This window comes from Pseudomonas sp. B6001, from assembly GCF_013386015.1.
Lineage (GTDB): Bacteria > Pseudomonadota > Gammaproteobacteria > Pseudomonadales > Pseudomonadaceae > Aquipseudomonas.
The window spans coordinates 59910-112177 of the sequence record NZ_JACAOX010000027.1 but is presented as its reverse complement, the minus strand read 5'-3'; the positions used below and the strand labels follow the sequence as shown (position 1 = coordinate 112177).

Sequence of the window (52268 nt, the reverse complement as noted above, 5' to 3'; positions counted from 1 at the left end):
ACATTGATGGGTGCGAAGAGGATGCTCATGGACTCTTACGCACACATCTTTACTTGTACATACAAGCATATGCAAGGTTGTTGCCAACTCGACGCGTCGTTGTACAGAGAGGCCTGTAAGGCGCTGAAACACTTGAGTTGCGCGGCCATCCCTCCGTGAACCCATTGCGCGAATCAACCTTGGCGAGGAACTTGCGCACGGTATTGAGGCACAAAGTAACAATCTGCCAGAAGCTGGTGCGCGCACGAGTAACATCCCACGGCATTGACCCGCGCGCGTGCACCTGTGGTCACAACCCGTTACTGTCGACCCTGGAAGATCCGGCCCGCGGCGAAAACACGCACTCAAGGCTTTTGAGATTTTCGTGCCAAACCACGGTTTTTCGTACCCAGCCCAGAAATTTGAGAGAAAATGCAAACCCAGCACACGGTCCGTTGTCATTTGCCCCATGCGTAAACTTCTTGCCTTCACCCTCATCATGGCCCTGGTCGCCGCCGTTTCCGCCTATCTGGTCTGGACCCAGGAGCGCCCCGTGGGCCATTACCTGTCCGACCTGCGGATCAACCTGGCCGTCGACCAAGGCGTGCCCGCCGACCGCGGCAACCTGCTGGGCATCCAGCCGGAACTGTTCCCCGCCGACTACCAGAGCCTGGAACGCCTGCACCTCAAGCTGGCGGCCTATCTGCAAAACGCCCGTGACCAGGGCCTGATCAACGACAAGACCATCGTGGTACTGCCGGAACATATCGGCACCTGGCTGATGGTCAGCGGCGAAAAGAACGAGCTGTACCAGGCCACCAACCTCAAGGAAGCGATGAACTGGTTGTCGGCGAGCAACCCGCTGCTGTTCCTGCGGGCCTTGATCAGCGCCAAGGGTGACGACCGTATCGACGACGCCTACCTGCGTATGAAGGCCCCGGCCATGGCCCGCGACTATCAAGTGCTGTTCGGTGGCCTGGCCAAGGAATTCGGCGTGACCCTGGTGGCCGGCTCCATTGCCCTGCCCAACCCGAGCGTCAGCCAGGGCCAGCTACAGATCGGTCATGGCGCGCTGTACAACACCAGTGTGGTCTTCGACCGCGATGGCTTGCCGCTGGGCCAGCCGCAACGCCAGCTGTATCCGATTTTTGACGAGCGCGGCTTTATTGAGCCGGGCGATGAAAACAGCGTCAGCGTGGTCGATACCCCGGCCGGGCGCCTGGGCATCCTGATCGGCAGCGACAGCTGGTACCCGGACAACTACCGCAAGCTCAACGAGCAAGGCGCCCAGTTGGTGGCGGTGCCGGCCTTCGTGATTGGCCGCGAAACCTGGGACAAGCCGTGGCGCGGCTTCAAAAGCGTGTCGACGCCAGCCGAGATCAGCCTCAAGCCCGAAGAGCTCAGCGAAGGCGAAGCCTGGCACCGCCTGACCCTGATCAGCCAGCAACCCATCAGCCAGGCCACCGCCGGCATGAGCGTGTTCCTGCGCGGGCAGTTCTTTGACATGGGCAGCGCCGGGCAAAGCTTCCTCAGCAGCAACGGCCAGGTGTTCGCCGACGGCAATGCCCGTGGCGCGCGCCTGCTGAACGTGTGGCTGTAACTCAATGAAGCCGGTGCGGCTTGGGGATTTGTCGGTGGGCTTCGTCCACACCTTGGCCGATGCGATCCACAGCCATGGCCTGGACCCGCAACCGTTGCTGCTGCAATACGGCCTTGACCCGGCACGCCTGGCCGAGGCGGGTGCACGCTTGTCGATCCCGCGCTATATGCGCCTGGGCTTTGCGGCCATCCAGTTGACCGGCGATGCCAGCCTGGGCCTGCGCATGGGCCAGCTCAGCCGCCTGAGCCAGGCCGGGCTCGCCGGGGTCACCGCCGCCCAGGCGCCCACCGTGCGCGAAGCCGCCCGTACCCTGACGCGCTTCGAAGCCTTGTACGGCTCCAACTATCGCGGCCAGTCGAGCTTTCACGAGGATGCGGACGGTGCGTGGCTGCGCTTCTACTCCATCAGCCCGTATAACGCCTATAACCGCTTTGTGGTGGACTCGATCATCGCCGGCTGGCTGCATCAGTTGTCGAGCCTGAGTGCGCAACCGGTGCAGGCGCAGCGGATCGAAATCGAGTTCCAGGCCCCCGACTACAGCGAGCGCTACAGCGTGCTTGGGGACTGCCCGATCCAGTTTGGCGCCGAGCACAATCAGCTGCGCCTTAGCCAGCAAACCCTGGCCCTGCGCAACCCGGAACACTGCCCGAGTACCTGGCAATTACTGGTGCAGTTGTGCGAACGGGAACTGGAGCAGTTGACGCGCACCCGCAGCCTGCGCGAGCGCATTACCCGCTTGCTCGGGCCGATGCTCAATGGTGGCCGGGAACCCGACCTGGAAGAAGTGGCGTCACGCTTGAAACTGCCGACCTGGACCCTGCGGCGCAAGCTGGCGGAAGAAGGGACTCAGTTCCGGGCGATTCTCAACGACACTCGCCGCGACCTGGCCATGACCTACATTCGCGATACCGAACTGGCGTTCGGTGAAATTGCCTATTTGCTCGGTTTTGCTTCAGCGGAAGCCTTTCAACGGGCGTTCAAGCGCTGGAACAGCCAGACCCCAGGGGAATTTCGCCGCAGTCAGCGGCATTCCGCCTGACGTCTGTCTTACAGCTCGGTGGCATCATCGGCCGGATCCAGCGGATCCAGTTCAAAGGCGTGGTACTCGAGCAATTCTTCCTGGTAATCGTCCATGGTTGACTCCTTGTTTTATGAAAAGGGGTTGCTTAGTGACCTGCACAACCAGCCTAAAGTGCCGTCATGACGAAAAAATGTCCGTGGCATGACGTTCCTGCACTTCAGGATTAAACGTAGCAGGATTGCCTTGATTTAGCCGGATGAATTTTAGATGCAACTGCAATCATTGCAATTGCAATCGTAAGCCGAATTCCTTTAGGGTATGGGCACCCGTTGCCAAGCGACCCTGCTCATGACTGCCAGCACCGAACGCTCTGCCCTGATCTGCATCGACGCCCTGAATGCAACGCAGCAGCCCCGCTGCTCGCCCCTGTATAGCGTGATGACCATGGCCAACACCCTGGAGTCCAGCCGGCAGGCGTGGGTGATTCGCGGCCAGTCGCGCTCACGCCGAGTGGTGAGCTGGCCCACCTGGTTCGCGCGCAATACCGGGGAAAAACCCATGCTATACCTGCACACGGCCGCGTCATCGGCGCAGTTGCGCGCGCTGTCCGGCGAGACCCGTCAGCGGGGCATCCTGTGCAACGACAATGCAACCCAGCCCTCCCCTTCACTGCCCTTATGGCTGGCCAGCAATCCTCACTGCACACCTTATGACCCGGCCTCCGGCGAGGAAGCCCGGGCGATTGTGCTGGCGGGTTTGCAGGCGCTGTATGTCGACGGCGAGCCGGGGTTCTACTACCTGGCACTGCACGATCAACACGAAGGGCCAGGGCTGAGCCCGCAGGATAGTGAGCATGCGCTCAGGGGCATGTACCGGGTCCGGCGCTCATACACGAGTGAATTGAGGGTGCGGTTGCTGGGTGCGGGTCGAGCGTTTGAAGAAGTCGTGCACGCCGCGCAGTTGCTCGAGACGGATTGGAACGTCGAGGCGCAACTGTGGAGTTGCCCCAGCTATACACGGCTGGCCCGCGAAGCGAATGCGGCGCAACGCTGGAACCGCCTGCACCCGTTGGAACCGAAGCGCAGTTGTCATCTAAGGGATTGCCTGGCTGGGGATGGCGCGCCGGTGGTCGCGGTCACCGGGTATCCGCAGCCGATCGTCGATCAATTGGCGGGGCATGTGGATGCGCGGTTTGTGGCGTTGGGTGCGGGCTCCGTGGAAACGTCTGCACCCAGTCGATATTGGGTAGCGGTGCTGGCATTGAAGGCGTTGGCGGATGACGGCTGGATCGAAGCAGAACAGGTGGAGACCGCCCTGAATCGATATCACCTGAAATGACGATCTGCAATCCATCGCAGATCAAATGTGGGAGCGGGCTTGCTCGCGAAGACGGTGTGCCTGTTGATATTACTGTTGCTGACACACCGCTTTCGCGAGCAAGCCCGCTCCCACACGGAATCCGCGTCGTCTGGAATATTTGCTTCAGGGCTTACGCCGCCCGCGGGTCTGCACGCCCGCCTCCATCGCCAGCCCCGCGGTACGTTCCAATGCCTCGGCAAAACCCCGGCGTTGCTCGCTGTCGAGCTGCGACAAAAACAATTCATCCACGCTGCTTTCGTAGATTTTCCACATCTTTTTACGCAATACCCGGCCCGCGTCGGTAATTGAGACAAAGGCAGCACGCCCGTCACCGTCGGAGCGCGAACGCACCACCAGGCCGTCCTTTTCCAGGCGGTCGACCAGGCGCGTCAGGTTGTAGCGTTCGATGGCCAGCACATCGGCCAATTCGTGCATGCGCCGGGTGCCATCGGGGCCACTTTCCAGGCCCCACAAAGCGTCGTACCAGGCATACGGCGGCAGACCGGCATCGGCCAGGCGCCGCTCGATTTCACGGATGACCGTCCTGTGGGCCCGAACAAAACGGAACCAGACATCAGGCTCTTTCGACGACATGCAACACCATCCGGGGAATTTCAAGAAGGTTGCAATAGTAGCTCATCCCGCGCTAGATTCAGCCATGTAGTTGCAATTGCAACTACATTCGCAAAGCTCCCACAAGGAGCCCACACGCTGAAACCCGTCCACCCTGGAGCCTGACATGACCCCGAACACTGCAGTACGCCTCGACGACGATCCACAGGAAACCCGCGAATGGCTGGAGTCCATCGAATCGGTGCTGTCCACCGAAGGCCGCCCGCGCGCGCATTACCTGATTGATCAGTTGCTGGATTTCGACGTGGCGCGGCATGGCGACTTCTACGGGCGGGTGACCACCCCGTACGTCAACACCATCCCGGTAGACCGCCAGTTGCCCTACCCCGGCAACCTGGCCACCGAGCGCCGGCTGAATGCGTTTATTCGCTGGAACGCCATGGCCATGGTGCTGCGCGCGGGCAAACATTCCGGCGTGGGCGGGCATATCGCAACCTATGCGTCGGCTGCGGTGCTGTATGACGTAGGCTTCGACCATTTCTTCCGTGGCCGAACTGAAAGCTTCGATGGCGACCTGGTGTACATCCAGGGCCACTCCGCGCCGGGCATTTACGGGCGGGCGTACCTCGAAGGCCGGATCAGCGAAGCCCAGCTGGACAACTTCCGCCGGGAAGCCGGTGGCGACGGTTTGTCATCCTATCCGCACCCTCGCCTGATGCCGGACTTCTGGCAATTTCCTACGGTTTCCATGGGGCTCGGACCGATTACCGCCGCGTATCAGGCGCGCTTCATGCGCTACCTGGAGTTCCGCGACCTCAAGCAGCACCAGGGCCGCAAGGTGTGGGCGTTCCTCGGTGATGGCGAGATGGATCAGCCGGAATCCCTGGCGGCCATTTCCCTGGCCGGGCGCGAGAAACTCGACAACCTGATCTTCGTGGTCAACTGCAACCTGCAACGCCTCGATGGCCCGGTTCGCGGCAATGCCAAGGTGATCCAGGAATTCGAAAGCCTGTACCGCGCCGCCGGCTGGAACGTGATCAAGGTAATCTGGGGCGGCGGTTGGGATGCGCTGCTGGAAAAGGATAAAAGCGGCTTGCTGCGCCAGCGCATGATGGAGTGCGTGGACGGCGACTATCAAAACTACAAATCACAAAACGGCGCCTACGTGCGGGAACACTTCTTCGGCAAATACCCGGAGTTGCTGGCGCTGGTGGCAGACATGTCCGACGACGACATCTGGAAACTCTCACGGGGCGGCCATGACCCGGACAAGGTCTACAACGCCTATGCCGCCGCCGTGCGTCACAGCGGCCAGCCGACGGTGATCCTGGCGAAAACCGTCAAGGGCTTCGGCATGGGCGAGGCAGGCGAAGGCCAGAACATCAACCACCAGTTGAAAAAGATGGGCGCTGAAGCCGTCAAAGCCTTCCGCGATCGCTTCGGGCTGGAAGTGGCCGACGACCAACTGGCTGAAATCCCGTATCTCAAACCGGCCGCCGACAGCGAAGAGGCCCGCTATTTCGCCGCCCGCCGCCAGTCACTGGGTGGCTACGTGCCGGCTCGCCATAGCGCGGTCGAGTCGCTGAAGATCCCGGAACTGGATGCCTTCGCCACCCAGCTCAAGGACACCGGCGAACGCGCGATCTCCACCACCATGGCCTTTGTGCGCATCCTCGGCACCCTGCTCAAGGACCCGAACCTGGGCAAACTGATCGTGCCCATCGTGCCGGACGAGTCCCGCACCTTTGGCATGGAAAGCCTGTTCCGCCAGATCGGCATTCACTCCGCCGTCGGCCAGCTCTACACCCCACAAGATGCCGGCCAGCTGTCCTACTACAAGGAGAGCAAGGACGGACAGATCATGCAGGAAGGCCTGAATGAATCCGGCGCCATTTCCTCGTGGATCGCAGCAAGTACGTCCTACGCCAACCACGGCTTGATGACCGTACCGTTCTACATTTTCTATTCGATGTTCGGCTTCCAGCGGGTCGGCGACCTGGCCTGGGCCGCAGGTGATGCACGGGCGCGGGGCTTTCTGCTGGGGGCGACGGCCGGGCGCACCACGCTGATGGGCGAAGGCCTGCAGCATGACGATGGCCACAGCCATGTGCTGTCTTCGGTGATCCCGTGCTGCATTTCCTACGATCCGACGTTTGCCTTCGAGCTGGCGGTGATCATTCGCGAAGGCATGCGCCGGATGTACGTCGAGCAAGAGGACATCTACTACTACATCACCCTGCTCAACGAAAACTACCCGCACCCGGCGATGCCCGAAGGCGTCGAGGACGGGATTCTCAAGGGTATGTATCGGTTGAAGGCGGCTGAAGACACCACGCAACCACGGGTACAGCTGATGGGCAGCGGTTCGATCCTGCGGGAAGTCATCGCCGCCGCGGACCTGCTGCGCGATGATTTTGCCGTGGCCAGCGATGTGTGGAGTGTCACCAGCCTGACCGAGCTGCGCCGGGAAGGCCATGCCGTGGAGCGCTGGAACCTGCTGCATCCTGAAAGCGAACCGCGTACCAGCTATGTCGAGCAGTGCCTTGAGGGCCAGCCTGGGCCCGTGGTGGTCGCCACCGACTACATGAAAATCTTTGCCGATCAGATTCGCCCGTTTGTACCGGGCCGGCGCTTTGTGGCGCTGGGCACCGATGGCTTCGGGCAATCGGATACCCGCGAAACCTTGCGCGAGTTCTTCGAGGTGGACCGGTATTTCATTGCCCTGGCGGCCTTGAAGGCGCTGGCGGATGACGGCCTGATCAGCCGCGCCAGGGTGGCGGAGGCGATCAGCCGCTACGGGATCAACGTCGACAAGGCCAACCCCGTAGCGGTGTAGTTACTGTGCAGGCGTCGGCAGAGGCGGAATCGCTTCGGTCGGCGCCGGCAGCGCAGGAGTGGTGGCCTCCGGCGCAGGTGCCGGGGCTTCCTTTGGTGCAATCGGCGCAGGTTCCGCCGGTGGTACTACCGGCTCCGATGCCGCTGGCACCACCGCCGGTGTCACTGGGGCTGCCGGTGTGGCCGGCGCGTCTTTTGGCACTTCTTTCGGCGCTTCAACCTTATCGGCCTTATCGGCCGCCGGAGCTGCCTTAGGTTCCGGGATGCCCAGGTCAGCCTTGGGTTTCTCTGGAATATGCGCTGCCTTTTTCACTTCCTGGGGCAGGAAAACGTCCACCAGGGCGAAATAACGCTCATAAAACTTCGGCGCAGACACCGTCTCGCTGGCCACCTTGACCATGGAGTCGTCGGTGGAGCCAATCGGCATCGACACCGAACCCAACACACCCACACCGAGGCTGGCGGAGTTGTTGACCTTCTTCAAGGCGTAGCGATCCTGCAAGGCGTTGGCGAACATCGTCGAGTGATGATTGCCGCTGCCATCGTCGGCACACACCACGTTGAAGCTGATCTGCAGGTGAGTTTCGCCGGTCTGCTGGAAGCTCTTGTTACCCGCCACCAGCTTTGGATCGCTGCTGGTGATGATGTAACCCTGGCTCAACAGCGCACGCCGCGCCGCTTCGCAGGCCGCCGTGTCACTGACCGGGTAATCACGGGAAAACGTGCCGGAGTCGTCGAAGTTCTCATGTTCATAAATAGCGGTCTTGGGTGACGAGCAGCCCGCAGCGCCCGCCAGCACCAGCGCCAACCCGAGGCTACGCAAGTGAAATGATGTCGACATCGAAAATCCTGAGGAAAACAGTCAGGGCGGTATTGTGCAACAGAACGTGGCCTCGGCGCGCGAATTCCTGTCGGTAAAACGTCACAGCCTTACGGGACGGTGTCCGCAGGAAAAAGCCGCTCGCCCATATGGTCGATAAACACGCGCAATTTCGCCGAGGCATGGCGACTTGATGGCCAGAGCATCCAGAAGCTGCCGCTGTGCTCCAGGTAATAGTCCAGCACCCGTTGCAGCCGGCCCTGCTCCACCGATTCGCGGACCATGAAGTCTGGCAGGCAGGCAATCCCCAGGCCTTCATGGGCCACGTGCATCAGTGATTCGATGGTGGTGGAGACCAGCGGCGCACGCAGGGTCGGCTCCGGCAGGCCCGGCTCCGGGCGCAGTGGCCAGGTTTCCAGTTTGCCGGTGGCGCAGAATTTGTGGCGCAGGCAGGCGTGGTCGCTCAAATCCCGGGGCTGGCGCGGCGTACCGTGCAGGCGCAGGTACTCCGGGGACGCCACCAGCACCAGGCGGTAATACCCGAGGTGGCGCGCCATCAAGCGTGAGTCCTCGGGTTTGCCGGTGCGGATCACCGCGTCGAAACCCTCCTCGATCACATCCACCATGCGGTCGGAGAAGTCCACGTCCAACTCGATCTCGGGATAGGCGCGCATGAAATCCGTCAGTACCGGCATCAACAAGCCGCGCACTTGCGGCAGGCTGACGTGCAACTTGCCTCTGGGGGTGGCGGATGCCTGGCTCAGTTCCTGTTCTGCGGCTTCGACTTCCGCCAGGATGCGCCGGGAGCGTTCGAGAAACAGTGCGCCCTCGCTGGTCAACGTGATACTGCGGGTGCTGCGATGGAACAGCCGCACCCCCAGGCGCTCTTCGATGCGCGCGATGCTTTTGCCAATCGCCGAGGACGACACCCCCAGCATGCGCCCGGCCTCGGTAAAGCTGCGGGTTTCGGCCACCTGCACAAACACTGAAATACTGCCCAGGCTGTCCATCGTCTCGCTCCCGAGGATTGCGGACATTGGCGTCCGATAAGTTCGGAACCTTAGCCTGTTTTTCTCCACCGTGCAGCACCCTACTCTGGCTCCCTGCCCTTTCGTCTGAAAACCGGAGCCAAAAAACATGAGCGACAGCGCCCTATCTTCCACGACCCCCACGGTGAGCCGTGAACGACTGCCTCTGGGTGGCCTGTTGGCATTGGCTACCGCCGGCTTCATCACCATCCTCACCGAAGCCATGCCGGCGGGCTTGCTCCCGCAAATGGGCGCCGGCCTCGGGGTGTCCGAAGCGTTGGTGGGCCAGTTGGTGACCCTGTACGCCCTGGGCTCGCTGTTGGCCGCGATTCCCCTGACCATCGCCACCCGGGGCTGGCGCCGGCGGCCATTGCTGATGATTGCCATCGGCGGGTTTGCCTTGGTCAACAGTGTGACGGCGTTTTCCAGCGATTACCTGCTGACCCTGGTGGCCAGGTTCTTCGCCGGGGTGTTCGCGGGATTGCTCTGGGCGCTGCTGGCCGGTTATGCCAGCCGCATGGTTGCGCCGCACCTGCAAGGCAGGGCCATTGCCGTGGCCATGCTCGGCGCGCCATTGGCGCTGTCACTGGGTGTACCGGCCGGGACATTCCTGGGCACCACGGTTGGCTGGCGCCTGAGCTTCGCGATCATGTCCGGCCTGACGGTTGTGCTGCTGGCCTGGGTGCGCTGGCAGGTCCCGGACTTTGCCGGGCAACAGGCGGAAAAACGCCTGGGGCTGCGCCAGGTGCTGGCACTGCCAGGGATTCGTCCGGTGCTGTTGGTGACTTTCACCTACGTGCTGGCTCATAACATTCTCTACACCTATATCGCGCCGTTCCTGGTACCTGCCGGGATTGCAGCGGACATCGACCAGGTGCTGCTGGTGTTTGGCCTGGCGGCGCTGCTGGGTATCTGGATCGTCGGCGCGCTGATTGATCAGCGGCTGCGCGCCTTATTGGTGATCAGCTGCGCAATGTTCGCGCTGTCGGCCCTGGCGCTGGCGTTCTGGATCACCTCGGCGACGGTGATCTACACCACGGTGGCGTTATGGGGGCTGGCGTTTGGCGGTTTGCCGGCATTGCTGCAAACGGCGCTGGCCAAGTCGGCCGGGGATTCAGCCGATGCCGCACAGTCGATGCTGGTGACGGTGTGGAACCTGGGCATCGCCGGTGGCGGACTACTCGGCGGCATGTTGTTGCAAGGGTGGGGAGTGACATCGTTTCCATGGGCGGTCGCCGCGTTGGTCGTACTGGCGCTGATCGCGACGCTGCGTTTAACCGATGTTTAAACGAAACGTGACGTGATGTTTCTTAACTCTTATGATCGCACCGGGTGCGCTGCTGCATACGGCACAGCGCAGGTTAAAGGATAAGCATTGGTCGGGCCGCCAATGGAGACTTGTCGTGCCTGATAAACACCCTGCTATTCCGCGCCCCCAGGTTCTGGTCGAAGGCGCCCTGTCCGCATTGGAGCGGTTTTCAAGGATCGAAGCAGTCAGCGGTATCGTGTTGCTGCTGGCAGCGATCGTCGCGCTGGTCTGGGCCAACAGCCCCGTCGCAGATTCCTACGAACACTTCTGGAACACCCCACTCACTATCGGACTGGGAGACTTCACGGTCTCGCGCTCGTTGCACTTCCTGGTGAACGATGGGCTGATGACCATCTTCTTCCTGGTGGTGGGCGCCGAGATTCGCCAGGAGATCAGGGACGGCGCACTCGCCAACCTGAAACTGGCCACCCTGCCCCTCGGCGCTGCGCTGGGTGGCGTGCTGATGCCGGCACTGATTTACACCCTGCTCAACCATGGCACCGTAGCGGCCAGTGGCTGGGCAGTGCCCACTGCCACCGACATCGCATTTGCCGTGGGTGTGCTGGCGCTGCTGGGCAAATCGATTCCGGCTGGCGTGCGCATCCTGTTGCTGGCTTTGGCGATCATTGATGACATCGTCGCCATCCTGATCATCGCGATTTTCTATACCGCCAGCCTGGACTACATGGGCCTGGTGATCGCGGCCTGCGGGCTGGCGCTGGTGCTGGTTTTTCAGCGGATGGGAATTGGCAAGGCGGTGGTGTACCTGTTGCCAGGGGCGATTGTCTGGTTTGGCCTGCTCAAGACCGGCGTCCATCCGACGCTCGCGGGCGTAATGCTTGGCCTGATAACGCCCGTGACTTCCAGACCGACTCGGGAACGCCCTCTGGACACCATCGGGCGCACGTTCAACGAGCTGATGGAGCGGCTTTCACAATCGGCTGAAAGTGCCCATCAAGTCGCCAAACCGTTGAAGCAATTGAGACAGGCCCAGCGGGAAATGCTGCCGCCGGTGCAACGTATTCAAGCGGGCTTGCACCCCTGGGTGGCCTTCGGCGTCATGCCACTGTTTGCCCTGGCCAACGCCGGAGTGAGCCTGCAAGGGTTCAACCTGGACGATCCACTGCCCCACGGCGTGTTCATGGGGGTCATCCTGGCCCTGGTGCTCGGCAAGCCGCTCGGTGTGATGCTGGCGAGCGTGGTGCTGGTCAAACTGAACATCTGCCAATTGCCGGAGGGCGTGACCTGGAACGGCGTCGCCCTGGTGGGCCTGCTGGCGGGAATTGGTTTCACCATGTCGATTTTCATCTCGTCGCTGGCCTTCTCCGATCCGACGCTGCTGTCGGCTGCCAAGCTGAGTGTGCTGAGCGCTTCGACCCTGGCGGCTGTGATTGGCCTGAGTTGGGGCAAGCTCAAGTTTGCGCGTTGAATCAAGACTGGTTGAGTCAGCTGATTAGTGGATAAAAAAAGACCCCGGCCTCTTCAGGCCGGGGTCTTTTTATTCAGGCTGTTACGAGATCAGAACTTCTTGATCTCAGCCTTGGTTTCCAACTGCTTGCGATAGGCGGCGAAGTCTTGCTGGCCGACACGGGACGCGAGGAAGCGGCGGTACTGAGCCTTCTCGTCATCGGTCGGTGCAGCGGCTTCATTGACCGCGTTCAAGCGCACGATCACCAGGCTACCGTCTGGCAGTGTCACGCTGGTGAAGGTCGGCTTGTCCTTGGCCGCAGGCTTTGGCATGCGGAACAGGGCTTGCAGCACGGCTGGCTCGACGCCTTCCTGGCCCCGGGTGGCCGCTTCGGTGACTTTCCAGGCCTGGCCATCCACCGGCTGGTTCAGCGGGGTCTTGCCATCACGCACGTTGGCAATCAGCTCGTCCGCGTGAGTCTTCGCCGCAGCGCTCGCGCGCTCCTTGGTCAACTGGGCACGGATGGCAGTGGCAACGCTTTCCAGCGGCAGCTGGGTAGGCTTCAGGTGCTCTTTGGCACGCAGTACCACGATGGTTTCCGGGTCCAGCTCGATGGCGGTGCTGTTGGCACCCTCATCCAGTACTTCAGGGCTGAATGCAGCGGTCACCACGGCACGGTTGGCAGCAATGCCTTCGCCACCTTCACGGCCAAACGGCGCGGAGGTGTGCACGGTCAGCTTCAGGTCCGACGCCGGCTGGGCCAGGTCGGAAGCTTCGAATGCAGCGTCTTCCAGTTGCTTGGTCGCGTCGACGAAACGCTGTTCAACCTGCTGGGTCTTGAGCTCGCGGGTCAGCTTGTCTTTCAGGCTGGCGAACGATGGCACTTCTGGTGCTTCAACACCCAACAGCTTGATCAGGTGCCAGCCGAAGCTCGAACGCACCGGTGCCGAGACCTGGTCCTTGTTCAGCGCATACAGCGCTGTTTCGAAGGCAGGGTCGTAGACACCAGGGCCAGCGAAACCGAGGTCACCGCCGTTGTTCGCCGAACCCGGATCCTGGGAGAACTCCTTGGCCAGGGCTTCGAACTTCTCGCCCTTGGCCAGGCGCGCCTGGATTTCTTCGATCTTGGCCTTGGCCTGCTCGTCAGTGGTCTTGTCGTTGACTTCAATCAGGATGTGCGCCGCGCGACGCTGTTCAGCGAGGTTGGCAGTTTCTTTCTGATAGAGGGCTTGCAGCTCATCGTCCTTGACCGCGACCTGGTCGAAGAAGGAAGCCTTCTTCAGCTCCAGATAGTCGATGACCACCTGGTCCGGGGTCATGAACTCCTTGGCGTGCTGGTCGTAGTAAGCCTTGACCTCGTCGTCAGTGATCTTCACTGCTGCAGGGTCGGCCTTGACGCTGACGGTGGCAAAATCGCGGGTCTGTTTTTCCAGACGGGCGAACGCGAGCACTTCGGCATCAGTCACAAAACCGCTGCCGGCAATGCCTGCACGAACCTGGCCGATCAGCATTTCCTGGCTCAGCATCTGACGGAATTGCATACGGCTGTAGCCCAGCTGACGGATCACCTGGTCGAAACGCTCAGCGTTGAACTGGCCATCCACCTGGAATTCCGGCGTCTGCAGGATCACTTGATCCAGCGCAGCTTCGGAGAAAGCGAATTTCGAATCGGCCGCGCCTTGCAGCAGCAGCTTGCGATCGATCAGGCCCTTGAGGGCGGCGTCGCGCAGCAGCTTTTCGTCCAGCAAGGAAGCATCGAAGTCCTTGCCCAGCTGTTGCATCAGCTGGCGACGTTGCATGTCGACGGCCTGGCCCAGTTCGCTTTGGGTGATTTCTTCACCGTTGACCTTGGCCACGTCCTGCTTGTTGTTGGTCGAAGCTTGAAAAATAGCCTCGATACCGGTGAACGCCATCAATGCGACGATGATCCCGATAATGGTCTTGGCAATCCAGCCTTGTGAATTGTCCCTGATATTCTGCAGCATGCGTCCCCCAGAAACGGTTGAACTTCAAAATTAGGCAACCGTGGAGCGTGGGTAGAGTCCGGATAGAAGAAAGGCGCATCCGAGGATGCGCCTTCTCGTAACTGGCGGAGCGGACGGGGGTTTGAACCCACACCCCCGGCGTGGCGACCCGATGGATACTCGGGTCAGCTGCCGCTCCGCTGCCAGGTCAGACCTGCGTCCGACCCGGATGGGTAAGGCTTGAGCGAAGCTTAGTTAACGGCTTCTTTCAGGGCTTTACCGGCTTTGAAACCTGGTTTTTTGGCAGCGGCGATTTGCAGAGCCTTGCCAGTCTGTGGGTTACGGCCAGTGCGAGCTGGACGATCGGTCACAGAGAAAGTACCGAAACCAACCAGTACCACAGAGTCGCCGGCCTTGAGAGCGCCAGTGACGGATTCGATTACTGCGTCCAGCGCACGGCCAGCAGCGGCTTTCGGGATATCAGCAGATGCAGCGATAGCATCAATCAGTTCCGACTTGTTCACTCTAAGTCCCCTTATATCTATTGAGTATGATTCTAAGTTTTTTGGTGAAAGCAAAAACCAGTGCTGAATGGCCTACAGACACTTAAGAGCCGCTTTATAACAAGGGCTCTAAAAAGCTGTCAAGGAAGCCCCCAGGCTTAAACGTATTAATGCGTGCTAATTCTTTCCTTAGAGTCAGTCTCGCGTTTTTCATCCTTTGCAACTATCTCAGGAGCCACATCCGGCAAGGGCTCCGGCGCGTATTGCAGCGCAATTTGCAGGACCTCGTCAATCCATTTAACCGGTTTAATCTGCAGATCCTGCTTGATGTTGTCAGGAATCTCCTTCAAGTCGCGAACATTCTCTTCAGGAATGATCACAGTCTTGATACCACCGCGGTGTGCAGCCAGCAATTTCTCTTTGAGGCCACCAATGGCCAGTACCTGACCACGCAGGGTGATTTCCCCGGTCATGGCGACATCGGCGCGCACCGGAATGCCGGTCAGGGCTGATACCAGTGCCGTGCACATGCCTACGCCTGCGCTAGGGCCGTCTTTCGGGGTCGCCCCTTCCGGCATGTGGATGTGGGTGTCGTGCTTCTCATGGAAGTCCAGGGGAATCCCCAGGCTCTTGGCGCGGCTGCGCACCACGGTCTGCGCGGCGGTGATGGATTCAACCATCACGTCACCCAGGGAACCGGTCTTGATCAGTTGCCCTTTGCCCGGGATCACGGCGGCCTCGATGGTCAGCAATTCGCCGCCCACCTGGGTCCACGCCAGGCCAGTGACCTGGCCTACCTGGTCCTGCTGCTCAGCCAGGCCGTAGCGGAATTTGCGCACGCCCAGGAAGTGTTCCAGCAGGTCAGCGGTGACCTTCACCGAGAAGCGTTTTTCCAGCGCATGTTCCTTCACGGCCTTGCGGCAGATCTTCGCCAGTTGACGCTCAAGGCCCCGTACACCGGCCTCGCGGGTGTAGAAACGAATGATGTCGCGGATCGCGTCGGCATCAAATTCGATCTCGCCTTTTTTCAGGCCGTTGGCCGCAATCTGCTTGGGCGAGAGGTATTTGACGGCGATGTTGATCTTCTCGTCTTCGGTGTAACCCGGCAGACGAATCACCTCCATCCGGTCCAGCAAGGCTGGCGGAATATTCATCGAGTTGGAGGTGCACAGGAACATTACGTCGGACAGGTCGTAGTCGACTTCCAGGTAATGGTCGTTGAAATTGTGGTTCTGCTCGGGGTCGAGCACTTCCAGCAAAGCAGACGCCGGGTCGCCACGCATGTCGCTGCCCATCTTGTCGATTTCATCGAGCAGGAACAGCGGGTTGCGCACACCCACCTTTGTCATCTTTTGAATCAATCTTCCTGGCATCGAACCGATGTAAGTCCGGCGATGACCACGGATTTCCGCTTCATCACGCACACCGCCCAGGGCCATGCGCACGAATTTGCGGTTGGTGGCGTGGGCAATCGACTCCGCCAGCGAGGTTTTACCCACACCAGGAGGACCGACCAGGCACAACACCGGGCCACGAATCTTCTTCACGCGCTTTTGCACGGCGAGGTATTCGAGAATGCGTTCCTTGACTTCTTCGAGGCCGTAGTGATCGGCATCGAGAATATCTTCGGCGCGGGCCAGGTCCAGGCGCACTTTGGTCTGGGCCTTCCACGGCACCTGCACCAGCCAGTCGATATACGAACGAACCACGGTGGCTTCGGCCGACATCGGCGACATTTGCTTGAGCTTGTTCAGCTCGGCAGTGGCCTTGGTCAACGCGTCTTTCGGCAGGCCGGCGGCATCGATGCGCTTTTTCAGCTCCTCGATTTCGTTGTGGCCTTCCTCGCTGTCGCCCAGCTCTTTCTGAATGGCCTTCATCTGCTCATTCAGGTAGTACTCGCGCTGGCTGCGCTCCATTTGCTTTTTGACACGGCCGCGAATGCGCTTCTCAACCTGCAGCAGGTCGATTTCGGCATCCAGCAGCGCCAGGACGTGTTCGACCCGGGCCGACAAATCGATGATCTCGAGAATGTCCTGCTTCTGCTCGATTTTCAGCGCCATGTGCGCGGCCATGGTGTCGACCAGGCGGCTTGGCTCATCAATGCTGTTGAGGGAAGAGAGGACTTCTGCGGGGACTTTCTTGCCCAGTTGCACGTATTGCTCGAACTGGGACAGCAGGCTGCGAACGAACACTTCGGATTCGCGCTCAGGGGCGTCGACTTCGTCGATCAGCGCCACTTCGGCACGCAGGTGGCCGTCCACTTCCATGAAGCGCTCGACCGCACCGCGCTGCTCGCCTTCCACCAGCACCTTGACGGTGCCATCAGGCAGCTTGAGCAGTTGCAGGACAGTTGCAACGGTACCAACGCGATACAGGGCATCTTCGCCCGGATCATCGTCAGCAGGATTTCTCTGGGCCAGCAGCAGAATCTGCTTGTCGCCCGTCATCGCGGCCTCGAGGGCTTCGATAGACTTCTCGCGCCCCACGAACAGCGGGATAACCATGTGCGGATAGACGACGACATCACGCAACGGCAGGAGAGGCAATTCGATGGTTGTCTTCATGATTTCGCCTCTATGACAGATGAAAGTAAGCTTGAAACCAAGATGGGGGCTGCCTGCAAAAAAAACAAGCGTAATGGCATCAGTTAAACGCAGTAAAAACAAAGGGGCCCCTTAAGGCCCCTTTATTTTGTACAGCTCGGCAGTGCAACGCTTACGCGTCTGGCGCAGCCTTGGCAGCCGGCTCACTGTTTTCGTAGATATACAGTGGCTTGGACTTGCCTTCTATAACGCTTTCGTCGATCACCACTTTACTCACCTCGGACTGCGAGGGGATTTCGTACATGGTGTCGAGCAGTACGCCTTCGAGGATCGAGCGCAAACCACGGGCGCCGGTCTTGCGCTCCAGTGCCCGCTTGGCCACCGATTTGAGCGCGTCAGCACGGAACTCGAGGTCCACACCTTCCATCTCGAACAGCTTGGCGTATTGCTTGGTCAGGGCGTTTTTCGGCTCGGTGAGGATCTGCATCAACGCAGCCTCATCCAGCTCGTCCAGCGTCGCCAGGACCGGCAGACGGCCAACGAATTCCGGGATCAGACCGAACTTGACCAAATCGTCAGGCTCGACTTCACGCAGGGATTCACCGACTTTCTTGCCTTCTTCCTTGCTGCGTACTTCTGCACTGAAGCCAATGCCGCCACGGGTGGAACGGTTTTGAATAACCTTTTCCAGGCCGGAGAACGCACCGCCACAGATGAACAGGATGTTGCGCGTATCAACCTGAAGGAATTCCTGCTGCGGGTGCTTGCGGCCGCCTTGTGGCGGTACGGAAGCAACCGTGCCTTCGATCAGTTTCAACAGCGCTTGCTGCACGCCTTCACCGGAAACGTCCCGGGTGATCGACGGGTTGTCGGATTTGCGCGAAATCTTGTCGATTTCATCGATGTAGACAATGCCCATCTGGGCCTTCTCCACGTCGTAGTCGCATTTCTGCAGCAGCTTCTGAATGATGTTCTCGACGTCTTCACCTACGTAACCGGCCTCGGTAAGAGTGGTTGCGTCGGCGATGGTGAAGGGAACGTTCAGCAGGCGAGCCAGGGTCTCTGCAAGCAGGGTTTTACCCGAGCCTGTAGGGCCGATCAGCAAGATGTTGCTTTTGCCGAGCTCGACGTCGTCACTTTTCTTGTCACGCTGGTTCAGACGCTTGTAGTGGTTGTACACCGCTACGGCCAGAACCTTCTTTGCACGCTCTTGACCAATCACATACTGATCAAGGATGCCGCTGATTTCTTTAGGCGAAGGCAATTTATGCGCGCTGCTTTCGGCCTGGGCTTCCTGCACCTCCTCACGGATGATGTCATTGCACAGGTCGACGCACTCGTCGCAGATAAAGACCGAGGGGCCGGCAATCAACTTGCGTACTTCATGCTGGCTTTTGCCACAGAAGGAGCAATAGAGCAGCTTGCCGTTGTCCTCGCCGTTGCGGGTGTCAGTCATTCGTTCGATCCAAATCCGATAGGCTTGCAACACAAGATGAAGGCTATTGAGGGCTTTTTCAAGTCCACTGGTGGTCGGACCTGCCGACCTGCCCTATTTTGAGCTGCTTATATTAAGCGGGGCGCTTTTCGATCACTGCGTCGATCAACCCGTATTCACGAGCCGCTTCGGCGCTCATGAAATTGTCACGGTTGGTGTCGCGCTCGATCTCTTCCAGGGTATGCCCGCTATGTTTGGCCATCAGCGTGTTGAGACGCTCACGAATGAAGAGGATTTCCTTGGCATGGATTTCGATGTCCGATGCCTGGCCCTGGAAACCGCCCAGTGGCTGGTGAATCATCACGCGTGAGTTCGGCAGGCAGTAACGCTTGCCCTCAGCACCAGCGGTCAGCAGGAACGCACCCATGCTGCACGCCTGACCGATACAGGTGGTCGATACGTTCGGCTTGATGAACTGCATGGTGTCGTAGATCGACATGCCCGCTGTCACCGAACCGCCCGGGGAGTTGATGTAGAGATGGATGTCCTTGTCCGGATTTTCCGCTTCAAGGAACAGCAGCTGCGCACAAATCAGGTTGGCCATGTAGTCCTCTACCGGACCAACCAGAAAGATCACTCGCTCCTTGAGCAGGCGCGAGTAGATGTCATAGGCGCGTTCGCCACGAGCAGATTGCTCGACAACCATCGGGACCAGGCCGCCAGCGGCCTGGATATCAGAGTTCTGCTGAATATACGAATTACGGAACATGCTCTGCAGTTACTCCCAAATAGTCATGTCTTGAATACGCATAAGCCAGCGCGAGGCTGGCTTATAGGTGTATTTTCAAACGAGTTGAGCGATCAGTCGGCTTGTGCTGCTTCAGCCGGCTTGACTGCTTCTTCGTAAGAGACCGCTTTATCGGTCACCTTAGCCTTCTGCAGAACAGTATCCACAACTTGCTCTTCCAGCACAACCGAACGCACTTCGTTCAGCTGCTGGTCGTTCTTGTAGTACCAGGACACAACAGCTTCAGGCTCCTGGTAGGCCGAAGCCATTTCCTGGATCATTTCGCGAACGCGGGTTTCGTCAGGCTTGAGGTCGAATTGCTTGACCACTTCAGCCACGATCAGACCCAGTACAACGCGGCGCTTGGCCTGTTCTTCGAACAGTTCGGCCGGCAGTTGGTCAGGCTTGATGTTGCCGCCGAACTGCTGAACAGCCTGCACGCGCAGACGATCAACTTCGTTGGACAGCAGGGCCTTCGGCACTTCGATCGGGTTGGCCGCCAGCAGACCGTCCATCACCTGGTTCTTGACCTTGGATTTGATCGCCTGGCGCAGTTCACGCTCCATGTTCTTGCGAACTTCGGTGCGGAAACCTTCGATGCCGGTTTCCTTGATGCCGAACTGGTTGAAGAACTCTTCGTTCAGTTCTGGCAGCTTGGGCTCGGAAACGGTGTTGACGGTCACGGTGAACTCGGCGGTTTTGCCAGCCAGGTCCAGGTTCTGATAGTCAGCCGGGAAAGTCAGGTTCAGAACGCGCTCTTCGCCGGCTTTGGCGCCAACCAGGCCGTCTTCGAAACCAGGAATCATGCGGTTGGAACCCAGCACCAGCTGAGTACCCTTGGCGGAGCCGCCAGCGAATGCTTCGCCGTCAACCTTGCCTACGAAATCGATGTTCAGCTGGTCTTCGTTCTGGGCAGCACGATCGGCCACTTCAAAACGGGTGTTCTGCTTGCGCAGGATTTCCAGCATGTTGTCCAGGTCGGAGTCAGCAACATCAGCGCTCAGGCGCTCGATGGCGATCGAATCGAAACCGGCAACTTCGAACTCAGGGAACACTTCGAAGATTGCAACGTATTCCAGATCCTTGCCTGCTTCCAGGGACTTGGGCTCGATGGAAGGCGAGCCAGCCGGGTTCAGCTTTTGCTCGACAACGGCTTCGTAGAAGGAAGCCTGGATCACGTCACCTACAGCTTCCTGACGTGCATCAGCACCGAAGCGGCGCTTGATTTCGCTCATTGGCACTTTGCCTGGACGGAAACCAGCGATCTTGGCCTTTTGGGCAGTCTGCTGCAGACGCTTGTTGACCTGGGTCTCGATGCGCTCGGCCGGCACGGTGATGCTCATGCGGCGCTCAAGAGCAGAAGTATTTTCAACAGAAACTTGCATGGATATTCCTCGTTGCACAGACGTTAGCTGGCCGTTTCCGACCCCAGAATCAAGGGCATGCATTCTAGTGGGTCAAACTCAAGAAGTCACCCTACTGAAAACGGGTAAAAAAACAGCAGGCAATTTATAGGTGCGAATGCACGAGTGCAGCTCGCCCCGGTGGCAAATACATCCCATCATGCCAGGGCTCTGCGCCAACCCTTCTATATATAGAAGCGGTTGCCAATCATCTCCCTGACAACCGACCCTGCGGACAAGGCCGGCAGGCAGTGCGGCATCATCGCGAAACATAAATACGACGAAACGCCCTGCCCTGCAGCCCAACACCTGCGACTGCGTTGAAACTCAAACCGCTGAAACAAAAAAGGCGCCAGACTATTAATCTGGCGCCTTTCGAAATATGGGGTGGACGAAGGGGATCGAACCCTCGACAACGGGAGTCACAATCCCGTGCTCTACCAACTGAGCTACGCCCACCATATTGCGTGACCAAAAAGCCCGTCAAAAAGGCTATTTGTTGAGCTTCGCGCCGACCCGCAGGCCTTCACGAAACTTTATTTGGTGCGGATGAAGAGACTCGAACTCTTACACCTTGCGGCGCTGGAACCTAAATCCAGTGTGTCTACCAATTCCACCACATCCGCGCTTGAAGCTTTTAAAGCAAAGGCGCCAGACTATTAATCTGGCGCCTTTTTAAATATGGGGTGGACGAAGGGGATCGAACCCTCGACAACGGGAGTCACAATCCCGTGCTCTACCAACTGAGCTACGCCCACCATATTGCGCTACTTGTGCCAAAGCTGCCTAATGGCGCACCCGGCAGGACTCGAACCTGCGACCATCCGCTTAGAAGGCGGATGCTCTATCCAGCTGAGCTACGGGCGCCTTATTAATCTGTACTCTTGGAGGATTACAAACTAACCAGTGCTAGGCTGTGCCCGACAAGTGCGACGAATAGTATAGATGGACCCGAAACCCGTCAAATCCTTTTTATAAAAAATTCATTTTATTTAAGGGGTTAGGGGAATTTGCAGACCAAGCGCCTTTGCCCTCACGCCATGGCATGCGAGAATGCGCGCACTTTTCTTCCCCCTCTCGATGGTTAATCACGCGTAATGACTGCACAACTTATCGACGGCAAATCAATCGCCGCCAGCCTGCGCCAGCAGATCGCCAAACGAGTCGCCGAGCGCAGCCAACAAGGCCTGCGCACGCCGGGCCTCGCGGTGATCCTGGTCGGCAGCGATCCTGCCTCTCAGGTTTATGTCTCGCACAAGCGTAAAGACTGTGAAGAGGTCGGCTTTATTTCCAAAGCCTACGACTTGGCTGAAGACACCACCCAACAGGCCCTCACCGACCTGATCGACAGCCTCAACGACGATCCGGCCATCGACGGCATCCTGCTGCAACTGCCATTGCCCGAGCATCTGGACGCGTCGAAATTGCTCGAACGCATCCGCCCGGACAAGGACGTCGACGGTTTCCACCCTTATAACGTCGGCCGCCTGGCCCAGCGTATCCCGCTGCTGCGCCCGTGCACCCCGAAGGGCATCATGACCCTGCTGGAAAGCACCGGCGTCGATCTGTATGGCCTGGATGCCGTCGTCGTCGGCGCCTCGAACATCGTCGGTCGCCCGATGGCCATGGAACTGCTGCTGGCCGGCTGCACCGTGACCGTGACCCACCGCTTCACCAAGGACCTGGCCGGCCACGTTGGCCGCGCCGACCTGGTGGTCGTCGCCGCCGGCAAGCCGGGCCTGGTCAAGGGTGAGTGGATCAAGGAAGGCGCCATCGTCATCGACGTGGGCATCAACCGCCAGGACGATGGCAAGCTCGTGGGCGACGTGGTGTACGAAACCGCCCTGCCCCGTGCCGGCTGGATCACCCCGGTACCCGGTGGTGTCGGCCCGATGACCCGTGCCTGCCTGCTGGAAAACACCCTGTACGCCGCCGAAACCCTGCACGTCTAATAACCAGCCGTTCTGAAAGAGCCCTGCCTTATCGCAGGGCTTTTTATTGGCCGAAAAAAAGTAGTTTTTTCTTTGTTTTTAAGGGGTTTCATCTGTTTTCAGAAGAACATTCGACAGTTTCTGATCCATACTCCTAAAATGTAACGGCATTTATCAGAAAGTCCGTGCAGAACGGTATATCCCTACTTTTTTTAGCGAGTTCATCCGCGTGAAAATTCATCTTTCCATTGTCAGCCTATTTTTTGCATTGACAGGCACCTTCGCGAGCGCAAGCGAAACCACCACCGCTCCCCGCGACATGTCCACCCTGCACATCGCCTCCGGCAGTGCGATGGTGGTAGACCTGCAGACCAACAAAGTCATCTATGCCAGCAACCCGGATGTCATCGTGCCGATCGCCTCGGTGAGCAAACTGATGACCGGCCTGATCGTGCTGGAAGCCAAGCAGAACATGGATGAATACATCGACATCAACATCAAGGACACGCCAGAGATGAAAGGCGTGTTCTCCCGGGTCAAGATCGGCAGCGAGATGCCGCGCAAGGAGATGTTGCTGATTGCCCTGATGTCCTCGGAAAACCGCGCCGCCGCCAGCCTGGCCCACCACTACCCGGGCGGCTACCCGGCCTTCATCGCAGCGATGAACGCCAAGGCCAAGGCACTGGGCATGACCAGTACCCATTATGTGGAACCTACCGGCCTGTCGATCCATAACGTGTCCACCGCCCGCGACCTGAGCAAGCTGCTGGCCGCCGCACGCAAGTACCCGATGCTCAGCCAGTTGAGCACCACCAAGGAAAAGACCGTCTCGTTCCGCAAACCCAACTACACCCTGGGTTTCTCCAATACTGACCACCTGATCAACCGCGCCAACTGGGACATCAAGCTGACCAAGACCGGCTTTACCAACCAGGCCGGCCATTGCCTGGTACTGGTGACCAGCATGGGTAATCGCCCGGTGTCGCTGGTGATCCTCGATGCCTTCGGCAAATTCACCCACTTTGCCGATGCCGGGCGCATCCGCAGCTGGGTCGAAACCGGCAAGAGCGGCTCGGTGCCAGACGTCGCATTGCGCTACAAGGCTGACAAGAACCTGAAGAACCGCCCACGGGCGAATGTTCAGGTCACCGAGTCCCGCTGATCCGTAAATAGCGACATAAAAAACGGCGCCCTTGAGCGCCGTTTTTTTATTTGGCCTGACTGGCCAGTGCCTTGACTGCCTGGGCCGCCGCCTGTTCCTGGCCCGCCTGGGCTGTGGCGCTGGCAGCCTGCTGCCAGCGCTGGGCGTCGACCTTGACCGGCAACTGGGTGGGCCGCTGAATCAGTACCGCCCACTTGCCGCCGTCTTTCCACGCCGACTCAAACGCACTGAAATCCATCGGCATGCGTCGCGCCAAGCCTGAACGCAGCAGCACCATGCTCTTCTGCTTGTTGTAACCCACCACCACGACATACCGCGGACCGGCCCAGAAGGTCGAGCCCTGGGTGATACGCGCCATCACCGGGTACCCGGCCGCGACCTGTGCCAGCAGCGCCGGCAGCTGATCTTCCAGCGGGTACACCAACATCCCGTATTCACGGGCCAGCACCTGCATGTTGCGCTCAAGGTCCGCTTCAGCGCCCGGCAAATGCAGTGGCTTATCCAATAGCCCCGGTGTAATCACAATGCCTTGTTGAGACAGCATGCTGGCAAGAGCGGCTGGGCCACCGAGGTAAGTCTCACCGCGAAACGCCGGCACGCCCTTGAGCTCGACACTCTCCGGCAGCCCCGGGATGCTCGTGGGTTTTGGATGCGAGGAACAGGCCGCCAGCCCCATGAAACAGGCGGCGACCCACCAGGAGGTTTTAATGTTCGAGGGAAACCGCAACTTCTTCACTCACTTGATCAACGGTCGACGTGGGCCCTGATCATAGGACGCTCCGGGGCGCGGGTATAGCCTTGCAGCGCAGTAAAAGGCCGGCGATAGAGCAAACAAGTTGGACGCACACGACCATTGGTCAATAGCAGGCAACCTGCGGATAGCTAGACTGTCCATTGAGAAGACAGTGTGTGCCCGGCACCGGGCGAAAGGAGGCACTTATGAGCCTGACAACAACGATTCTGCTTTTGATCTGTGGCTGGCTGGCCGTCGCCGCCGCCATGCTGTGGGGCGTGATGCGCGTGACCCGCCGGCACCATCACCCACACGTAAAACCCGCAGCACCCGGCAAGCTGCACAAACCCGCCGGGCACCACGCCTGACGCCTTAGCCAGGCATGCAACTGAAGTCTTCGGTCTGCGCCAACTCCTTGCCGTGGCTATCCTTCAACTCGGCACGCACCGTCGTACCCAGGCTGGATTCCACCAGGGTGTAATGCTCGCCGGCCTTGAAGTTGCCGTAGGTCACATGCCCGCGACAATCCTGCTGGTTATCATCCCCCGCCTCTTCTTCAAACAAGGTGACGTCCAGGCGATGCGCGCCGGGTTTCACTTCGAAGTAGCGGCCATCATTAATGTTTTTACCGTCTACCCGCTCGGCCATCAGGTCGTTGGGTGCCTCCTCTTGCAAGCCGATCCAGGCTTCGCTCGGGTCCGCCTTCGGCATCGGGCCGGCACACGCCGACAACAACAGGACCGCACTCAAGGCCGGGATCAACAACAAGGGTTTAAGAGACATGGCAGAACTCCAAATGGATAAAGAGTGAACAGGCGAAACAGCTCCCGTTCGATCGGTATCCAGCTTGTTACTGTCACCATTGTTGAACAAATGAATACATATGAAAGGATCTTCAGCCGTTAACTAAATCTTCCTTCACCTGGCTGAAAGGTGCGTGTTAGGTGGGTCCGTCAAGACTGCGAGCGTTTGCAATCCAACTCCTTTGGAGGTTACGGCATGCTCGGGCTGGTAAAGACCGCACTGCTCAAGCCCTACACGTTTATCGTGCTGGCAATTTTCATCTGCATCATCGGGCCCATGGCGGCCTTGCGTACCCCCACTGACGTATTTCCCGATATTGGCATCCCCGTCGTTGCGGTGGTTTGGCAGTACAACGGCCTGTCTCCGGACGCCATGGCCGGTCGCGTGATCTACACCTACGAACGCTCCCTGAGTACCACCGTCAACGACATCGAGCACATTGAATCGCAGTCGTTACCCGGCATGGGCATCGTGAAGATTTTCTTCCAGCCCGGCGTGGATATCCGCACCGCCAACGCCCAGGTAACAGCGGTGTCACAAACCGTGCTCAAGCAGATGCCACCGGGCATTACGCCGCCGCTGATCCTCAACTACAGCGCCTCTACGGTGCCGATTCTGCAGATGGCGTTCTCAAGCCCCAGCTTGTCGGAAGCGAAGATCCGCGACCTGGTGCAGAACAACATCCGCTTGCCCCTGAGCGCCCTGCCCGGCCTGGCCATGCCCACGCCAATGGGCGGCAAGCAACGCCAGATCACCCTCGACCTTGACCCCCAGGCGCTGGCCGCCAAAGGCCTCTCGGCACAGGACGTGGGCAACGCCCTGGCCCTGCAAAACCAGATCATCCCGGTGGGTACCGCCAAACTCGGCCCCAACGAATACACGATCTTGCTCAACAACAGCCCCAAGGCGATTGATGAGCTCAACGACTTGCCGATCAAGACAGTCGACGGTGCGATCATCACCATCGGCCAGGTGGCCCACGTGCGTGACGGCTCGCCGCCGCAGACCAACATCGTGCGCGTCGACGGCCACCGTGCGGTGCTGATGCCGGCCCTGAAAAACGGCAGCATCTCCACCCTGTCGATCATCGACGGCATCCGCCAGATGCTGCCGCGCATCAATGAAACCCTGCCGCCGTCGCTGAAGACCTCACTGCTCGGCGACGCCTCGGTGTTCGTCAAACAGTCGGTGGGCAGCGTGGCCCAGGAAGGCATCATCGCCGCCTTGCTGACCAGTGCGATGATCCTGCTGTTCCTCGGCAGCTGGCGCTCGACCATCATCATCGCCGCGTCGATTCCCCTCGCGGTGCTGTCGGCCATCGCCCTGCTGGCGGCCACCGGGCAAACCCTCAACGTCATGACCCTCGGCGGGCTGGCGTTGGCGGTGGGGATCCTGGTGGACGACGCCACAGTGACCATCGAGAACATCAACTGGCACCTGGAACAAGGCAAGGCGGTGAAGGACGCGATCCTCGACGGCGCCAAGCAAATCGTCGGCCCGGCGTTCGTGTCCCTGCTGTGTATCTGCATCGTGTTTGTGCCGATGTTCATGCTGCAAGGCATCGCCGGCTACCTGTTCCGCCCGATGGCATTGGCGGTGATTTTCGCCATGGCCAGCTCGTTCATTCTGTCGCGGACCCTGGTGCCGACCCTGGCGATGTTCCTGCTCAAGCCGCACGTGCCGGAGCAAGGTGAAGGTCATCACCCGGAAGATGAATTCATCAACCATCACGAGGGCGACCAGCACAAACCGCAGCGCAACGCGGTGCTGCAATCGGTGCTGAATTTCCAGCAGGGTTTTGAGCGTCACTTCTCCAACGTGCGGGACGTTTATCACGGCCTGCTGACCCTGGCCCTCGGCGCCCGCAAGCGCTTCATCATCGGCTTCCTGGCGTGCATCCTCGCCTCGTTCCTGCTGCTGCCAAGCCTGGGCCAGGACTTCTTCCCGGCCACCGACGCCGGGGCCATGGCCCTGCACGTGCGCTTGCCGCTGGGCACACGCATCGAAGAGAGCGCGGCGGCCTTTGACCGGATCGAAGCGCGGATTCGCGAGATCGTTCCGGCCGACGAACTGGACACCATCGTCGACAACATCGGCATCCCGCTGAGCGGCATCGACATGGCCTACAGCAGCAGTGGCACCATCGGCCCACAGGACGGCGATATCCAGGTCACCCTGAAAAAGGACCATGCGCCCACCGCCGACTACGTGAAAAAACTGCGTGAAGCGTTGCCCGAAAGCTTCCCCGGCAGCCAGTTCGCATTCCTCCCGGCAGACATCAGCAGCCAGATCCTCAACTTCGGTTCGCCGGCCCCGCTGGACGTGAAAATCTCCGGGCGCAGCGATGAAGAAAACCGCGCCTACGCCATCGAACTGGAACGTCGCCTGAAACACATACCGGGCATTGCCGACCTGCGCATCCAGCAGTCCACCGGCTACCCGTCACTGCAAGTCAACGTGGACCGCATGCGTGCAAACGGCCTGGGCATCACCGAGCGTGACGTAACCAACAGCATGGTTGCGTCCCTGGCCGGCAGCTCGCAAACCGCACCAACGTTCTGGCTCAACCCGGCCAACGGCGTGTCGTATTCGATCGTGGCCGCAACCCCGCAGTACCGCCTCGACAGCTTGCCTTCCCTGGAAGCATTGCCGGTGACCGGTGCCGATGGGCAGTCGCAGATCCTCGGCGGCGTAGCGACCATTTCGCGGGTACAAAGCCCGGCGGTGGTGACCCACTACAACATCGAGCCGACCCTGGACTTGTACGCCAACGTGCAAGGCCGCGACCTCGGCGGCGTCGCCAGCGATGTGCAAAAAGTGCTGAACGACATGGCCCCGATGCGCCCCAAAGGCGCGACCATCAGCCTGCACGGGCAGATCGATGCGCTGCATGAAGCGTTCAACGGCTTGAGCTTCGGCCTGCTCGGTGCGGTGGTGCTGATCTATCTGCTGATCGTGGTCAACTTCCAGTCCTGGACCGACCCGTTCGTGATCATCACCGCACTGCCGGCAGCGCTGGCGGGGATCGTGTGGATGCTGTTCCTCAGCGGCACGTCATTGTCGGTGCCCGCACTCACGGGGGCCATCCTCTGTATGGGCGTGGCCACCGCCAACTCGATCCTGGTGGTGAGCTTCTGCCGAGAGCGCCTGGCCGAACATGGCGATGCACTCAAGGCCGCACTGGAAGCCGGCTACACCCGTTTCCGCCCGGTCTGCATGACCGCCCTGGCGATGATCATCGGCATGTTGCCGCTGGCCTTGTCCGAAGAACAAAACGCGCCGCTGGGACGTGCCGTGATCGGCGGCCTGATCCTCGCCACCACTGCCACTTTGCTGTTTGTACCCGTGGTCTTCAGCCTGGTCCACGGTCGTCACCCTACTCGCGCTGCTGCTGGAGAAACTTCACATGTCGTCTGATCACAAACCCTCGCGCAAGCGTCTGATGCTCATGGGTGTCGGCGGCCTGACACTGGCCGCCCTGTTGGTCGCCAACGGCCTGCACGCCCGTACGATGCATGAAAAATCCGTCACCGCCTGGACCGAAACCGCCGCCGTGCCGCAGGTGCTGGTGTTCCAGCCCAAACAGAACGCGGCCGGCGACACCCTGCGCCTGCCCGCGCATCTGGAAGCCTGGAGCAAGGCACCGATTCATGCGCGGGTCAGCGGTTACCTGAAAGACTGGAAAGTCGACATCGGCAGCCAGGTCAAGGCCGGGCAGATTCTCGCCGAGATCGACAGCCCCGACCTCGACCAGCAAGTGGCGCAAACCCACGCCCGCATGGTGCAGGAACAGGCCAACGCACGCCTGGCAGAAACCACTGCCACCCGCTGGAAAAACCTGCTGGACAGCCATTCGGTATCGCGCCAGGAGGCCGATGAAAAAACCTCGAATGCCCTGGCCGCCAAGGCCAACGCCCAGGCCGCCGAGGCTGACTATGCGCGGCTCTCGGCCCTGGAAGACTACAAGACCATCCGCGCGCCATTTGCCGGCGTGATCACCGCACGCAACACCGACATCGGCCAGTTGATCAAGGCTGACAGCGACAGCGATCCGGAACTGTTCGACATCGCCGACACCCACCAACTGCGCCTCTACGTGCCGGTGCCGCAGAACTACGCCGCGGTGATTCATCCCGGGCTGGCCGCCCAACTGACGGTACCCGAGCACCCCGGCGAACACTTCAGCGCGAAGCTGATGGGCGACTCCACCGCCATCGACCGCCGCTCCGGCACCCTGCTCGCACAGTTCGTGGCCGACAACCCGGACGGCAAGTTGCTGCCCGGCGACTACGCCGAAGCCACCCTGGCGATTCCGGCGGATACCCATGGCGTGAGCATCCCGGCCAGCGCCCTGATCTTCCGGGCCGAAGGCACCCAGGTCGCGGTACTGGACGCCAAGAACCACGTGCACCTGCAAGACATCCACATCGGCCTCGACCTCGGCGAGCGCCTGGTGATTGACCAGGGCCTGAAACCCGCCGATCGCGTAGTCGACAACCCACCCGACGCACTGCGCGAAGGCGACGCCGTGCAAATGGCCGATGCCGGAGGTGCCCATGCGCCCAAGGCTTAAACCCCTCGCGGCCCTGGTATTGGTGGCACTGCACGGTTGCTCGCTGGCGCCCACCTACAAGGCGCCGACCATCGACCTGCCGGCCAAGTACCGCGAACAGACCAGCGACGGCCCGTGGCACAGCGCGCAACCGTCCGACCAACTGGCGCCGAAGTGGTGGCAGCTGTATCAGGACCCGCGCCTGAACGACCTGCAGGAACAACTGCTCAAGGCCAACCCGGACCTGGCCGCAGCGTTGGCGCATTTCGATGCGTCACAGGCGTATGCCAGCCAACTGCATGCCGGGCTGTTCCCGCAAATCACCGCCAGCGCGCAACCGTTGCGCCAGCGGCAATCGGACAGTCGGCCACTGCGGGGCGATACCCAGCCTTCGGTGTACAACAGCAACACGGCGGGGTTTGCGCTGAGTTTTGACCTGGATCTGTGGGGCAAAATCCGCAACCAGGTGGCGGCTGGCGATGCACAGGCCCAAGCCTCCGGGGATGATTTGGCGGTGGCACGCCTGAGCCTGCAGCATCAGTTGGCGACGCTGTACGTGCAGCTCAACGGACTGGATGCCCAGAGCCGGATTCTCAGCAGTTCGCTGGATGATTTTGGCCAGGCGCTGAAACTGACCCGCAGCCGGTACGAGGGGCAGATCGCCTCGGAGCTCGACCTGACCCGGGCGCAGAATCAGCTGGCTGAAGCACAGGCGCAGCTTGACGATGTGCGCGGTCAACGCAATCTTACCGAGCATGCGATTGGTGAATTGGTGGGCGTATCCGCCAGTGAATTCCAGCTGCCGCCGAGCCAGCAATTGATCGCGCTGCCGGGGATTCCGCAACAACTGCCGAGCCACCTGCTGCAACGCCGGCCGGATATCGCGGCAGCCGAGCGACGGGTGTTTGCGGCCAACGCGAATATCGGCGTGGCCAAGGCGGCGTGGTACCCGGATTTCAGTTTGACCGGCTTGATTGGCGGGCAGACCCAAGGTGTGGGCAACTTGTTCTCCGCCGCCAATCGGTATTGGGCGCTGGGGCCGCTGGTGAATCTGCCGATCTTTGATGGCGGCCGGTTAAGCGCCAATGAGCGCCAGGCCAAGGCGGAGTTTGAAGAGGCTTCGGCGCACTATCGCAGCCAGGTGTTAAGAGCCGTGCGTGAGGTGGAAGACAACCTTGGGCAACTGCGCGACTTGCAGCAGGAGGCGATGGACGAACAAGCCGCCGCGAATGCCGCCGAGCACACACAGGCACTGGCGATGAACAGTTACCAGGCGGGGGCTGTGAGCTATCTGGATGTGGTGACGGCGCAGACGGCGGCGTTGCAGGCGCAGCGCACATTGCAGGCGGTGCAGACGCGGCAGTTGCAGGCGAGTGTGGGTTTGGTGACGGCGCTGGGCGGCGGCTGGAAGCCCGACGCCTGATACCTGTCTCAAGAACGACAGTGATCAACTGTGGGAGCGGGCTTGCTCGCGAAGGCGGTGGGTCAGCACCGGATATGCTGGCTGACACACCGCCTTCGCGAGCAAGCCCGCTCCCACATTTTATCGCAGTGACTGGACGTACTCAGGCAGCCAACTTACCGCTGGCGATTGCCACCGAAGCTGCCACCATCGCCCTCAGCAACACCGCACACCCCGCCGCCAAATCATCCGGCGCCGCGTTCTCGATTTCGTTATGGCTGATGCCACCTTCACACGGCACAAAGATCATTCCCGCCGGCCCCAGTTCCGCGACGAAGATCGCGTCGTGCCCTGCCCCGCTCACGATATCCATGTTGGACAACCCCAACCCATTGGCCGCATCACGCACGGCATCCACGCAGCCTTTGTCGAAGTACAGCGGCGGGAAGTCAGCGGTGGGTGTCATCTCGAATGTGAGGCCGTGCTTGGCGCAGGTCTCGTCGATCACCTTGCGCACCTGGGCAATCATCGAATCCAGCCGCGCCGGTTCCAGATGGCGGAAGTCCAGGGTCATGCGCACTTCGCCAGGAATGACGTTGCGTGAGCCCGGATACGCCTGCAGGCAACCGACGGTGCCGCAGGCGTGAGGCTGATGACCCAACGCCGCCGCGTTAACTGCAGCCACCACGGCCGCGGCACCGACCAGGGCATCCTTGCGCAGGTGCATCGGGGTCGGCCCCGCATGCGCCTCGACACCCCGCAGTTTCAGGTCGAACCATTTCTGGCCAAGGGCGCCCAGCACCACACCGATGATTTTCTTTTCATCCTCAAGAATCGGACCTTGCTCGATATGTGCTTCGAAATATGCGCCCACCTTGTGCCCGCTCACCGGGCGTGATCCGGCATACCCAATGGCATTCAGCGCATCGCCCACGGTCACGCCATCGGCATCCGTCTTGGCCAGCGTGTCGACCAGGGTGAATTTCTCGGCAAACACCCCGGAGCCCATCATGCAGGGAGGAAAGCGCGAGCCTTCTTCGTTGGTCCACACCACCACTTCCAGCGGCGCTTCGGTTTCCACCTTCAGGTCATTGAGGGTGCGCAACACCTCAACGCCTGCCAGCACACCAAAACAGCCATCAAACTTGCCGCCGGTGGGCTGGGTGTCGATATGGCTGCCGGTCATCACCGGCGGCAACTGGGGATTGCGCCCGGGCCGGCGGGCGAAGATATTACCGACGCCATCGATGGTCACGGTACAGCCCGCTTCCTCGCACCACTTCACAAACAGGTCGCGGGCCTGGCGATCGAGGTCGGTCAGGGCCAGGCGGCAGACGCCGCCCTTGGGGGTGGCGCCGAGCTTGGCGAGTTCCATCAGGGACAGCCACAGACGATCGCGGTTGATGTGCTGATGGGTGGATTGCAGAACGTCTATGGCAGCGTTCATGGGGATCTCCTCAGGCAGTAGTTCTTATGAATTTGACCAGACTCTCACTGGAGGACTGCGATCAAAAATGTGGGAGCGGGCTTGCTCGCGAAGGCGGTGATTCAGCTAACACATCTGGCGACTGGCACACCGTATTCGCGAGCAAGCCCGCTCCCACATTTGATTGCATTCCACATCGATTAAAGCGGTGTTTTCACGGCGACCACACGAGCCCCGCGTTTCATGCAGAGGGCGTAATACAACAGGCCACCGAGCGCCGAGCCGGTGAACCAGCCATAGCTGTAGAACCAGCTGAACGCATCGCTGCCCAGGGACAGCAACGTCAACACCACCGGCACGCCAAACGCCAGGAAGCCATGCCAGTTCCACGCCGGGTACACGTCATCGCGATACAAACCGGCGAGGTCCAGTTGCTGTTTCTTGATGATGAAATAGTCCACCACCATGATCCCGGCGATCGGCCCCAAGAGGCTTGAGTAACCCAGCAACCAGTTGGAATAGACGGTTTCCAGGCTCACGTCGGAGATGATCAGCCCGAGCTTTTTCAGCAGCTCATGGGCCATCAACGCCAGGCCCACCAGGCCGGTGAGCACCACCGCCGTGGTGCGGTTGATCAGCTTGGGGGCGATGTTCTGGAAGTCGTTGGTGGGCGAGACGATGTTCGCCGCGGTGTTGGTGGACAAGGTGGCGATGATGATCAGCGCCATGGCCACGGCTACCCACACCGGGCTCTGGATATGGCCGATCAGGGTCACCGGATCGGAGACGCTGACGCCCACCAGTTTCACCGAGGCGGCGGTCATGATTACGCCGAGGGCGGCGAACAGGAACATGGTCAGCGGCAGGCCGAAAATCTGCCCGAGGATCTGGTCTTTCTGGCTTTTGGCGTAGCGGCTGAAGTCGGGAATGTTCAACGACAAGGTGGCCCAGAAACCCACCATCGCCGTCAGGCCCGCCATGAAGTAGCCGGTGAGGCTGGCGCCTTCGGGACGTTTGGGCGGGATGGCCATCAGCTCGGTCAGCGACACATTCGGCAGCGCCCACACCAGCAGCCCGATACCCACCGCCACCAGCAGCGGTGCCGACAGGGTTTCCAGCCATTTGATCGACTCGGCGCCACGCAATACCACCCACAGGTTCAGGGTCCAGAAGATCATGAAGCCGATCACTTCACCGGTGCCACCAAGGGACTTCCAACCCTCGAAAACCGAGCCCAGGAACAGGTGAATCGCCAAGCCGCCAAACATCGTCTGGATGCCGAACCAGCCGCACGCCACCAGGGCGCGAATCAGGCACGGCACGTTGGAGCCAAGCACACCGAAGGACGAGCGCAGCAACACCGGGAACGGGATGCCGTACTTGGTGCCGGGGAAGGCGTTGAGGGTCAGTGGGATCAACACCACGATATTGGCCAGCAGGATCGCCATCAGCGCCTCGCCCACCGACAACCCGAAGTACGCGGTGAGCACGCCGCCCAGGGTGTAGGTCGGCACACACACCGACATGCCGATCCACAGCGCGGTGATATGCCACTTGTTCCAGGTGCGTTCGCGCACCTTGGTCGGTGCCATGTCGTGGTTGTAGCGGGGGCTGTCGAGGACGTCGGGGCCGGCGTCGAGTTCGTACAGGCCGTTGCGCTCAATGACTTGCGATCTGTTCTGTTGCATGGCCGCTCCACGGTTTTTTCGAATTATTTTTGCTCACCCCGTGACGTGCACGGGATGGCCGGAGTACCTCGTTGACAACATGACATCCGGGACCCGGCCAACCGCCATCGCACTCAATAACCGTGCCGTAAACCGTCAACCTGCCCGCACCGCTTGTATAACTTGCTGATGTTTATCAGCTTTATTGTCTCGACCGAAGAGCCCCTCGTTACTTTCAGCGTTACTCAGGCCAAATAACGCAGAAGTTGTCCGAACCCTCAGGACTCAATCTGGTGCAACACAATTATTTTTATTTACCGGCCCCGTCAAGAGGCATGTCTCAAGCGTCTGATTTGCAATAGGAAATGTTGCTCATATTGGGAACCTGTCAAGTGCGTCAAAATGGTGAGAGGCCGCTACATTTTGGTGATTTTGTTTTTTTATCGTTAAAATTCAATTACTTAATAAAGATATAAGCTTATAAAAAATATTCTTGCTCATTCGAAAAACTCGGGCTAGTTTCTATTCCTGTCACCGCTGACAGGAATTAATTTTCCAGCGGCGCGATGCATGACAACACTTAGAACTGGCACAAGCCGGTCAAGCCTGTGAGGAACTCGACATGTCGCTGTTGATCCGTGGCGCTACCGTTATTACCCATGATGAAAGTTACCGAGCCGATGTTTTATGCGCAGACGGTCTAATCCGCGCCATTGGCACTGATCTGGATATTCCCGCCGGCACCGAGATACTCGACGGCAGCGGTCAATACCTGATGCCCGGCGGCATCGACCCCCATACCCATATGCAGTTGCCCTTCATGGGCACCGTGGCCAGTGAAGATTTTTTCAGTGGCACGGCCGCCGGGTTGGCGGGCGGCACCACGTCGATCATCGACTTCGTGATTCCCAACCCGCAGCAATCCCTGCTGGAAGCCTTCCATCAGTGGCGCGGCTGGGCCGAGAAGTCGGCGTCCGACTACGGCTTTCACGTCGCCATTACCTGGTGGAGCGAGCAGGTCCGCGAGGAAATGGCCGAGCTGGTGAGCCAACACGGCATCAACAGCTTCAAGCATTTCATGGCGTACAAGAACGCAATCATGGCCGCCGACGACACCTTGGTGGCGAGCTTCGAACGCTGCCTGGAACTGGGTGCGGTACCGACGGTGCATGCCGAAAACGGCGAGCTGGTGTATCACCTGCAACGCAAGCTGATGGCCCAGGGCATTACCGGGCCTGAAGCGCATCCGTTGTCGCGGCCTTCGCAGGTGGAAGGTGAAGCCGCCAGCCGGGCGATCAGGATTGCCGAAACCATCGGCACGCCGCTGTACCTGGTGCACGTGTCCACCAAGGAAGCGCTGGATGAAATCACCTACGCCCGCAGCAAGGGCCAGCCGGTGTACGGCGAAGTATTGGCCGGGCATCTGCTGCTGGACGACAGCGTGTATCAACACCCCGACTGGCAGACCGCCGCCGGCTATGTGATGAGCCCGCCCTTCCGCCCGCGCGGGCATCAGGAGGCACTGTGGCATGGCTTGCAATCGGGCAACCTGCACACCACCGCCACCGACCATTGCTGCTTCTGCGCCGAGCAAAAAGCCGCCGGGCGGGATGACTTCAGCAAGATTCCCAATGGCACTGCCGGTATCGAAGACCGCATGGCGGTGTTGTGGGATGAGGGCGTGAACACTGGGCGCTTGTCGATGCAGGAATTCGTTGCGCTGACGTCTACCAACACCGCGAAGATCTTCAACCTGTATCCACGCAAAGGAGCGATCCGCGTGGGGGCCGATGCTGACCTGGTGCTGTGGGACCCGCAAGGCACACGGACCATTTCCGCGAAGACTCACCACCAGAAAGTCGACTTCAACATCTTCGAAGGCAAGACCGTGCGCGGCGTGCCGAGCCATACCATCAGCCAGGGCAAGCTGGTCTGGGCGGATGGGGATTTGCGCGCCGAACGGGGTGCGGGTCGGTATATCGAACGGCCGACGTATCCGCCGGTGTTTGAGCAGTTGAGCAAGCGGGCGGAGCGTTCCAGGCCGGTTGCTGTGAAACGCTGAGGCCGCCATTCGCGAGCAAGCCCGCTCCCACATTCGCCCCCATTCCAACAGGATAAATGCAGTCGAATGTGGGAGCGGGCTTGCTCGCGAAGAGGCCGGTACAGGCAACAAAAAAACCACTGCCCACCAGAGGCAGCACCTCAAAAACCGTGAGGCCAATACCGTGATCCAGACCCTGAACCATCTTCCCCACCCCCATGAAGATGCGGCGGCCCTCGCCGCGCATTTCACCGACCTGGCGCCGCCGCTCAATGCCCGGCAAGCCCAACTGGAAGCCTCGCGCTGCCTCTACTGCTACGACGCACCGTGCGTCAACGCGTGCCCCAGCGAGATCGATATCCCGTCGTTCATCCGCAATATCCACACGGAGAACGTCCAGGGCGCCGCACAGAAGATTCTCTCGGCGAATATCCTCGGCGGCAGTTGCGCCCGGGTCTGCCCGACGGAAATCCTCTGCCAGCAAGCCTGCGTGCGCAACAATGCCGAGGAATGCGCCCCGGTGCTGATCGGCCTGTTGCAGCGTTACGCGGTGGACAACGCGCACTTCAGCGAACACCCGTTCCAGCGCGCCGCGCCCACCGGCAAGCGCATCGCGGTGGTCGGCGCCGGGCCTGCGGGGTTGTCCTGCGCCCATCGCAGCGCCTTGCACGGCCATGACGTGGTGATTTTCGAAGCCCGGGAAAAAGCCGGCGGCCTGAATGAATACGGGATCGCCAAGTACAAGCTGGTGGATGACTTCGCGCAAAAGGAACTGGATTTCCTCCTGCAAATTGGCGGCATCGAGATCCGTCACGGCCAGCGCCTGGGCGACAACCTGACCTTGAGCGAACTGCACCAGCAGTTCGATGCAGTGTTCCTCGGCCTTGGCCTGGCTGCCAGCAAACAGCTCGGCCTGCCACACGAAGACGCCCCCGGCCTGCTCGCCGCCACCGACTACATCCGTGAACTGCGCCAGGCCGACGACCTCAGTCAACTGCCCCTGGCCGACCGTTGCATCGTGCTCGGCGCCGGCAACACGGCCATCGACATGGCGGTGCAAATGGCCCGCCTCGGTGCCCGTGACGTCAACCTGGTGTATCGCCGTGGCCTGGCTGAAATGGGCGCCACCGGCCATGAGCAGGACATCGCCAAGGCCAACCAGGTACGCCTGCTGACCTGGGCCCAGCCCGAAGAAGTGTTGCTCGACGACCAGGGCCATGTGCGCGGCATGCGTTTCGCCCGCACCCGCATGGTCGATGGCCGCCTGCAAGCCACCGGCGAGACCTTCGAACTGGCCGCCGACGCGATCTTCAAGGCCATCGGCCAAGGCTTCGACGACGAGGCGCTGCACGACCCGCTGGCCCACCAACTGCAACGCCAGGGCGATCGGATCTTCGTCAACGAACAGCTGCGCACCAGCATCCCCGGTGTGTACGCCGGCGGCGATTGCGTCAGCCTCGGCCAGGACCTCACCGTCCAGGCCGTGCAACACGGCAAGCTGGCCGCTGAAGCCATGCACGCCCAACTCATGCTGAATGTGGAGGCTGCGTAATGGCCGATCTCTCGATTGTATTCGCCGGTATCAAAGCCCCCAATCCGTTCTGGCTGGCCTCTGCACCGCCTACCGACAAGGCCTACAACGTGGTCCGCGCCTTTGAAGCAGGCTGGGGCGGCGTGGTCTGGAAAACCCTCGGCGAAGACCCGGCAGCGGTCAACGTCTCATCGCGCTACTCGGCGCACTTCGGCGCCAACCGTGAAGTGCTCGGCATCAACAATATAGAGCTGATTACCGACCGCTCCCTGGAGATCAACCTGCGGGAAATCACCCAGGTGAAAAAGGACTGGCCGGACCGCGCGCTGATCGTGTCATTGATGGTGCCGTGTGTTGAGGAGTCGTGGAAGCACATCCTGCCACTGGTGGAAGCCACCGGCTGTGACGGCATCGAGCTGAACTTCGGCTGCCCCCACGGCATGCCGGAACGCGGCATGGGCGCGGCGGTGGGCCAGGTGCCGGAGTATGTGGAACAAGTGACGCGCTGGTGCAAGACCTATTGCTCGCTGCCGGTGATCGTCAAGCTCACGCCGAACATCACCGACATACGCGTGGCGGCGCGGGCAGCGTATCGCGGGGGCGCGGATGCGGTGTCGCTGATCAACACCATCAACTCCATCACCAGTGTCGACCTGGAGCGCATGGTCGCCCTGCCGATGGTCGGCACCCAAAGCACTCACGGGGGTTACTGCGGCTCGGCGGTGAAACCCATCGCACTGAACATGGTGGCGGAGATTGCCCGGGACCCACAGACACAAGGCTTGCCGATCTGCGGGATTGGCGGGATTGGCAACTGGCGCGATGCAGCGGAATTCGTCGCGCTGGGCTGCGGCGCGGTGCAGGTGTGCACGGCGGCGATGCTGCATGGGTTTCGGATTGTCGAAGAAATGAAGGACGGGCTGTCGCGGTGGATGGACAGCCAGGGTTACAGCAGCCTGCAGGAATTTTCCGGGCGGGCGGTGGGCAATACGACGGATTGGAAGTACCTGGATATCAATTACCAGGTGATCGCCAAAATTGACCAGGCGGCATGTATTGGCTGTGGGCGTTGCCATATTGCCTGTGAAGATACGTCGCACCAGGCGATTGCCAGCTTGAAGCAGGCGGATGGGACACATAAATACGAGGTGATCGATGATGAGTGCGTGGGGTGCAACCTGTGCCAGATCACCTGCCCGGTGGCGGACTGTATCGAGATGGTGCCGGTGGATACCGGGAAGCCGTTTTTGAACTGGACGCAGGATCCGAGGAACCCCTACCGCGAGGCGGTGTAGCCTGAATGATCGTTCCCACGCTCCGCGTGGGAATGCATCCGTTGACGCTCCGCGTCACGACCTTAAGAACGGACGCAGAGCGTCCAGGGCGGCATTCCCACGCGGAGCGTGGGAACGATCTAGGGCTCCAACCCAATCCCCCGCAGGATCACACTCGTCACCGTCTGCACCGCCCGCTCAAACTGCATGTCCGACAACGGCTGATGGTCATTCAGGATCTTCACCTGATGATCAAAGTCGGCATAGTGCTGGGTCGACGCCCAGATCATATACAGCAGGCTCGACGGCTCCACCGGCAAAATCCGCTTGTCCTCCACCCACTGGCGAATCTTCGCTTCCTTCATCTTGGCCCAGTCATACAGGCTCACATCCAGCGCCTCCCCCAGGGTTGGCGCGCCGTGGATGATTTCATTCGCCCAGACTTTCGAACCATAAGGCCGGCTGCGGGAATGTTGCATCTTGGCGCGGATGTAGCTACTGAGCACCACCCGCGGGTCGTCGAACATCTCGAAGCACAAGGCGTCCTGCTTCCACACCTCCAGCAGGTCGAACAACACCGCGCTGTACAGCTCGCTCTTGGTACTGAAGTAGTAATGCAGGTTGGAGCGCGGCAGTTGCACTTCTTCAGCGATGTCGGCCATGGCGGTGCTGCCATAGCCCTTCTCGGCGAAGACCTTTTCAGCCGCCAGCAGAATCTTTTCGACGTTGACCCGACGAATACCGATCTTGTGATTGCCCATAAGGGCTCCCTGACAACAACATGGCTTCAAGACTACCATCCGCTCTAGATCGCGGCGACACGCCACTGTGAAACTTCGTACAAGAACCTTCCCCGTCGATAGCGGATTGGTTAGCATCGCCATCCCCTCGAAGGATCATCCCCCATGACTATTCGACAGCGAAGCGCGTGTGACGACCCGGTGCTGGGTGCACTGTGGGAACGCTCGGTGCGCGCCACCCATGACTTTCTCAGCGAAGACGACATCCAGCGCCTGCTGCCCCTGGTACGCGACTGCTACCTGCCGATGCCCGCACTTGAAGTGTGGGTGTACGAAGATGCCCAAGGCATTGGCGGCTTCGTCGGCACCGGCGGCAATAATGTCGAGATGCTGTTTATCGACCCGAACCGACGCGGCCAGGGCATCGGTCGCCAGTTGCTGGACTTCGTCCGCGCCCGCCACGACACCCTGCGGGTCGACGTGAACGAGCAGAATCCACAGGCCGTGGGTTTCTACCTGCACTATGGTTTTATCCAGACCGGCCGCTCGCCCGTCGATGGCGAAGGCAAGCCCTTCCCCTTGTTGCACATGGCACTACCGAACGACTGACTCTCACCTGAAGGTATTGAACAATGTTGATCAAGAAGACCCTCACCACCGTTGCCCTGCTCGCTTCCCTGCTGGGCGCCTCGGCCGCGTTTGCCCACGCCCACCTGAAAAGCTCGGAGCCTGCCGCCGACAGCAGCGTCGCCGCGCCCAAGGACCTGCGCCTGACGTTCAGCGAAGGCGTTGAAGCGACCTTCACCAAGGTATCCCTGAGCAAGGACGGCACCGAAGTCGCGATCAAGGGCCTGGAAACCCCGGACGCCGACAAGAAAGTATTGGTGGTGACACCGGCCGCACCCTTGGCCGCCGGCACCTACAAAGTGGTGTGGAACGCGGTCTCGGTGGATACCCACAAGAGCAACGGTGAATACAGCTTCAAGGTCGGCCAATAATCCATGGCCACCCTGCTGGTGCTGTGCCGTTTCCTGCATTTCATCGTCGTGCTGTTGATGTTCGGGGCCTGTGTGTTCAGGCCCTGGCTGCTGGGCGCGGGACCGCAACCGGTGCTGGACCGCCAACTGTCGCGCATCACCCAAGGGTTGGCGTGGCTGGCATTGGTGTCGGGGGTGGCGTGGCTGCTGTTGATCAGCGCGAGCATGGCCGGTGTCGGGCTGGGCGCGCTGGAATGGTCGACCGTGCAGTTGGTGCTGGGCAAAACCTTCTTCGGCCAGGTCTGGACCTGGCACTTGCTACTGAACGTGCTGCTGGTTCTGGGCCTGATGACGCCGTGGAAAGCGTTGCGCCTGCCGCTCTGTGCATTGCTGCTGGCGACACTGGCACCGGTGGGCCATGGCGCCATGCTCAATGGCATGGCCGGACAGTTGCTGATCCTCAATCAGGTGGTGCACCTGGTGTGTGTCGGTGCCTGGCTGGGCGGCCTGCTCCTGCTGGTGTTGATCCTCAGGCAATCGCCCCGCTATCCGTTGGAACCGATCCTCAAGCGCTTCAGTGGCATCGGTTATGGCCTGGTGACAGGGCTGCTGGTGACCGGATTGATCAACGTGCGGGTGCTCACCGGGCAGTTCTGGCCGACGCCCTTGTTCACAGGGTTCGCCCTGATCCTGTTGATCAAGGTGCTGCTGGTGTTCGGCATGCTCGCCCTGGCGCTGCTGAACCGCCTGCGGATTCACAACTGTGAGCAGCGGCTGCCTGCCTTGAAGGCCAGCGTGATGATTGAATGGTTACTAGGTGTTTCAGCGGTAGCCGCCGTTTCGCTGCTTGGCACCTTGCCGCCCATGGTTGCAGCGGGATAACTCCTTCCCCCCTGACTCCCTTCACGCAGGGAGTCATCGTATAACTTTCGATTGACATCCCCCTGAAACCTCGCAAATATCGCCCTCAATGTTGTACGACAACGTATAACAAAAAATAAAAACAACAAAAAGACAAGGGAGCGTCACTGTGAGCCAACACGTCCGCCATTTCTCCGGCACCACCCGTTTTGCCGCCATCGGTTTGAGCAGCCTGGCCTTTACCCTCCCCGCCACCGCCTCGGCAGAAGGCTTCATCGATGACGCCACCGCCACGCTCAACCTGCGCAACGCCTACTTCAACCGCAACTTCACCAACCCCGCCTACCCCCAGGGCAAGGCCGAGGAGTGGACGCAAAACTTCATTCTCGATGCCAGGTCCGGCTTCACCCAAGGCACCGTCGGTTTCGGCCTGGACGTGCTGGGCCTTTACTCGCAGAAACTCGACGGCGGCAAAGGTACCGCCGGCACCCAACTGCTGCCGACCCGCAGCGATGGCCGCCCTGCCGATAACTTCGGGCGCCTGGGCGTGGCGCTGAAAACCAAGCTGTCGAACACCGAATTGAAAGTCGGCGAATGGATGCCGGTACTGCCGATCCTGCGCTCGGATGACGGCCGCTCACTGCCGCAAACGTTCCGCGGCGGCCAGGTAACGTCCAGGGAAATCGCCGGCCTGACCTTGTATGGCGGCCAGTTCCGCGGCAACAGCCCGCGCAACGACGCGAGCATGGATGACATGTTTCTCAACGGCAAAGCCGCATTCACCTCGGACCGCTTCAACTTCGGCGGCGGCGAATACACCTTCAACGACAAGCGCACCCAGGTTGGCGTGTGGTACGCCGAACTCAGTGACATCTACCAGCAACAGTATTTCAACCTGACCCACAGCCAGCCCGTGGGCGACTGGACCCTGGGCGCCAACCTCGGGTTCTTCACCGGCAAGGAAGACGGCAAGGCCCTGGCCGGCGACCTCGACAACAAAACCGCGTTCGCCCTGCTCTCGGCCAAATACAAAGGCAACAGCTTCTATATCGGCCTGCAGAAACTCACCGGCGACAGCGCCTGGATGCGGGTCAACGGCACCAGCGGCGGCACCCTGGCCAACGACAGCTACAACGCCAGCTACGACAACGCCAAGGAAAAATCCTGGCAGGTGCGGCACGACTTCAACTTCGTGGTACTGGGCATTCCCGGGTTGACCATGATGAACCGCTACATCAGTGGCGATAACGTGCACACCGGGGCGATCACCAATGGCAAGGAGTGGGGCCGTGAGTCGGAGCTGGCCTACACGGTACAAAGCGGTCCACTGCGGGACCTGAATGTGCGCTGGCGCAACGCAACGATGCGCCGGGATTTCAGTACCAACGAGTTTGATGAAAACCGGATATTCATCAGTTACCCGCTGTCGTTGTTATAGCGGTTTACAAACAACCGGAAAGGCTTTTGTGGCGGGGGAGCTTGCTGTGGGGAGAGATTGCTGTGGGGAGGTAGATTGCTGTGGCGAGGGAGCTTGCTCCCGCTGGGCTGCGCAGCGGCCCCAAAATCTTGGGAGCGCTTCGCACTCCAGCGGGAGCAAGCTCCCTCGCCACAGCAAGCTCCCTCGCCACAGTAAGCCCTCTTGCCACAGCAAGCTCCCTCGCCACAGGACAGCGATGAGCCTCTATCAACTTCGACCAATAGTGCGTTGACAAGTGTAGGAAACCCTAAGGATACTTCGGATCAGTCATACGACAACCTACAACAATAACGGGATCACCATGACCACCACAACCGCCCCTACCCCGTTCAACCGCTTGCTGCTCACCGGTGCCGCCGGTGGCCTGGGCAAAGTCTTGCGCGAACGCCTGCGTCCTTACGCCAAGGTACTGCGCCTGTCGGATATCGCCGACATGGCCCCGGCCGCTGACGACAGCGAAGAAGTATTGCCTTGCGATCTTTCCGACAAACAAGCCGTGCACCAACTGGTGGAAGGCGTCGATGCGATCCTGCATTTCGGCGGCGTATCGGTGGAACGCTCGTTCGAGGAAGTGCTGGGCGCGAACATCTGCGGGATCTTCCACATCTATGAAGCGGCGCGCCGCCATGGGGTCAAGCGCGTCATCTTCGCCAGCTCCAACCACGTGATCGGCTTCTACAAGCAGGACGAAGCCCTCGACGCCCACTCCCCGCGCCGCCCCGACAGTTACTACGGGCTGTCCAAATCCTACGGCGAGGACATGGCCAGTTTCTACTTCGATCGCTATGGCATCGAGACCGTCAGCATCCGCATCGGCTCCTCGTTCCCGGAACCCCAGAACCGCCGGATGATGCACACCTGGCTGAGCTTCGACGACCTCACCCAACTGCTCGAACGCTCGCTGTACACACCGAATGTCGGGCATACCGTGGTCTACGGCATGTCGGATAACCTCGATGTGTGGTGGGACAACCGCTTCGCCGCGCACCTGGGCTTCACCCCGCGGGACTCTTCCGAAGTATTCCGCAAACAGGTGGAAGCCCAGCCGATGCCCGCTGCCGACGACCCGGCGCGGGTGTACCAGGGGGGCGCGTTTTGCGCCGCCGGCCCGTTCGGTGACTGACCACAGACCAACCCAAGGGAATGAGTGGCCATGCAAGCAGAACTGATTGTCGACGCCCGCAACGCCGTGGGTGAATGCCCGGTGTGGGTACCCGGGGAAAACGCCCTGTACTGGGTGGATATTCCCACAGGCGAACTGCAACGCTGGAACGCCACCAGCGGCCAGGCGCAGGCCTGGAAAGCTCCGCAGATGCTTGCCTGCATCGCCCGCACCTCAGCGGGCGATTGGGTCGCGGGCATGCAAACCGGGTTTTTCCGGCTGACGCCCCACAACGATGGCAGGCTCGACACTGCGCCCCTGGCCAGCGTCGAGCACGCCCGCCCGGACATGCGCCTGAACGATGGCCGCTGTGATCGCCAGGGCCGGTTCTGGGCCGGCAGCATGGTGCTGAACATGGCCGAGAATGCGGCCGACGGTGCACTGTACCGCTACGAAACAGGCCGGGCGGTTCACACCGCACTCAACGGTTTCATCACCCCCAACGGCCTGGCCTTCAGCCCGGACGGGCGCACGATGTACCTCTCGGATTCGCACCCGTTGGTCCAGCAGGTCTGGGCCTTCGACTACGACATCGACAGCGGCACGCCGTCCAATCGGCGGCTGTTTGTGGATATGCACCAGTTCCTCGGCCGCCCCGACGGAGCCGCCGTGGATGCCGAAGGTTGCTACTGGATCTGCGCCAACGATGCCGGGCTGGTCCACCGCTTTACCCCCGACGGCCGTCTCGACCGCTCACTGGCCGTGCCGGTGAAAAAACCCACCATGTGCGCCTTCGGTGGCAGCCGCCTGGACACCCTGTTCGTCACCTCGATCCGCGACGACCACAGTGCCCAGTCGCTGGCCGGCGGCGTGTTTGCCCTCAACCCCGGGGTCACCGGATTGCCGGAGCCCACCTTCATCCTCTAGCTGCATCGCTGTGCCTTGAATAAAACAATAACAAGACTGGAGAGACACCCCATGGACTTCAAACGCACTTTGCTCCTCGCCGCACTCCCCTTCACCTTCGTCTTCGCCGGTGCCGCCCACGCGCTGGAAATCAAATTCGCCGACATCCACCCCGCCGGCTACCCCACCGTCGTCGCCGAAGAACAGCTGGGTAAAACCCTGGTGGCCGAAAGCAACGGCGGCCTGACCTTCAAGATGTTCCCCGGCGGCGTGCTGGGCTCGGAAAAGGAAGTGGTGGAACAGGCCCAGGTCGGCGCGATCCAGATGGCCCGGGTCAGCCTCGGCATCGTCGGCCCGGTGGTGCCGGACGTGAACGTGTTCAACATGCCGTTCGTGTTCCGCGACCAGGTGCATATGCGCAAGGTCATCGACGGCGAGATCGGCGATGAAATCCTCGCCAAGATCACCGACTCCGAATTCAACCTGGTGGCGCTCGCCTGGATGGACGGCGGCACGCGCAACCTCTACACCAAGAAACCGGTGCGCAAGATCGAAGACCTCAAGGGCATGAAGATCCGCGTGCAGGGCAACCCGATCTTCATCGAAACCATCAACGCCATGGGCGGCAACGGCATTGCCATGGACACCGGCGAGATCTTCAGCGCCCTGCAGACCGGCGTGATTGACGGCGCGGAAAACAACCCGCCCACCCTGCTGGAACACAACCACTACCAGAACGCCAAGTTCTACAGCCTGACCGGCCACCTGATTCTGCCCGAGCCCATCGTGATGTCGAAAATCACCTGGAACAAGCTCACCCCCGAGCAACAGGTGCTGGTGAAGAACACCGCCAAGGCCGCGCAGATCCAGGAGCGCGAGCTGTGGGACGCCAAGTCTGCCAGCAGTGAAGCCAAGCTCAAGGCCGCCGGTGTGGAGTTCATCGACATCGACAAAAAACCGTTCTATGAGGCCACCGCTTCGATCCGCGACAAGTACGGCGCGCCTTACGCCGAACTGATCAAGCGCATCGAAGCCGTCGAGTAACCCTTTTTCCTCTCATAGATAAGGCCCGGCGCGGTCGGCATCGACGCGCCCGGTTACGGTGAACGCCATGAAGAATTTACTGCTGCGCATCAACGACCGCATTTACATGAGCTGCATCTGGATCGCCGGCCTCGCCGTTCTCGGCGTCGCGCTGATCATTCCCTGGGGCATCTTCGCCCGCTACGTGCTCGGCACCGGCTCCAGCTGGCCGGAGCCCACCGCTATCCTGCTGATGCTGGTGTTCACCTTTGTCGGCGCCGCCGCCAGCTACCGCGCCGGGGCACACATGTCGGTGGCCATGGTCACCGACCGCCTGCCGCCCGGCCAACGCCGAATCGTCGGCATCGTCTCACAATTACTGATGGCAACCATCTGCCTGTTCATGACGATCTGGGGCAGCAAATTGTGCCTGTCGACCTGGAACCAGTTCATGAGCGCCATGCCGACCTTGCGGGTGGGCATCACCTATATGCCGATCCCGATCGGTGGCTTGCTGACCCTGGTTTTTGTGCTGGAAAAACTCCTGCTGGGTGACCAGAGCAATCGTCGGGTCGTGCGCTTCGACCTGGTTGAAGAAAGTGAAGGGGCTGCCTGAATGGACGCATTGATTCTGTTGGGCAGCTTTATCGCCCTGATCCTGATTGGCATGCCGGTGGCCTACGCCCTGGGGCTTTCTGCGCTGATCGGCGCGTGGTGGATCGACATTCCGTTCCAGGCCCTGATGATTCAGGTGGCCGGCGGGGTGAACAAGTTTTCGCTGATGGCGATTCCGTTCTTCGTGCTGGCCGGGGCGATCATGGCCGAGGGCGGCATGTCCCGGCGCCTGGTGGCGTTTGCCGGGGTGCTGGTGGGCTTTGTGCGCGGCGGCCTGTCCCTGGTGAACATCATGGCCTCGACGTTTTTTGGCGCGATCTCCGGCTCGTCGGTGGCCGATACGGCGTCTGTCGGTTCGGTGCTGATTCCGGAAATGGAACGCCAGGGCTATCCCCGTGAATTCGCCACCGCCGTCACCGTGAGCGGCTCGGTACAAGCCTTGCTGACGCCTCCCAGCCACAACTCGGTGCTCTACTCCCTGGCGGCGGGCGGCACCGTGTCCATCGCCTCGCTGTTCATGGCCGGCGTGGTCCCGGGCCTGCTGATGAGCGCCTGCCTGATGGTGCTGTGCCTGATCTTCGCGAAAAAGCGCAACTACCCCAAAGGCGAAGTGATCCCCCTGAAACAGGCACTGAAAATCTGCGCCGATGCACTGTGGGGCCTGATGGCCATGGTGATCATTCTTGGCGGGATTCTGTCGGGCATCTTCACCGCCACCGAGTCGGCGGCGATTGCGGTGTTGTGGGCGTTCTTCGTGACCATGTTCATCTACCGCGACTACAAATGGAGCGAGCTGCCCAAGCTGATGCACCGCACGGTGCGCACGATCTCCATCGTGATGATCCTGATCGCGTTCGCCGCCAGCTTCGGCTACATCATGACCCTGATGCAGATCCCGGCGAAGATCACCACGATGTTCCTGACCCTGTCGGACAACCGCTACGTGATCCTGATGTGCATCAACGCCATGCTGCTGTTGCTGGGTACGGTGATGGACATGGCGCCGCTGATTTTGATCCTCACGCCGATTTTGCTGCCGGTGATCCTGGGGATTGGCGTCGACCCGGTGCACTTCGGCATGATCATGCTGGTGAACCTGGGGATCGGCCTGATCACCCCGCCGGTGGGTGCGGTGTTGTTTGTGGGGGCGGCGGTGGGCAAAGTCAGCATCGAGAAGACCGTGAAGGCGTTGCTGCCGTTTTATGGCGTGCTGTTTTTGGTGCTGATGGCCGTGACCTACATTCCGGCGTTGTCGTTGTGGTTGCCGGGGTTGGTGTTATAAGCCCCACACTGCGTGTAGCGAGGGAGCTATTGTGGAGAGGGAGCTGCTGTGGCAAGGGAGCTTGGTGTGGAGAGGGAGCTTTCTGTGGCGAGGGAGCTTGCTCCCGCTGGAGTGCGAAGCGCTCCCGCTTTTCTTGGGGCCGCTCCGCAGCCCATCGGGAGCAAGCTCCCTCGCCACACAAGCATTCATCATTCAATAGGTCTGCTGACACTCATGATGCTTGAACTCGAAGACAACCTGACCCACCTGACGCTGGCGCCAGCGTTGGGCGGGAGTATCGTCAACTGGACAGTACGCAGCAGCGGCCAGCCGTTGCTACGCCACACCGATCGACAGGCGCTGGCCAGCGGCTTGCCGGGGAAGCTTGCGTGCTTCCCGCTGGCGCCCTGGTCGAACCGGGTTGCCGAAGGTGGCTTTGATAACCCATCAGGGTGGTTGGGACTTGAGCCCAACAGCCCGCTGGACCCGCTGCCAATTCATGGCAGTGCCTGGCAACAGGTGTGGCAGGTGGTCAGCCAGACGTCAGACGAAGTGGTGTTGCAACTGGACAGCAGCACACCCTTTGCGTATCGCGCCGAGCAGCGGGTTCAGTTGAAGGGCGGCAAGTTGAGCATCACCTTGCGCGTCACGCACCTGGCGGAAACGGCGACGTGGCACGGGCTGGGATTGCATCCGTATCTGCCCCGCAGGCCGGGCACGCAATTGCAGGCAAAGGCTTCGCAGGTATGGATGAGTGATGCGGCGAAATTGCCGACAGGGCTGGCTGCCGTACCCGCCGAGTGGGATTTTCAACACCCAGAATCGTTGCCCGAGACACTGGTGGACAACGGTTTTTGCCCGTGGGATGGGCGCTGCGTCATCCAGCAGCCAGACCTGGGTTACACCCTGGAATGCCAGGCCACCGGCAGCGACTATTACCTGCTGTATTGCCCGCCGGGGCTGGATTTTTTCTGCTTCGAGCCGGTGAGTCATCCAGTGAATGCCCATCACCTGCCGGGTAGGCCGGGATTGAAGCTGTTGGAACAAGGCCAGTCGGCAGAACTCAGTTTCAGCCTGCAATACAAAACCCTCTAACAACACAAAACCCATGTGGGAGCGGGCTTGCTCGCGAATGCGGTGGATCAGTCAACACATCTGCGACTGACACTCCGCATTCGCGAGCAAGCCCGCTCCCACATTTTTGATCTCCATTGTGTCTTAGGGAGGGGTGTTTTTCAGGCGCCCCGCCGTGTCGATACTCACCACCACCGATAACCCCGGTCGCAGCCGTTCACTCTGCTCCTGCCCCGGATCCACGGTAATCCGCACCGGCACCCGCTGGGCGATCTTGACGAAGTTGCCGGTAGCATTGTCCGCCTGCAACAGGCTGAACTCCGACCCGGTCGCCGGGGAAATGCGCTGCACCGTGCCGTGAAACTTGCGGTGGTCCAGGGCATCCACGGTAAAGGTCACCGGCTGGCCAACCTGCACGTTGTCCATCTGGGTTTCTTTCATGTTGGCGATCACCCACAGCTGGTTCGGCACCAGCGCCATCAACTGCGCGCCGCTGTTGACGTAGGCCCCGAGGCGCACGCCAATCTGGCCCAGTTGCCCGTCACGCGGGGCGATGATCCGGGTGTTCGACAGGTCGATACGCGCCAGCTCCACTGCCGCATCGGCACTGGCCACCGCCGCCTCCAGCGAACCGCGATTGACGATCACTGTCTGCAAATCCTGCCGGGCGATTTCCAGATTGGCCTGGGCCTGGGCCACGGCCGCAATGGTTTGCGCATTGGCGGCGCGGGTCACGTCCAGCTCGCGTTTGGACACCGACCCATCGCTGATCAACTCCTCATTGCGGCGCAAATCCGCGGTGCTTTTGCGGGCCTGGGCCTGGCTGTCCATCAAGGCCGCCTGACGCAGCTTGATGGTCGCCTCGGCGCTGTTGCGTTGCTGCACCACATTGGCCAGGGACGCCTGCTGCACCGCCAGTTGCGCCTGGGCCTGATCAAGGCGCTGCTTGTAGATACGGTCATCGAGGCGCACCAGCAAATCCCCGGCCTTGACGTACTGGAAGTCCGTCACCGGCACTTCATACACGTAGCCGCTGAGCTGCGGCCCGATGATCGTCACCTGGCCGCGCACCAGGGCGTTTTCGGTGGTTTCCACGGCGCTGCTGAAGGGCGGCAACTGCCAGGCGTAGAGCACGATCAGCACGCCGATAATCGCAATCGCGGCAAAGCCCATGGAAGAGATGATGCGCACCCGCAAGGAGCGCGGTTCGGTGGCCGGCATGCTCGGCGGCGCGGTGCCTTCCGGCGTGGAAGCGATGGCGTTGGTGGTGGTCGTCGTCGGTTCGGTCATGAAGAAAGTGCGCCGCTGGGTTGAACGGGAGGCGCTGCACTGGCGGCAGCTTTAGTGGTACTCATCAGCCAGAGGCTGCGGATAAAGATCCAGATCATGGTGAGTATGGCGATGATCGCGATCAGCATGAACACATCGTTGTAGGCCATCACATTCGCCTCGCGGGTGGCGGCCGTGGCCAGGCTGCGAATGCCCATGAGGTTGCGCAGCTCGGGGTCGGCGATCACCCCGCCATAGGCCGAGCCGCCGCTGGCCACCCGTGCGGCCACACGCGGGTCGAGCAGGGTCAGGTGTTCGACGATCATGCTGGAATGGAATTTCTCCCGCACGATCTGGAACGTACCGAGCAATGCCGCACCAATCAGGCCGCCGAGGTTCTGGCAGATCCCGAACAGCACCGAGAAACTCACCAGGTTCCTGGGGTTGGTCAGTACGTTCTTCGTGCCCAGGACCATGGTCGGCCCGAGGAAGAACGTGCCGCCAAAGCCTAGCAGGAACTGGCTGATGTACATGTTTTGCGGGCGCGTGAGGTTGCTGGAGAAACTGTCCATCACCGAGCCCACGGCCATGAAGGCCAGGGAGATGATCAGCGGCATCAGCAAATGCGCGGGGTTGATGGTCAGCGCGCTCACGGCCAGGCCGGCAATCGCCCCCGCCAGCATCACCCAATACAGCGTGCGCATCTGCTCGTTGCTCATGTTCAGCATCTGCATGAAGCCCACGGCGCCGGTGGACTGCTCCGAGAGCACCATGCGAATCAGCACCACCGCCAACGCCAGGCGAATCATCGCCCCGCTGCCCAGCCAACGGGTCATCAGCAACGGGTTGGAGCGGTTATGTTCGATGGCCAGGCCGGCCATGATCAGCACCAGCGAGCAGGCCGAGGCGATACCGATCCACGGCGCTTCCAGCCACCAGTCGATACGGCCCAGGGACAGCACCGCGCAGAGCAAGGCAACGCCGGTGGCGAGGATGGCGAAGGTCAGGAAGTCGAGTTTTTCGAAGGTCTTGAAGCGGTCGCCCGGGGGCAACTTGAGCAGGAATACGCAGCCCAGGCAGGTCAGGGCCATGCCCAGTTCGAACAGGTACAGGCCGCGCCATTCGGCGATTTGCAGCAGGTCTTCGGAGAACAGTCGGGCCAGGGGCAACGCCAATTGCGCGGTGCCCAGGCCGAGCACCAGGGCCTTCATCCGCCACTTTGCGGGAAAGGCCTGGATCATGTAGTACAGGCCCAGGGAACTGAGGGCGGCGCCGACCATGCCGTGGGCCGCGCGTACGGCGATGGCCGAGCTGAGGTCGTTGACGAACAGGTGGCCGAAGGTGACCAGGGCGTAGAGCACCAGGAACACTTCGGTGAACGCACGCAGGCCGAATTGCTGGCGGAATTTTACCAGCAGCAGGTTCATGGAGACGTTGGTCATGACGTAGGCGGCGGGGAGCCAGGCCATCTCGGCCGTCGTGGCCCCCAGGGCGCCCTGGAGGTACACAAGGTTGGCGATCACCAGCGAGTTGCCGAGGCCACCGGTGATTGCCACGAGTACGCCAACGAGGGCGTAGGCCCAGCGCTTGCGGGTGGAATGCAGCGGCGTCGACGGCGAGCCCGGCAGGCTCGGGCGCTCGTGGGGCTGCCAGGTGTGGGGGGTGTATTTGTCCATTCGGTGGCCTTGATGACCGGCGTTTGGGGCCGGTGGAACGGTTACTCAGGGAGTAGTAAACCTGAGTGGAGTTCAACTTGCCATCCTGGGAGGGATTTGGGCGGTTGGGGTGTATATCCGTTGCTGCGGTAACGGCTGCTTATGGTTCCGCTCTTACAGCGGCTCACTTCTTAACAGCGCAAAAGTAAGCAAAACGC

41 protein-coding genes and 4 tRNA genes are annotated in these 52268 nt (G+C 60.7%); 25 read left to right on the top strand and 20 right to left on the bottom strand.

What is annotated here, in order from left to right; translation table 11 throughout:
- Nucleotides 1–448: 448 nt before the first annotated feature.
- From HX821_RS26215 to HX821_RS26205, 3 genes are all read left to right on the top strand, one after another.
- Nucleotides 449–1579: a carbon-nitrogen hydrolase family protein gene (locus tag HX821_RS26215; RefSeq protein WP_177036806.1), complete on the top strand. Its 1131-nt coding sequence runs from the start codon at nucleotides 449–451 to the stop codon at nucleotides 1577–1579.
- 4 nt (nucleotides 1580–1583) lie between these two features.
- A complete protein-coding gene (locus HX821_RS26210; protein WP_102605974.1) occupies nucleotides 1584–2618 on the top strand; it encodes an AraC family transcriptional regulator in 1035 nt (344 codons plus the stop codon).
- A gap of 300 nt (nucleotides 2619–2918) precedes the next feature.
- The gene (locus HX821_RS26205; RefSeq protein ID WP_134327008.1) at nucleotides 2919–3938 is read left to right on the top strand and encodes a pyruvate dehydrogenase; all 1020 of its coding nucleotides are present in this window, start codon (nucleotides 2919–2921) and stop codon (nucleotides 3936–3938) included.
- Between the two features lie 144 nt (nucleotides 3939–4082).
- Here HX821_RS26205 and HX821_RS26200 read toward each other — a convergent pair whose 3' ends face one another.
- Nucleotides 4083–4553: a MarR family winged helix-turn-helix transcriptional regulator gene (locus tag HX821_RS26200; RefSeq protein WP_177036805.1), complete on the bottom strand. Its 471-nt coding sequence runs from the start codon at nucleotides 4551–4553 to the stop codon at nucleotides 4083–4085.
- Nucleotides 4554–4698: 145 nt separating this feature from the next.
- On the opposite strand from HX821_RS26200, the gene aceE reads away from it, so the two are divergent.
- Nucleotides 4699–7368: a pyruvate dehydrogenase (acetyl-transferring), homodimeric type gene (gene aceE / locus HX821_RS26195; protein WP_003207866.1), complete on the top strand. Its 2670-nt coding sequence runs from the start codon at nucleotides 4699–4701 to the stop codon at nucleotides 7366–7368.
- On the opposite strand, the gene HX821_RS26190 is transcribed toward aceE, so the two are convergent.
- Both HX821_RS26190 and HX821_RS26185 read right to left on the bottom strand, forming a co-directional pair.
- The gene (locus HX821_RS26190) at nucleotides 7369–8208 is read right to left on the bottom strand and encodes a DUF2242 domain-containing protein (RefSeq protein WP_177036804.1); all 840 of its coding nucleotides are present in this window, start codon (nucleotides 8206–8208) and stop codon (nucleotides 7369–7371) included.
- Between the two features lie 89 nt (nucleotides 8209–8297).
- Entirely contained in the window at nucleotides 8298–9197 is a 900-nt protein-coding gene (locus HX821_RS26185) for a LysR family transcriptional regulator (RefSeq protein ID WP_177036802.1), read from the bottom strand.
- Nucleotides 9198–9324: 127 nt separating this feature from the next.
- On the opposite strand from HX821_RS26185, the gene HX821_RS26180 reads away from it, so the two are divergent.
- Complete coding sequence (locus HX821_RS26180; RefSeq protein ID WP_177036801.1) at nucleotides 9325–10503, top strand: MFS transporter; 1179 nt, start codon at nucleotides 9325–9327, stop codon at nucleotides 10501–10503.
- 115 nt (nucleotides 10504–10618) lie between these two features.
- Nucleotides 10619–11953, top strand: coding sequence for a Na+/H+ antiporter NhaA (gene nhaA / locus HX821_RS26175; RefSeq protein WP_087693206.1), 1335 nt, complete (start codon nucleotides 10619–10621; stop codon nucleotides 11951–11953).
- Nucleotides 11954–12042: 89 nt separating this feature from the next.
- On the opposite strand, the gene HX821_RS26170 is transcribed toward nhaA, so the two are convergent.
- From HX821_RS26170 to HX821_RS26125, 10 genes are all read right to left on the bottom strand, one after another.
- Entirely contained in the window at nucleotides 12043–13917 is a 1875-nt protein-coding gene (locus HX821_RS26170) for a SurA N-terminal domain-containing protein (RefSeq protein WP_177036799.1), read from the bottom strand.
- Nucleotides 13918–14147: 230 nt separating this feature from the next.
- Nucleotides 14148–14420, bottom strand: coding sequence for an HU family DNA-binding protein (locus HX821_RS26165; protein WP_003174819.1), 273 nt, complete (start codon nucleotides 14418–14420; stop codon nucleotides 14148–14150).
- A gap of 146 nt (nucleotides 14421–14566) precedes the next feature.
- Nucleotides 14567–16963: an endopeptidase La gene (lon, locus tag HX821_RS26160; RefSeq protein WP_003207858.1), complete on the bottom strand. Its 2397-nt coding sequence runs from the start codon at nucleotides 16961–16963 to the stop codon at nucleotides 14567–14569.
- Nucleotides 16964–17114: 151 nt separating this feature from the next.
- Nucleotides 17115–18398 (bottom strand): ATP-dependent Clp protease ATP-binding subunit ClpX, encoded by a 1284-nt coding sequence (gene clpX / locus HX821_RS26155; RefSeq protein ID WP_003207856.1) that lies wholly within the window; start codon nucleotides 18396–18398, stop codon nucleotides 17115–17117.
- Between the two features lie 112 nt (nucleotides 18399–18510).
- Nucleotides 18511–19146, bottom strand: a complete 636-nt coding sequence (gene clpP / locus HX821_RS26150) for an ATP-dependent Clp endopeptidase proteolytic subunit ClpP (RefSeq protein ID WP_003174822.1) — start codon at nucleotides 19144–19146, stop codon at nucleotides 18511–18513.
- Between the two features lie 92 nt (nucleotides 19147–19238).
- The gene (gene tig / locus HX821_RS26145; RefSeq protein ID WP_003207855.1) at nucleotides 19239–20549 is read right to left on the bottom strand and encodes a trigger factor; all 1311 of its coding nucleotides are present in this window, start codon (nucleotides 20547–20549) and stop codon (nucleotides 19239–19241) included.
- A 401-nt stretch (nucleotides 20550–20950) separates the two neighbouring features.
- A tRNA-His gene (locus HX821_RS26140) sits at nucleotides 20951–21026 on the bottom strand.
- Between the two features lie 82 nt (nucleotides 21027–21108).
- Nucleotides 21109–21193, bottom strand: a tRNA-Leu gene (locus HX821_RS26135).
- Nucleotides 21194–21249: 56 nt separating this feature from the next.
- Nucleotides 21250–21325 (bottom strand) — tRNA-His (locus HX821_RS26130).
- A 32-nt stretch (nucleotides 21326–21357) separates the two neighbouring features.
- A tRNA-Arg gene (locus HX821_RS26125) sits at nucleotides 21358–21434 on the bottom strand.
- Nucleotides 21435–21664: 230 nt separating this feature from the next.
- Here HX821_RS26125 and folD point away from each other — a divergent pair.
- Both folD and pbpG read left to right on the top strand, forming a co-directional pair.
- Nucleotides 21665–22519: a bifunctional methylenetetrahydrofolate dehydrogenase/methenyltetrahydrofolate cyclohydrolase FolD gene (gene folD / locus HX821_RS26120; protein WP_003207853.1), complete on the top strand. Its 855-nt coding sequence runs from the start codon at nucleotides 21665–21667 to the stop codon at nucleotides 22517–22519.
- Nucleotides 22520–22727: 208 nt separating this feature from the next.
- Nucleotides 22728–23660, top strand: a complete 933-nt coding sequence (gene pbpG, locus HX821_RS26115; RefSeq protein WP_003207851.1) for a D-alanyl-D-alanine endopeptidase — start codon at nucleotides 22728–22730, stop codon at nucleotides 23658–23660.
- A 46-nt stretch (nucleotides 23661–23706) separates the two neighbouring features.
- On the opposite strand, the gene HX821_RS26110 is transcribed toward pbpG, so the two are convergent.
- Complete coding sequence (locus tag HX821_RS26110; RefSeq protein ID WP_050550299.1) at nucleotides 23707–24336, bottom strand: peptidase C39 family protein; 630 nt, start codon at nucleotides 24334–24336, stop codon at nucleotides 23707–23709.
- A 263-nt stretch (nucleotides 24337–24599) separates the two neighbouring features.
- Between HX821_RS26110 and HX821_RS26105 the strand changes: the two genes are divergently transcribed.
- On the top strand, nucleotides 24600–24761 hold the full coding sequence (locus tag HX821_RS26105; protein ID WP_003207847.1) for a hypothetical protein: 162 nt from the start codon (nucleotides 24600–24602) through the stop codon (nucleotides 24759–24761).
- 4 nt (nucleotides 24762–24765) lie between these two features.
- Here the strand turns inward: HX821_RS26105 and HX821_RS26100 are convergent, their stop codons facing one another.
- On the bottom strand, nucleotides 24766–25176 hold the full coding sequence (locus tag HX821_RS26100) for a hypothetical protein (RefSeq protein ID WP_003207845.1): 411 nt from the start codon (nucleotides 25174–25176) through the stop codon (nucleotides 24766–24768).
- A gap of 216 nt (nucleotides 25177–25392) precedes the next feature.
- Here HX821_RS26100 and HX821_RS26095 point away from each other — a divergent pair, with 216 nt between their 5' ends.
- From HX821_RS26095 to HX821_RS26085, 3 genes are read left to right on the top strand one after another with little or no spacing between them, the layout of a single operon-like run.
- A complete protein-coding gene (locus HX821_RS26095) occupies nucleotides 25393–28614 on the top strand; it encodes an efflux RND transporter permease subunit (protein ID WP_087693205.1) in 3222 nt (1073 codons plus the stop codon).
- A complete protein-coding gene (locus HX821_RS26090) occupies nucleotides 28604–29770 on the top strand; it encodes an efflux RND transporter periplasmic adaptor subunit (RefSeq protein ID WP_010166819.1) in 1167 nt (388 codons plus the stop codon). Before HX821_RS26095 ends, HX821_RS26090 begins: the two co-directional genes overlap by 11 nt.
- Nucleotides 29754–31172, top strand: coding sequence for an efflux transporter outer membrane subunit (locus HX821_RS26085; protein ID WP_177036797.1), 1419 nt, complete (start codon nucleotides 29754–29756; stop codon nucleotides 31170–31172). Before HX821_RS26090 ends, HX821_RS26085 begins: the two co-directional genes overlap by 17 nt.
- A gap of 142 nt (nucleotides 31173–31314) precedes the next feature.
- Here HX821_RS26085 and HX821_RS26080 read toward each other — a convergent pair whose 3' ends face one another.
- A complete protein-coding gene (locus HX821_RS26080; RefSeq protein ID WP_177036795.1) occupies nucleotides 31315–32598 on the bottom strand; it encodes a Zn-dependent hydrolase in 1284 nt (427 codons plus the stop codon).
- A gap of 179 nt (nucleotides 32599–32777) precedes the next feature.
- Nucleotides 32778–34265, bottom strand: coding sequence for an NCS1 family nucleobase:cation symporter-1 (locus tag HX821_RS26075; protein WP_102369544.1), 1488 nt, complete (start codon nucleotides 34263–34265; stop codon nucleotides 32778–32780).
- A 601-nt stretch (nucleotides 34266–34866) separates the two neighbouring features.
- Here HX821_RS26075 and hydA point away from each other — a divergent pair.
- From hydA to preA, 3 genes are all read left to right on the top strand, one after another.
- Nucleotides 34867–36306 carry a dihydropyrimidinase gene (gene hydA, locus HX821_RS26070; protein ID WP_177036793.1) on the top strand — a complete coding sequence of 480 codons (1440 nt, stop codon included), beginning with the start codon at nucleotides 34867–34869 and terminating at the stop codon, nucleotides 36304–36306.
- 163 nt (nucleotides 36307–36469) lie between these two features.
- Nucleotides 36470–37837: an NAD(P)-dependent oxidoreductase gene (locus HX821_RS26065; protein WP_003207831.1), complete on the top strand. Its 1368-nt coding sequence runs from the start codon at nucleotides 36470–36472 to the stop codon at nucleotides 37835–37837.
- Complete coding sequence (gene preA, locus HX821_RS26060; RefSeq protein WP_003207829.1) at nucleotides 37837–39111, top strand: NAD-dependent dihydropyrimidine dehydrogenase subunit PreA; 1275 nt, start codon at nucleotides 37837–37839, stop codon at nucleotides 39109–39111. Before HX821_RS26065 ends, preA begins: the two co-directional genes overlap by 1 nt.
- A 119-nt stretch (nucleotides 39112–39230) precedes the next feature.
- Here preA and HX821_RS26055 read toward each other — a convergent pair whose 3' ends face one another.
- Nucleotides 39231–39851 carry a TetR/AcrR family transcriptional regulator gene (locus tag HX821_RS26055; RefSeq protein WP_003207828.1) on the bottom strand — a complete coding sequence of 207 codons (621 nt, stop codon included), beginning with the start codon at nucleotides 39849–39851 and terminating at the stop codon, nucleotides 39231–39233.
- A gap of 144 nt (nucleotides 39852–39995) precedes the next feature.
- On the opposite strand from HX821_RS26055, the gene HX821_RS26050 reads away from it, so the two are divergent.
- The 10 genes from HX821_RS26050 (at nucleotide 39996) to HX821_RS26005 (ending at nucleotide 49147) form a co-directional block, all read left to right on the top strand.
- Entirely contained in the window at nucleotides 39996–40439 is a 444-nt protein-coding gene (locus HX821_RS26050) for a GNAT family N-acetyltransferase (protein WP_087694483.1), read from the top strand.
- Between the two features lie 23 nt (nucleotides 40440–40462).
- Nucleotides 40463–40828 (top strand): copper homeostasis periplasmic binding protein CopC, encoded by a 366-nt coding sequence (copC, locus tag HX821_RS26045; RefSeq protein ID WP_003207825.1) that lies wholly within the window; start codon nucleotides 40463–40465, stop codon nucleotides 40826–40828.
- A 3-nt stretch (nucleotides 40829–40831) separates the two neighbouring features.
- Nucleotides 40832–41689 (top strand): copper homeostasis membrane protein CopD, encoded by an 858-nt coding sequence (gene copD / locus HX821_RS26040; RefSeq protein ID WP_003207822.1) that lies wholly within the window; start codon nucleotides 40832–40834, stop codon nucleotides 41687–41689.
- Nucleotides 41690–41837: 148 nt separating this feature from the next.
- Nucleotides 41838–43106 carry an OprD family porin gene (locus tag HX821_RS26035; RefSeq protein ID WP_102369547.1) on the top strand — a complete coding sequence of 423 codons (1269 nt, stop codon included), beginning with the start codon at nucleotides 41838–41840 and terminating at the stop codon, nucleotides 43104–43106.
- A 340-nt stretch (nucleotides 43107–43446) separates the two neighbouring features.
- Nucleotides 43447–44268 (top strand): NAD(P)-dependent oxidoreductase, encoded by an 822-nt coding sequence (locus tag HX821_RS26030; RefSeq protein ID WP_003207819.1) that lies wholly within the window; start codon nucleotides 43447–43449, stop codon nucleotides 44266–44268.
- A 30-nt stretch (nucleotides 44269–44298) separates the two neighbouring features.
- The gene (locus HX821_RS26025; RefSeq protein ID WP_003207816.1) at nucleotides 44299–45174 is read left to right on the top strand and encodes an SMP-30/gluconolactonase/LRE family protein; all 876 of its coding nucleotides are present in this window, start codon (nucleotides 44299–44301) and stop codon (nucleotides 45172–45174) included.
- A 51-nt stretch (nucleotides 45175–45225) separates the two neighbouring features.
- On the top strand, nucleotides 45226–46197 hold the full coding sequence (locus HX821_RS26020; RefSeq protein WP_102369548.1) for a TRAP transporter substrate-binding protein: 972 nt from the start codon (nucleotides 45226–45228) through the stop codon (nucleotides 46195–46197).
- Between the two features lie 67 nt (nucleotides 46198–46264).
- Nucleotides 46265–46792 carry a TRAP transporter small permease gene (locus HX821_RS26015; protein ID WP_003207813.1) on the top strand — a complete coding sequence of 176 codons (528 nt, stop codon included), beginning with the start codon at nucleotides 46265–46267 and terminating at the stop codon, nucleotides 46790–46792.
- A complete protein-coding gene (locus tag HX821_RS26010; protein ID WP_003207810.1) occupies nucleotides 46793–48073 on the top strand; it encodes a TRAP transporter large permease in 1281 nt (426 codons plus the stop codon).
- Between the two features lie 213 nt (nucleotides 48074–48286).
- Nucleotides 48287–49147 (top strand): aldose 1-epimerase, encoded by an 861-nt coding sequence (locus HX821_RS26005; RefSeq protein ID WP_177036792.1) that lies wholly within the window; start codon nucleotides 48287–48289, stop codon nucleotides 49145–49147.
- Between the two features lie 123 nt (nucleotides 49148–49270).
- Here HX821_RS26005 and HX821_RS26000 read toward each other — a convergent pair whose 3' ends face one another.
- Nucleotides 49271–50416, bottom strand: a complete 1146-nt coding sequence (locus HX821_RS26000; protein ID WP_003207807.1) for an HlyD family secretion protein — start codon at nucleotides 50414–50416, stop codon at nucleotides 49271–49273.
- Nucleotides 50413–52071, bottom strand: a complete 1659-nt coding sequence (locus HX821_RS25995) for an MFS transporter (RefSeq protein WP_003207803.1) — start codon at nucleotides 52069–52071, stop codon at nucleotides 50413–50415. The genes HX821_RS26000 and HX821_RS25995 overlap by 4 nt, the downstream gene beginning before the upstream one ends.
- Nucleotides 52072–52268 lie beyond the last annotated feature (197 nt).

What these genes read in the sequence shown, in the direction of transcription:
- HX821_RS26200 (WP_177036805.1), bottom strand. Translation starts at nt 4,553, where the DNA reads ATGTCGTCGAAAGAGCCTGATGTCTGGTTCCGTTTTGTTCGGGCCCAC.
- HX821_RS26205 (WP_134327008.1), top strand. Translation starts at nt 2,919, where the DNA reads ATGGGCACCCGTTGCCAAGCGACCCTGCTCATGACTGCCAGCACCGAA.
- tig (WP_003207855.1), bottom strand. Translation starts at nt 20,549, where the DNA reads ATGCAAGTTTCTGTTGAAAATACTTCTGCTCTTGAGCGCCGCATGAGC.
- HX821_RS26075 (WP_102369544.1), bottom strand. Translation starts at nt 34,265, where the DNA reads ATGCAACAGAACAGATCGCAAGTCATTGAGCGCAACGGCCTGTACGAA.
- HX821_RS26095 (WP_087693205.1), top strand. Translation starts at nt 25,393, where the DNA reads ATGCTCGGGCTGGTAAAGACCGCACTGCTCAAGCCCTACACGTTTATC.
- copD (WP_003207822.1), top strand. Translation starts at nt 40,832, where the DNA reads ATGGCCACCCTGCTGGTGCTGTGCCGTTTCCTGCATTTCATCGTCGTG.
- HX821_RS26030 (WP_003207819.1), top strand. Translation starts at nt 43,447, where the DNA reads ATGACCACCACAACCGCCCCTACCCCGTTCAACCGCTTGCTGCTCACC.
- clpX (WP_003207856.1), bottom strand. Translation starts at nt 18,398, where the DNA reads ATGACTGACACCCGCAACGGCGAGGACAACGGCAAGCTGCTCTATTGC.
- preA (WP_003207829.1), top strand. Translation starts at nt 37,837, where the DNA reads ATGGCCGATCTCTCGATTGTATTCGCCGGTATCAAAGCCCCCAATCCG.
- HX821_RS26050 (WP_087694483.1), top strand. Translation starts at nt 39,996, where the DNA reads ATGACTATTCGACAGCGAAGCGCGTGTGACGACCCGGTGCTGGGTGCA.
- HX821_RS25995 (WP_003207803.1), bottom strand. Translation starts at nt 52,071, where the DNA reads ATGGACAAATACACCCCCCACACCTGGCAGCCCCACGAGCGCCCGAGC.
- HX821_RS26190 (WP_177036804.1), bottom strand. Translation starts at nt 8,208, where the DNA reads ATGTCGACATCATTTCACTTGCGTAGCCTCGGGTTGGCGCTGGTGCTG.
- HX821_RS26090 (WP_010166819.1), top strand. Translation starts at nt 28,604, where the DNA reads ATGTCGTCTGATCACAAACCCTCGCGCAAGCGTCTGATGCTCATGGGT.
- HX821_RS26020 (WP_102369548.1), top strand. Translation starts at nt 45,226, where the DNA reads ATGGACTTCAAACGCACTTTGCTCCTCGCCGCACTCCCCTTCACCTTC.
- HX821_RS26085 (WP_177036797.1), top strand. Translation starts at nt 29,754, where the DNA reads ATGCGCCCAAGGCTTAAACCCCTCGCGGCCCTGGTATTGGTGGCACTG.
- HX821_RS26025 (WP_003207816.1), top strand. Translation starts at nt 44,299, where the DNA reads ATGCAAGCAGAACTGATTGTCGACGCCCGCAACGCCGTGGGTGAATGC.
- aceE (WP_003207866.1), top strand. Translation starts at nt 4,699, where the DNA reads ATGACCCCGAACACTGCAGTACGCCTCGACGACGATCCACAGGAAACC.
- HX821_RS26210 (WP_102605974.1), top strand. Translation starts at nt 1,584, where the DNA reads ATGAAGCCGGTGCGGCTTGGGGATTTGTCGGTGGGCTTCGTCCACACC.
- folD (WP_003207853.1), top strand. Translation starts at nt 21,665, where the DNA reads ATGACTGCACAACTTATCGACGGCAAATCAATCGCCGCCAGCCTGCGC.
- HX821_RS26080 (WP_177036795.1), bottom strand. Translation starts at nt 32,598, where the DNA reads ATGAACGCTGCCATAGACGTTCTGCAATCCACCCATCAGCACATCAAC.
- hydA (WP_177036793.1), top strand. Translation starts at nt 34,867, where the DNA reads ATGTCGCTGTTGATCCGTGGCGCTACCGTTATTACCCATGATGAAAGT.
- HX821_RS26110 (WP_050550299.1), bottom strand. Translation starts at nt 24,336, where the DNA reads ATGGGGCTGGCGGCCTGTTCCTCGCATCCAAAACCCACGAGCATCCCG.
- HX821_RS26100 (WP_003207845.1), bottom strand. Translation starts at nt 25,176, where the DNA reads ATGTCTCTTAAACCCTTGTTGTTGATCCCGGCCTTGAGTGCGGTCCTG.
- HX821_RS26015 (WP_003207813.1), top strand. Translation starts at nt 46,265, where the DNA reads ATGAAGAATTTACTGCTGCGCATCAACGACCGCATTTACATGAGCTGC.
- lon (WP_003207858.1), bottom strand. Translation starts at nt 16,963, where the DNA reads ATGAAGACAACCATCGAATTGCCTCTCCTGCCGTTGCGTGATGTCGTC.
- HX821_RS26170 (WP_177036799.1), bottom strand. Translation starts at nt 13,917, where the DNA reads ATGCTGCAGAATATCAGGGACAATTCACAAGGCTGGATTGCCAAGACC.
- HX821_RS26005 (WP_177036792.1), top strand. Translation starts at nt 48,287, where the DNA reads ATGATGCTTGAACTCGAAGACAACCTGACCCACCTGACGCTGGCGCCA.
- HX821_RS26055 (WP_003207828.1), bottom strand. Translation starts at nt 39,851, where the DNA reads ATGGGCAATCACAAGATCGGTATTCGTCGGGTCAACGTCGAAAAGATT.
- HX821_RS26105 (WP_003207847.1), top strand. Translation starts at nt 24,600, where the DNA reads ATGAGCCTGACAACAACGATTCTGCTTTTGATCTGTGGCTGGCTGGCC.
- HX821_RS26000 (WP_003207807.1), bottom strand. Translation starts at nt 50,416, where the DNA reads ATGACCGAACCGACGACGACCACCACCAACGCCATCGCTTCCACGCCG.
- HX821_RS26185 (WP_177036802.1), bottom strand. Translation starts at nt 9,197, where the DNA reads ATGGACAGCCTGGGCAGTATTTCAGTGTTTGTGCAGGTGGCCGAAACC.
- HX821_RS26180 (WP_177036801.1), top strand. Translation starts at nt 9,325, where the DNA reads ATGAGCGACAGCGCCCTATCTTCCACGACCCCCACGGTGAGCCGTGAA.
- HX821_RS26215 (WP_177036806.1), top strand. Translation starts at nt 449, where the DNA reads ATGCGTAAACTTCTTGCCTTCACCCTCATCATGGCCCTGGTCGCCGCC.
- clpP (WP_003174822.1), bottom strand. Translation starts at nt 19,146, where the DNA reads ATGTTCCGTAATTCGTATATTCAGCAGAACTCTGATATCCAGGCCGCT.
- HX821_RS26010 (WP_003207810.1), top strand. Translation starts at nt 46,793, where the DNA reads ATGGACGCATTGATTCTGTTGGGCAGCTTTATCGCCCTGATCCTGATT.
- copC (WP_003207825.1), top strand. Translation starts at nt 40,463, where the DNA reads ATGTTGATCAAGAAGACCCTCACCACCGTTGCCCTGCTCGCTTCCCTG.